This window comes from Carboxylicivirga longa, from assembly GCF_050589825.1.
GTDB lineage: Bacteria > Bacteroidota > Bacteroidia > Bacteroidales > Marinilabiliaceae > Carboxylicivirga > Carboxylicivirga longa.
This window is the reverse complement of sequence record NZ_JBNGOZ010000008.1, coordinates 1-57,671: the sequence shown is the minus strand read 5'-3', so window position 1 is coordinate 57,671 and position 57,671 is coordinate 1. Positions and strand designations below refer to the sequence as shown.

The following is a 57,671-nucleotide window of genomic DNA, read 5'->3' as shown; positions in this document are numbered from 1 at the left end:
TTCCCTACGATTTTGATCATGCCGGCTTGATCAATGCCGCCTATGCCAAGCCATCGGAATGGTCACGTGCCACGAAGGTGACGGAGCGTGATTATATCGGCCGCTGTAGAAGCTATAATGATAATTACCTGACTCTGATTGAAGAGTTTCTGGCGGCTGAGGAGCAGATATACGCTACTATCCTTGATTTTGAGTATCTTGATGAAGGAGATCGTAAAGATATATACCGGTATATCTCTTCGTTTTATAAAGAGCTGAAGCGTGGTAAGAGCTTTATTCGTATGCTGCATAATAACTGCATGAACCGTTACTGAAACATTTGAACACCGTAGCGGTTAGTAGTATATGAATGGTACAATTAGTATTTTGGGTTGTGGCTGGTTGGGATTTCCGCTTGCTACATCATTGCATAAAAAAGGCTGGCGTGTAAAGGGGTCCACTACCACACCTCAAAAGATGGAGGCCCTCAGTCGTGCAGGTATTGAGCCGTACTGTATCGATATTACTAAGCTGTCAGATGGGGATCGTGATTTTTTCAAGGCGGATACACTGCTGGTAAATATTCCGCCAACGCGCTTGCTCAGGCAACCCCGTGCTTATCTGCCATTACTGGAAGTCATCAAACAAGAGGGCCCGGCAAATCTTATTCTAATCAGTTCAACCTCGGTTTATCCCCTGCTTAATCGCGAGGTGGTTGAGGACGATACCAACCAGATGAGCGATGATGCCCATCCGCTTTTGGCCATCGAACGTATGTTTCAAAAGTTACCGTCACGTTGCACTGTTGTTCGTTTTGGCGGACTGGTGGGGGGTGCGCGTTACCCCGGGCGATTTTTTACGGCCGATCGTGCAGTGAGTGGAGCTCGGCAAGCGGTTAACCTCATTCATTTAGACGATTGTCTATTGATTATTGAATCCATTTTGCAGCAGGACTGCTACGGTGAGGTGTTTAATGGGGTGGCCGATACGCATCCTGCCAAAGCTGATTTTTATGCACGTGCCGCACAGCTCAAGGGGCGTGAAATACCACATTTTATCCATGATAGCGAGGGGTTTAAAATTATATCCAATGCAAAGGTTAAGCAACAACTGGGCATACAATTATATCATCCTGATTTAATGGCAATGCTGGAAAATGAGGCGCTTTGGTAATTCTTCCAGTGAGTTGAGTATTTGTGTATCTAACATCATTCGTATAAGTTTGTACTTGGTCTGATGCGCTGCAGCAGATGTTTGAGTTATACTAACGGCGGTATGCCATCCTATTTGTAGTAAATATAATGAAGAAAGTAGTTGCCAAGTTTGGAGGATCCAATCTAAAGAAAAAAGAAGACATTCAGAAACTCGTTAATGTGATAAGGGCTTATGATCGACCACTGGTAATTGTTGTGTCAGCCTTTTATGGGATTACCAATCATCTTATTCGTGCGATGGAGGATGTCAAACAGGATGAGTCCAATATTGAGAAGCTGGTTCGTTTTTTACGAGAGCTTAAGGAAGAGGCAATTATAGAGAATTTTGATGATAAAGAATGGCAGGACCGCACGCTTAATGCGGTACAGTCACGCATAAAGGAGCTGAGTCGTTACCTTACGGGTATTCACTATATCGGTGATGTGCCTGAGTTTGTTGAAGATGTGATATTAAGTTATGGCGAGCGCCTTAGCTCCTTGGTGCTCACTGCTATTTTGCAAAGCAAAGGGATTGATGCGGAAGAGGCTTTGCCCGAGCAGATGCCCTTAATTACTGATGGTGAATTTGGTAATGCAACTGTTGATTTTGATTTGTCGGCGGCCAATGTGCAGAAACGCCTGGCGGGCGACAAGGTATATGTAGTGCCCGGTTTCTATGGTGTGTCGCAACAGGGTAAGGTTACCCTGCTGGGACGGGGAGGCAGTGACTATTCGGCAGCAGCGCTGGCTCGTTGTCTCAATGCCGAATCATTGGATGTTTGGAAGGATGTGGATGGCTTTATGAGTGCTGATCCTAAGCTGGTACAGTCGCCAAAACGCATCACTCATTTATCATACGCCGAAGCTGCCGAGTTGTCTTATTTTGGGGCGAGTATACTGCATCCGCGAACAGTGGAGCCGCTAAAGGAAGTAGGAATACCCATTCATATTGGTAATATTGATGCCTTTATGGGTAGTGTGGCGCCGCGTACTGTTGTGCATGCTGCTGAAACAGTAAGTGACTGCATCGTGAAGAGTGTGACTTACAGTGATGATTTCTGTATTCTAAAGATGCGGGGTGCTGGCGTAGGCCTGAAAAAGGGTGTTTTGGCCAAGGTGACAGTAGCTTTGGATAGAGCAGGGATTAACATTAAATCGGTAATCACATCGCAAATTGTTATTAACCTATTGCTGTCTGCAAAAGATATCAAGCGGGCTTATAAGGTGGTGGAAGAACTTGAGCTTTCCGCTATTACGGAGCTTATAGCCAGTGAACAGATTTCCACAATTGCCATTGTGGGTGAGGGTATTTTGGATCGCCCCGGTGTGGCCGGTCGCTTATTTATGGCTTTGGCCAAAAAGGATATTAACATACAGATGATTGTCTCAGGAGCCTCCGCTGTAGCCAGTTACTTCATGGTGGCTCGCGATGATCGAGATATGGCTATTGATGCTATTCATAATGAGTTTTTTAGCTGATATTTTCTAGCCTTTACAGCATTCTTTAAATGCATTAGCGCCCCGTTTTGCCCTGCAGAACGGGGCTTATTGTTTGATAAGCAAACGAGTGGCTTTGTTCTTCATGTGATCAAAATTGACGTGCAAATTTTATGAGGTTAATGATTGATATTTAACTCGTTGTATTCTTCAAATACAGTAAGATGCTTGTTGTTAATGGGCAATAAACGAAGTGTCAGAAAAGTGTCAAAAGTCATGTTTTTTATCGCTGATATGCTCGCCTAGTTGGAGAATATAAATTTAATAGCTACTTTTGCTTTCACAACACAACAAAAACTAGCTAAAAACTTACTAAACGTAAGTAGGTGGTTTTATTTTTCAATCCAGTGGCGACAACATACTTCCTGTTGAGCAGGAAATATTGTTGATTTTTCTCTAAAAGCATATAACTGTATGACAAGACGATTTCCAAAAGCGCAGGGCTTGTACGACCCTGCAAACGAGCGTGATAACTGTGGGATTGGTTTTGTGGCTAATATTAAAGGCACAGCAACCAACGAAATCGTAAAGCGGGGCTTGGAGGTACTGTGTAACATGACGCACCGGGGTGCCGAGAGTGCCGATAACAAGTCCGGCGACGGCGCGGGTATTTTAATGCAGGTGCCACACGCCTATTTCTCCACCTTTGGCTTTGATTTGCCAGCTGCCGGTAAGTATGGCACTGGCCTTGTTTTTTTGCCGCAAAACGAGGATGAGGCTGACCATTGCAAGCAGATTCTCAATGATTATTTGAAAGTCGAGGGATTGACTTTAATAGCCTACCGTCAGGTGCCTGTAGATAGTGAGGTGATCGGTGAGATCGCCCAAAGCAGTGAGCCACGTATTGAGCAAGTTTTTGTGACTGGTGATTTTGAACAGGATGCATTGGAGCGCCGTTTGTACCTGGCGCGCAAACAGGCTGAGAATGCCATACGCGATACTACCCTCCTCGAAAAAGAGGCTTTCTATCTGCCGAGTTTGTCATCGAAAATATTTATCTATAAAGGAATGCTGACACCGGCTCAGCTGGGGCAGTATTTCCTCGATTTGCAGGATGCGCGAATCCAGAGTGCCATCTCTTTGGTGCATTCGCGCTTTAGTACCAACACCTTTCCTACCTGGGATTTGGCACAGCCCTTCCGCATCATGGCGCACAATGGTGAGATTAATACCATCAAAGGGAATAGGCTGTGGATGCAGGCACGCGAGAGTTTGCTGGCATCCGACTTGTTTGGTGATGATCTGAAAAAGCTCTTTCCGGTGGTTACCCCTAATATGAGTGATTCGGCATCGTTGGATAATGTGCTGGAGTTTTTATTTCTCACGGGTCGATCTCTGCCCCATGCCTTAAGTATGCTGGTGCCGGAATCATGGAACAGTAAGAACCCGATACCCGATAGCTTAAAGGCTTATTATGAGTATCACTCTACCATTATGGAGCCCTGGGATGGGCCGGCTTCCATAGTATTCTCTGATGGTCGTTATGTAGGAGGTACGCTTGATCGTAACGGACTGCGTCCCTCGCGTTATATCATCACGCACGATGATATGATTGTGATGGGGTCCGAAGTAGGAGTACAAACTTTCGAAGCCACACAAATTAAGGAGAAGGGACGATTAAAACCAGGTAAGCTTTTGTTAGTGGATACACAGCTTGGAGTGATCATACCCGACGAGGAGATTAAGTCGCAACTGGCACGTCGTCATCCCTATGCTAACTGGCTAAAGGAGAATCGTATTAATATGCATGATATTGATGTGCAGCAACGTGTGCCTTCCCAACTGGGCGATAAGTACGATACTTATCTGAAGGCCTTTGGCTATAACCGCGAAGATTTTGAACAAATTATTGCGCCCATGGCCAAAACTGGTGGTGAGCCCATTGCCTCCATGGGTAATGATACGCCCATTGCTGTGTTATCGGATAAGCCGCAGCGCTTTTTCTCTTATTTCAGGCAGTTGTTCGCTCAGGTAACCAATCCACCCATTGATCCCATTCGCGAAGGCTTGGTAATGGCACTGACCAGTTACATTGGTGCGGTACCCAAAAATCTGCTAAGCGAGGCTCCTGCTCAATGTCGATCCATTAAGTTTGAGAGTCCGCTGATGACCAATACCGACTTAGGGAAGATTAAGGATTTCAGGCGTGATGAGTTCACCCATGTTAATATCCCCATGACCTTTTCGGCCGATAAAGGGGGCAAGGGGCTGGAGGAAGCGCTTGACCGTATTTGCAGTGCTGCTGAAAAGGCCGTTGATGACGGTATGAATTACATTATTCTGAGTGACCGGGATATTGATAAAGACCAGGCGCCTGTACCTTCTTTGCTGGCGGTAGCGGCTACGCATCATCATCTTATTAAAGCCAAAAAGAGGATGCAGGTGGGGCTGGTGGTTGAAACCGGTGAGGCACGTGAAGTAATGCATTTTGCCCTTTTACTGGGCTTTGGAGCCAGTGTAATTAATCCTTATGTGTGCTTTGCCACCATTAATGAAATGGTGAAGGAGGGCAAGATTGATATGGACTATGCTACGGCACGTGAGAATTATATGAAAGCCGTTGATAAAGGCTTGCTGAAGGTATTGTCAAAGATGGGAATCAGCACCTTGCGTTCTTATCATGGAGCACAGATATTTGAAGCCATTGGCATCTCCGAAGCTCTCATTGAGAAGTATTTTACAGGTACCCCAAGTAAAATTGGTGGTGTAGGTCTCGAAGAGATTGCACAGGAAAGTGTGATGGATCTGCAAAAGGCTTTTCAACCATCTTTTCAGGGTAATCCTTTCGATACGAAAGGGAGTTACAGCTATCGTAAGTATGGCGAGAAGCATGGATGGAACCCTGAAACCATCGGTTTGCTTCAGTGGGCAACGTCAAGTGGTGATTATCAAATATACAAGGAGTATAGTCGACAGGTTGATAGTGATAATCAGGCACCTCTTTTTATCCGTGGGCTTATGAAGCTGAAGAAGAGGGAGCCTATCGATATAAGCGATGTGGAGCCTGCCTCCGAAATCATGAAACGCTTTGTAACGGGTGCCATGTCTTATGGTTCTATCTCCAAAGAAGCGCACGAAGCCATGGCACTTGCCATGAACGAAGTGGGTGGACGAAGTAATACGGGAGAAGGGGGTGAAGATGCTGCCCGCCTCAAGAGTCCGGCCCGCAGCGCCATTAAGCAAATTGCCAGTGGCCGCTTTGGGGTCACTAATAATTATCTGACCAATGCCGATGAGTTGCAGATAAAAATAGCACAGGGTGCTAAGCCTGGTGAGGGAGGACAGCTGCCCGGATTTAAGGTGGATAAGATTATTGCCCGCCTGCGTAACTCAACACCAGGTATTACACTGATATCACCGCCCCCTCATCATGACATCTATTCCATCGAGGATTTGGCGCAGCTGATCTATGACTTGAAGAGCACCAACCCCTCGGCACGTATCAGTGTGAAACTGGTTTCGGAAAATGGAGTAGGCACGGTTGCCGCCGGGGTGGCAAAGGCACATGCCGATTTAATCGTGATCAGTGGTGCCGAAGGTGGTACGGGAGCCAGCCCCAGCAGCTCTATTAAACACGCCGGGCTACCGGTAGAGATTGGCTTGTCGGAAGCACAACAGACATTGGTGATGAATAATCTGCGGGGACGTGTTAAGTTGCAGACCGATGGACAGCTTAAAACAGGCCTCGATGTTATAAAAATGGCACTCTTGGGTGCCGAGGAGTATGGTTTTGCCACTTCGGCATTGGTTACACTGGGTTGTGTCATGATGCGTAAGTGTCATCTTAATACCTGCCCGGCCGGTATTGCTACACAGGACGAGGCATTGCGTAAGCGCTTTATTGGTAAGTATAAGTACGTTGTTAATTTCTTTTATTTCATTGCCGAAGAGGTGCGTGAATACCTGGCGCAGCTGGGTTGCAAATCGCTTGATGAGGTCATTGGACGCAGCGATCTGCTGGAGCAGGATCAAGAAGTTAGTAACTGGAAGTCGCAGGGGGTAGACCTGAGTCGTCTATTATATTTTCCCGAAGAAGGAAAGAAATACCCCTTGCGTAACACGATGGAGCAGGATCATCAGCTGGATAAAGTGATGGATCGTCACCTGATAAAGCAGGCACAGGCCGCATTGATTAATCAGCAGAAAGTGTGGATGGCAGATAATATTATCAATACCGATCGTGCAGTGGGTGCCATGCTGTCGGGTGAGGTGTCCAAACGTTACGGCGAGAGCGGACTGCCCAAGAATACCATTAATTGTACCTTTCAGGGATCTGCCGGGCAAAGCTTCGGGGCATTTTTGGCCAAAGGGGTAAGCTTCCGGCTCGAGGGCGATGCCAATGATTACCTGGGCAAAGGACTCTCCGGTGGTAAAATTATCGTGGTGCCGCCTGTAGGCAGTACTTTCACCCCCGAAGAAAATATCATCATCGGTAATACGGTGCTATACGGAGCCACCCAAGGGCATCTATATGTGCGGGGTGTAGCCGGCGAGCGTTTTGCGGTGCGTAATTCCGGTGCCCATGCTGTGGTTGAAGGTGTGGGTGATCACTGCTGCGAATACATGACCGGTGGTCGTGTAGTAGTGCTGGGGTCTACCGGACGCAATTTTGCTGCGGGCATGAGCGGTGGTATTGCTTATGTGCTGGATGAAGCCGGTAAGCTGGATTATTACTGCAACAAAGGCCTGGTGGATTTAACGCCGGTGGAGGATGCCGCCGATGTGCAGGAGTTGCAGTTTATGCTCAATAAGCATTTGTTGCATACTAACAGTAGCAAGGCGCAAGAGGTGTTGGTTAACTGGACTACTTATCTGCCTAAATTCGTGAAGGTGATTCCTTTTGAGTACAAAAAGGTACTGCAGGAACAGAAGATTAAAGAGCTGGAGCAGAAGTTGCGTGAGACAGAAGATGCTCCCTATCTGCGCGAATAACGAGGTGATTTTGGGCACAAAAAAAACGATAAAGTAAAAAAAATCATAAGTGGAAAGTGTAGCGCTGGAAGCTTCAATAAAATGGATTGCCGGGGGATGGATAAGGATGAGCAACGCTTGCGAAGGCCGCCCCGGTGTTTTTAAAACAGTAGATTATGGCAGATCCGAAAGGTTTTATAAAATATGCGCGTAAAGAAGGTGGATACCGTCCTGTAGCCGAGCGTGTCGACGATTATGGCGAGGTGGAGCAAACGCTGAATGGAGCCGACCGTACCTTGCAGGCGGCGCGTTGTATGGACTGTGGTATCCCATTCTGTCATTGGGCCTGTCCGGTGGGCAGCAAAATACCCGAGTGGCAGGATGCCGTTTATAAAGGAGAGTGGCAGTTAGCCAGCGACATTCTTCATTCCACAAATAGTTTTCCTGAATTTACCGGGCGAATTTGTCCCAATCCCTGCGAGAAATCGTGTGTGCTGGCCATTCATGAGGAGGCAGTAACCATCCGCGAAAACGAATGTTCGGTGGTGGAGAAGGCCTTTAACGAAGGGTACATCGTACCACGTATTCCTGTTGTACGTAGTGGCAAGAAGGTGGCTGTAGTGGGTTCAGGACCCGCTGGCTTATCGGTGGCTGATCTTTTAAACCAAGCAGGTCACAGTGTTACGGTATTTGAAAAGGATGACGCAGTAGGTGGGCTTTTGCGCTATGGTATCCCCGACTTTAAACTTAATAAAAAGGTAATTGACCGGCGTATAGCCATTTTTAAAGAGGAGGGCATTGTCTTTCGCACAAATACGGCTGTGGGTGATACCCTCAAAGGGGATGAGTTATTGAGTAGCTTCGATGCAGTGGTGCTTAGTATTGGTGCTATGAAGCCCCGCGATCTGCCTGTGGAAGGACGCGATCTGGAGGGGGTGCATTTCGCCATGGATTATTTAACCCAGCAGAATAAAGTAAACCGCGGCCTTGTAATCGAGGGTGAGCGCCTGGAGGCCAAAGGTAAAAAGGTATTGGTAATTGGCGGTGGCGATACGGGTTCCGATTGTGTGGGAACGGCCATTCGCCAGAAGGCGAAAGTAGTGACTCAAATTGAGATAATGCCTCAGCCTCCAAAGAAGCGGAGTGCGGATAACCCCTGGCCATACTGGCCCAGTACCCTCAAGACTTCTACCTCGCATGAAGAGGGCTGTACCCGCCGATGGAGCCTTAATACAAAACGTTTCCTGGGAGAAACAGGTAAGCTCAAACAGGTAGAACTTGTTGAGGTGGAGTGGAGCAAGAATGATAAGGGGCAGTGGCAGATGCACGAAAAACCTGATACTACTCAATTAATGGAGGTGGATATGGTATTGCTGTCCATGGGTTTTGTAAGTCCTGTGCATGAGGGCTTAGTGAAAGAGTTGGGTCTAAAACTCGATGATCGTGGAAATATTCAGGTGGATGATAAGTTTCACACCAGTATGGCCGGTGTATTTGCAGCCGGCGATGCGGCAAGTGGTGCCAGTTTGGTAGTAACTGCCATCGCCCGCGGACGCGAAGCTGCAAAAAATGTGCATGACTTTTTACAAAAAAATTAAGGGTAACAAACTTATTATCAGATCAAACAAAAGAGCTGTTTCAGAAATGAGGCAGCTTTTTTTTTAATACGTGTAACCTTTTGTTGCTTTGTCACATAAACCGGAAACAGGAAAGTACTTTAAAAGGAAAGAAAATTACGATGAGGTTTTTAGTGAAGGGCGCCGTGCTGTTGATAATAGTGTTAATGACGGCTTGTGACAAAGGGTATGAACACGATAGGTATAGTAGTTATGGTGTTGACCACGATAAAAGCGTATTATATGACAATGTGGATGCCTTACAAAGTCAGTTGGAGGCGCTGGGAAAAACTCCTTTTGCCACGTTGTGTCACTCCATGAGTCAACGACTCGACGGTAAAGATGTTGAAGGAAATGCACGTTTTGTGCAAGCCATGATGGGTTTGGGCAATTTGATGTACAATACAGCTGGCGAGGACTGTTACTTTGCCGCTCTGATGGATCTGGTATTTGATCGTGGCTATTACTGCACGCAACTGCTGGCCGATGGATATGGCCAATGGCAGTGGAATGAAGAGTTGGGGCAGTTTGAAAAAGTAAAAGATTGTGATGATAAAATTGTCTTTATCTTTCCTTCCGCTGATGATGCGACAGCCGCTGACGCTGTGCTTACCGTGTCAGACCTTGCCTTCTACGGTGGCGTTTTCCCGGGTAAAGGCGAGGAGCAGGACAGTGGGCAGATAGTTGATCAGGTACTTGAACGACTTTATTGTAACATCAAGGTAGGTAGCGATTTGTTGCTGACCAGTAATTTGCTTAGCACTTTTGCTGAAGATGGCCATTTTAAGGATGTGGCACTCACCTTCAACGCCGGTTCATTTAACCTTAATGGGGAGCTTGAAAAAGAGGATCGTGAGGGTTTTTGGCGCTGGACCTTTAGTAATAACTCGGCTCGTATTCTGGAACATGAGTTATGCCTTCGTTTTAATGAGCATAACACCTTTATGCCGGTGGACGATATCGAAAATAAGCTGGTGTTAAAGAATATTATGGCTAAAACAAGAGCCCGAAGTGGTGCTGTGTATAACGAGCTGGAGAAAGTGATGCAGCTGCAAGAGGGAAGCGAGGAATATGCTACTGCCCTGGCTGGCACACTTAATACTCATGCCATCATGGATATTCGTTACCTTAATTATACTATCCTGGCCAGGGTGAAACCCATTGCTAGGCAGCAAGATGATGGATCCGGAACATGGTATATCGACCTTGAGTTTGAATTTAGTGATGGTTCGCGCGAGAGTGGCGATATTTATTTCAATAATTACCTGAATTATTTCAAGATTGAATTGGAAAAACTGGTAGCCGAATTTGAAAATAAATTCGGCGTGCGCAGTGCTTAAAAATTATAATCCACACATGATCGTGCCTCAAGTACCTCTCGAACAATCTTGCCAATAGCCAGATGATCGGGGTGCTGGGCATAGCTTGCCAATCCTTCCATATCATCAAAAGTGGTACTTAATGAAATGTCGAAGTCTTCGTCAGGATTACAGTTGAGACCGACTTCGATGGATTTAAGTGCCTCAATTTTATCTTCCAGTGCCAGTAATCCCGTTTTTATTTCATTCAGCTTAGCAGTCTTGGATGCTGCGTCATCGAACTTTTTTAGCTTGAATAGGACAATGTGTTTAATCATAATGAAATAATTTACTTATTATTGTTGTGATAATTGACTGCAAAATTAGTAAAATGCTGATAATAGGAATTGCCGGTGGCACCGGTTCGGGTAAAACCACCGTAGTGCGAAAAATTATGGAGCAGCTGCCCTGTGGCGAGGTGGCGGTATTACCTCAGGACTCGTATTACAAGGACAGTCAGCATCTGCCCCTGGAAGAACGTCAGAAGATAAATTTTGACCACCCCAATTCCATTGAGTGGGATTTATTGATTAAACATCTTGGGGAATTGAAGGCCGGGCGCAGTGTTGAGATGCCTCAGTATTCATATCTTACTTGCACTCGTGCGCAGGAAACCATCACGGTGGCACCACGTGATGTAGTGATTGTGGAGGGCATTCTTATTCTTGGTAACTGTGAATTGCGGCGGCTGATGGATCTCAAGGTGTTTGTGCATGCCGATGCTGACGATCGTCTCTCGCGCGTTATTAAGCGCGACATCGAGGAGCGGGGGCGAACGGTCAATATGGTGTTAGAACGCTACGATGATACAGTGAAACCTAGTCATTTGCAGTTTATTGAACCTACTAAGCGATATGCCGATCTGATTGTGCCACAGGGAGGGAATAATAAAATTGCCATTAACATATTGCGCCATTTCATTGAACGTAACTTAAGCAGTCTAAATTAATTGCTATGCTCAACCATGTAAAAGCCGAAGACGTACTATTCCTCGATATAGAAACGGTTCCGCAGTTGCCGGCCTTTGATCAGGTAAGTCCTGAGTTGCAGTTGCTGTGGGAGAAAAAATCAGCCTACTTCAGGCAGGACGATCAAACAGCCGCTGATGTGTATGGAAGGGCCGGTATTTATGCCGAGTTTGGTAAAATTGTTTGTATCTCGGTGGGCTTAATCACAACAACAGGGGGGAGGCGACTTTTCCGTGTGAAGTCATTTGCAGGGGATAATGAAACAGTGCTGCTGAGCGATTTTGCTGATATGCTCAAAAAGTTTGCGCGAGATGTAAATAAGAATATCTGCGGGCACAACGCCAAGGAATTTGATATCCCCTACATTGCACGCCGCATGCTGATCAACGGTCTTAAGCTGCCGCCCATATTAGATGTGGCGGGTAAGAAGCCCTGGGAAGTGAAGTTTATCGACACACTGGAGCTGTGGAAGTTTGGTGATTATAAGCACTATACATCTCTGAATTTGCTCACCACAATTTTTAATATTCCATCGCCTAAGGATGATATTGATGGCAGTCAGGTGGCCGCCGTGTATTATGAGGAGCATGATGTGGAACGCATTGCACGTTATTGCGAAAAAGACGTGTTGGCCACGGCGCAGCTGTTTCTGCGTTTTAAGGGCGAGGATTTAATCGATGAAGAGGCTGTTGAGCATGCATAATATGCTGCATTGATAAATCGTAAATACATAAATCGTTCATAAGTAGATCAATTTCTAAACTCTTAGCTGATCAGTGAGTTGTTGAAAAAATCAGTCTAGTAGAAAGTAAGCCAGAGTTTTAATCAACAGTGCCGGCTGTTGGGCATGCAGCCAGTGGCCCGCATTGGGGATGCTTACTACCTCAGCATCTTTAAACAACTTACGAATAATCAAACTATCCTCATCCATTACATAGTCTGATTTCTCTCCGCGTATAAAAATAGCAGGGATGTTTGTTTTGTGCTCGTCCGGGTTCAGGTGCGAGAAGCCATCCATGATGATGGGTAGCGTCTTTTTTATCACCGGTAGATTCAGGCGCCAGCGATAGTGTCCGTCTTTGGTGCGCTCGATGTTTTTCAGCAAGAAGTGGCGCAGTTCGTCATTGGGTAGTTTCAGTGCCAGCGCCTGGTCAATGGCCTGCCTCGTCTCTGCATTTTCCGGTTGCAATTCAAGGAGGCTGTTGATAATATGCTCGTGGTTATTGGTGATTTGGGCATAGTTGCTAAAAGTGGCGTAGGACTTGGGTGCAATATCGAGCACCACCAGTTTATGGATACGTTCGGGATGTTCAAGGGCAAAGCGCATGGCGGTTTTGCCACCCATGGAATGTCCCACCAGATGCGCTTTGTCAATTTTTTGATTGTCGAGAAATTCCAACAGGTCTTGCGTCATGCATTCGTAATCGTGAGTATCATGGTGGGGCGACTGCCCGTGGTTACGCTGATCTACCAAAAAGATGCGATAATCCGATGACAGCTGGCGGGCAATTGACACCCAGTTGTCGGATGCACCATACAGTCCGTGTAAAATCACCAGCGTGGGCCCCTGCTCACCATATTCACGATAAAACAATTGCATACTAGTAATAAGTTTTGAAAGTTTCCTATTAATCAAGTATTTGTTGAACGGTTCTTTAGCAGTGTTTTATCACAAAGAACCGTTCCTTAAAGCTTATTGGGCGCTCTACTAGGCTACTTTAGTAGTTGCTGGTGGTACAGCTGAATGGTTTTTTCCAATCCAATGTACAAGGCATCGCTGATGAGTGCGTGTCCTATGGATACCTCCTTCAAAAAAGGAATACACTCATTGAAATATTTCAGGTTATCCAGGTTTAAATCATGCCCGGCATTGATCTTCAAGCCAATTTTATTGGCCAGGTTAGCCGCCTCAACAAAGGGTGCAATGGCAGCCTCCCGGTCTTTGGCATACTGGGCCGCATATGGCTCGGTATAAAGTTCAATGCGATCGGTATTTGTTTTCACAGCGCCCTCAATGTTTTTCAGCTCAGTATCCACAAATATGGAAGTGCGGATGCCTGCCTCACTGAACTGGCCAATCACATCCTGCAGAAATGACTGATTCTTAACGGTGTCCCAGCCTGCGTTGGAAGTCAGTGCTTCCGGCGGATCGGGTACCAGGGTTACCTGATGGGGCTTAACAGCCAGCACAAGATCCATAAACTCCTTTGACGGATAACCCTCAATGTTAAATTCCGTTTTAATGGCCGGGCGAATGTCATAAACATCCTGGTAGCGTATATGGCGCTCGTCGGGTCGTGGATGTACCGTAACACCATCGGCACCAAAAAGCTGAACATCAATGGCAGCCTTTAATACATTAGGCGTATCGCCACCCCGTGAGTTGCGCAGTGTGGCCACTTTATTTATGTTAACACTAAGTTTCGTCATTGCTGTTTTATTGATGAATACCCTCTTGAGAGTGATTAACTACTAAATAAACTATCCCCTATTTTTGTTTGTTATACAGTTTGACCGTATTTTTAGTTTTCAAACAATTACGTCAATAAAGGGTTCTGTATTGTCGCGCAAAATTAGTAAGTATTTCCAAAAGTAATCTATGTTGGCAAAAGAATTAATATCGGAAGTGGTACCTTCTCTGAAAACCTCAGACACGGGGCTTGACGCCCTCAACTGGATGGAGGTGTTCAGAGTATCGCATCTTCCCATTGTCAATAACCTGGCTTTTTTAGGACTCATAAGCGATGTGGATATTTATGACTTAAACCGTGCCGAAGAGCCCCTGGGTAATCACCCACTTTCCTTTGCGCGGCCTTATGTGTTCGAGCATCAGCATATCTACGATGTAATTGAGGTGGCATCGCGCCTGAAACTTACCGTTGTGCCCGTGTTGGATAAAAATGAGGAGTATTTGGGCTTAATCACCCAGAGCGATTTATTGCACAAATTTGCTGACCTGATAGCGGCTCATACCTCGGGTGGTATCATTGAGCTGGAATTGTTACCACAGGATTATGCCCTGTCCGAAATAGCCCGCATTGTTGAAGATGCCGATGCCAAGATACTGAGCCTTTATGTGTCGCAACCCCCGGGGCAGGAAAAGTTGTGCATTGCTATTAAGTTGAACCGAAAAGATGTGCAGCCGGTGCTCAATGCCTTCGACCGCTATAACTACCCGGTAAAAACTACTTATGTGGGCGACCATGCCTATGACGATACGGTGAAAAAGAACTACGAAGCACTAATGCGCTATCTGAATATGTAGTTGTAAACACGTTTATATGGTAACGGCTTGCTGGTACGCCCTAAAAATAGTTTGTCTGTGGTTAGTACTGCAGGGCATTGGCGGTTTTATGTGCATAAGGGCGCAGGAGGAAGCTGCAGATGTCGGAATCGTAGATGAGTACGTGCGAGTGCAGCAGGTAGTTATTGCCGGTAATAAAGTAACCCGTTCGCGGGTCATTCTTAATGAATTGGTTTTTAACAAGGGTGATGTGTTAATGGTGAATCGCCTGGGACAGGTCACCACGCGGTGTCGGCATAATCTACTGAATACGGGTCTGTTTAATTTTGTTTCCGTGCGTTACACACTGCAGGCCGATAATACTGTTATTTTTTATGTACGTGTTGATGAACGCTGGTATTGGTGGGTGTTTCCCATCTTTGAGGTGGCCGATCGTAATCTGAGTTCCTTTTTTAATGGTGGTGACTGGTCGCGCGTTAACTACGGGGTATACCTCAAGCGCGATAATTTTAGAGGGCGTAATGAAAAAATCATGGCTCGTATCCGACTAGGATTTACCAAGCAGGTATTGCTGGGATATTTCTCACCCGAATATAAGCGGCGGGGAGGTTGGGGTGTTTTCTTTGATTTTCGCATGCACGATCAGCTGCCTTATACTACCAAAAACAACCAACAGGTTTATAAAGCATTGGAGACTGAGATGGCACAGGTGACCTATTTTGGTTCCGTGTATTACTCCATCCGTTCCGGTCTGTATCATCGGCATAAGTTGGAGCTGGGCTATCATAATTACAGCGTTAGCGATTCGATCATCGACCTGAACCCAAACTACCTGACACCGGATGCCACTCGTTTGCAGTTTATGGAGCTTAGCTACGAGTATGATTATGACACACGCGATGCCAAGGTATATCCATTAAAGGGTACCCGCATGCAGGGCACTGCGGTGCAGAGTGGCTTGGGCATCTGGCAGGAGGGGTTGAATAACTTTAAGCTATCCGCTCGTATAGATAAACACTGGCAGCTGGAGAATCGCTGGCACTGGGCCAGTCTGCTCTATGGCGAATATAATAGTAGTCGTTCGTTGCCCTATGTGCTGAATGCAGGAAGTGGCTATGACTCATTCCTTAATGGTTATGAGCTGTATGTGATGGATGGAACGCGGCAGGCAAGTATGAAAAATTACCTCCTGTTCACCCTTTTGCAACCCCGTGTTAAAAACCTGGGTTTTATGCCACTTACTCAATTTGCCAAGGTTAACTACGCTTTCTATATAAAAGCCTTTGGCGATTTCGGTTATGTGTGGCACGATAATCCATCAATAAGCAATACCTTTGTTAATAATTGGCAGTATGGCTATGGTGTTGGGCTCGATTTTGTTACGTTTTATGATATGGTGTGGAGCTTTAATTATTCGATGAATAAACATCGTCAGCATGGATTCTTTGTGCATCTGAATATTGCCATTTAATAACTTTAACGTCTACTAATATGCGAATAGCCATTTTTGGGAAACAGTTTGGAGAGGTCTTTTACAGCGCTTGCAAAAGCTTATTCCAGATATTGAAAGAGGATGAAGTAGAACTTGTTATTCACAAGCCTTTTTACGATTTTTTGCTTTCGGATGTAAAGATGAAACCCGATGTGGATGGTTTCTTTACCGGGCATTCCGATTTTGATGGTGTCGATCTGGTTTTTAGCATCGGGGGCGATGGTACCTTTTTGGAGGCGGTTACCTATGTGCGCGATAAGGGTATTCCCATCGTAGGTATTAACAGTGGACGCCTGGGCTTTTTGGCCGATATATCCAAAGGAGAGATGAAGGCAGCTCTGCACGATGTGCTCAATGGACGTTACCGTGTTAGGCAGCTTGATTTATTGAGTTTGGAAACTGAGGGGCGTCATTTCGGAGATTGTAATTTTGCCCTTAATGAGCTGGCAGTTAGTAAGCGCGATAGTTCGGCCATGATTATTGTACATACCTATGTCAATGATGAATTCCTCAACTCTTTTTGGGCCGATGGTTTGATAATTGCTACCTCAACGGGATCTACTGCCTACTCGCTAAGTGTAGGAGGGCCTATTCTGCACCCCGACAGTAAGAGTTTTGTCATCACACCCATTGCGCCGCATAATTTGAATGTACGCCCCATTGTGATACCCAACGATGTGGAGGTGACCCTGAAAGTAGAGGGGCGCGATGCCAAATTTCTGGCTTCGCTGGATTCGCGCAGTGAGGTGTTTGAGAATAGTGTTCACCTAAAGGTTAAAAAGGCCGCGTTTAGCGTGAAGGTCATTGAGCTGGCAGAGCATTCTTTCTTTACCACCTTGCGTAATAAATTAATGTGGGGTGTTGATAAGCGCAATTAATGTGTGTTTTCAGAACAATATTTTTGAGAATATTGTGTTTGGAAAGATGCTGAGATGTGTAAATATCATATCATAATTTTATATGCAAAAGACTACAATCGCTGACAATAAAAGCTTACGGTTATTGAAGAAATCATGCCGTTGGTTGATTTTCGCTTTTCTGCTTTGTATCACGCAGACCGGACAGGCGCAGGATCGGCTTGAGTTGGGTGCTTTTGCCGGCACCTCCTATTACTTCGGCGATTTAAGCAAAGGAGTGCCATTTGCCAATTCGCACCTGGCCTTTGGGGGTATTGGCCGCTATGTTTTTACCGACCGAATAGCGCTAAAGGGCATGGCTTTGTTTGGTAAGATAAGTGGTGATTATCAGGGACAAGACCTTGTGTATCCAACAAGCAGTGATGAGAATTATGCTTTTAGTCGAAGCATTGGCGATGTGTCTGCACAGGTGGAGTTTAACTTCATGTCCTACGATCATAAGTTTATTTCAACAACCACCTTTACGCCATACGTTTCAGTGGGGCTCGCAACAACTATTTATAACCGAATTGATACAGAAGTTGAAAATTCTGCGGGCAATACAAGTTTTATATTATCTTTGCCGTTCGGTATTGGTGCAAAGTATAAGATTAACAAATATATTCGGATCGGAGCCGAGTGGACCTTTCGAAAAACATTTGTTGACGATCTGGATTATATAGGTCCTGGGAGTATCGATCCTTCTGACCCTTATGGATTTGGAGAAAGCACCCTTGCCCACAATAACGATTGGATATCGTTTGCCGGTGTTTACGTGACAATAAGTATGTTGAAACGGAAGACCAAATGTAATGATGGTATAAAATAATAGACTCGTTGAAAGCATGTCGTTAAAAGACGAACTAAGACAAGATCGACTACCCAATCATGTGGCCATTATAATGGATGGCAATGGACGTTGGGCAAAGAAAAGAGGGAATTCACGTGTTTTTGGTCATAAGCATGGGGTAACGGCGGTTCGGGAAGTCACTGAATCGGCAGCCGAGTTGGGTGTAGGATTCTTAACCCTTTATGCGTTTAGTACCGAAAACTGGGGACGCCCCAAGTCTGAAGTGGATGCTTTGATGAGCCTTTTAGTAAGCACCATTAGTGCCGAAACGGCCACCCTGATGAAAAATAACGTGAAGCTCAATGCGATTGGTTGCAAACAAGCCTTGCCCAAAGGGGTGCAGGCTAAACTAGCCGATTGTATTGAAAAAACAGCTTCCAACACTGGATTGACGCTGACCCTGGCGCTGAGCTATAGCTCGCGATGGGAAATCATAGAGGCCTTTAAAAAGGTGGCGGCTGATGTGCGTGATAATCAGCTGGCCGTAGACGATATCAATGCCGAATTAATATCGGGTTACATGGCAACAGCTGGCATACCCGATCCTGAGCTCATGATAAGAACAAGCGGTGAGCATCGAATAAGTAATTTTTTGCTTTGGCAGTTAGCATATTCTGAGCTATATTTCTGCGACGTTTTATGGCCCGATTTCAGGCGTGACGATTTTTATCGGGCTTTGCTTGATTTTCAGGGACGTGAGAGACGATTTGGAAAAACTGGCGAACAAATCAAAAAGTAATGGTGATAGTGCGGGATGGGGATATGAAGGGTAAGCAAGCCAAAAATGAACAAACTATTTAATTGCATGGAAGCTAATATGCGGAATAAAGTATTAATTGTTTTTCTATTTATATGTTCTGTTTTAAATATAAAAGGGCAAACAAGCGAAGTACCTAATATATCATATTCAGGAACCCCACGTAAATATATCATTGCGGATATAGAGGTGACGGGTGTGCAAAACCTGGATCCCAAAATATTAGTCAATATCAGTGGTTTAAAAGTGGGACAGCAGATTACGGTTCCCGGTGATGAGGTGTCGGAGGCCATCCGTCGGTACTGGCAGCACGGGCTCTTCTCCGATGCCAAAATCAAAGCCACCAAAATAGAAGGTCGCGAAATTTATCTGGAAATATACCTCAAAGAGCGTCCCCGCCTGTCGGAGATGTTCTTTACTGGCTTAAAGAAAAATGAGATTGAGACCGTAGAAGAGAAGGTGGCTATGATGCGGGGTTCACAGGTTACACCATTTATGGTGGACCGTGCCGAAAAGTATATTAAACGTCACTTTGTTGACAAGGGTTTTTATAATACCGAGGTTAGCATTGTGCAAAAAGACGATCCCTCGAAAGCCAATCACGTGATTCTGGAAATTAACGTGGATAAGAAGGACAAGGTGAAAGTCAGATCCTTAACCTTTGAAGGTAACACGGTGTTAAGCGATGCCAAGCTTAACCGAACCATGAAGAAAACGAACCAAAAAGGCAAGCTCCTTAATTTTTTCCGTACCAAGAAGTTTGTAGTGGAGAAATATGAGGAGGATTTGGCCGCAATTATTGCTAAATACAACGAGCTGGGTTATCGCGATGCACGCATTGTTTCTGAAGAGGTAAGCAAAAACCTTGATGATAACACAGTGGATGTGAAGCTGGTAATTGAAGAAGGTGATAAATATTATTTCGGTGATATCAGCTGGGTGGGTAACACTATCTATCCTTCTGAGTTTCTTGATTATAACTTACGCATTAAAAAAGGTGATATATTCAACCAGACCTACCTGGATGATCGCTTGATTAATGATGAGGATGCAGTACACAGCCATTACATGGACAATGGTTACCTATTCTCAAATATCACCCCTGTAGAAACAGGAGTACGTGGGGATACCATTGATATAGAGATGCGTATCTACGAAGGTCAGCAGGCTACCATTAATAATGTAATCATCCGTGGTAACACCAAAACGCACGAGCATGTTGTTCGTCGTGAGGTACGTACCAAGCCCGGACAGCTTTTTAGTAAGTCAGAATTGATTCGTACTGTGCGTGAACTAGCACAGCTAGGGCATTTCGATCCTGAAAATATCGTGCCTGATGTACAGCCTAATCCAGATAACGGTACCGTTGATCTTGTGTATCAGTTAGAAGAGAAGGCCAACGACCAGATTGAATTATCCGGCGGATGGGGTGCTGGTATGTTTGTAGGTTCATTGGGACTTAAGTTTACCAACTTTTCAATGCGTAACTTCTTCAACAAAGAAGCCTGGCGCCCACTTCCATCAGGTGACGGTCAGACTCTGGCGCTCCGTGCACAAACCAATGGTAAGTTCTATCAGTCTTACAGTCTGTCGTTTACAGAACCCTGGTTGGGAGGTAAAAAACCTAATTCGCTGAGTTTCTCCATTTATCACTCAATACAAACCGGAGTAAGTTCTCAATACTACGATCCGCGTTTCGGTTACGGTGGTGGTTATGGTGGCTACGGAGGTTACGGTGGCTACGGTGGTTATGGCGGATACGGAGGTTATGGTGGTTACGGTGGAGGATATGGTTATCAGGATCCGGACGACATTGACCAACATATGAAGATCACCGGAATCTCAGTGGGTTTTGGAAAACGACTTCGCTGGCCGGACGATTTCTTTTCGCTGTACACCGAGGTGAGTTACCAACGTTACGATATGCTCGACTGGAACTACTTCATTATGCAAAATGGAATTTCCAATAACCTTAACTTTAAAGTAATGTTAAGTAGGCGATCCATTGATAACCCGATATACACGCGTCAGGGAAGTGACTTTTCGGTCGGCCTCGAATTTACGCCACCCTGGTCGAGGTTCCAGGATGACAAAGATTGGGCGAGTGCCACTGAGGAAGAAAAATATCAACGCATCGAATATCACAAGTGGACTTTCAAAGGTGCCGTTTACAAACCTGTCGACCTGGCCAATAAGTTAGTAGTGATGGGAAAAATGGAAATGGGTTTCCTTGGTTACTATAATAAAGACCTGCAGTCTCCGTTTGAGAAGTTCGTCCTTGGGGGCGATGGCATGTCCGGCTTTAGTATGGCCGGTAGTGAGACTATAGGGTTGCGGGGGTATGAGAATTCATCACTCACCCCGATCACCAATGGATCGTATGATGGTAACATTTATAATAAGTTAACCATGGAAGTGCGGTACCCCTTGGCCTTGCAGCCTTCGGCCACCGTGTTTGCCCTTGCCTTCCTGGAGGCGGGTAATGCCTGGAGTCAACACGAAGATTATAACCCCTTCGAACTCAAGCGATCTGCCGGTGTGGGTCTGCGAATATTCCTGCCCATTTTTGGCTTGATGGGAATCGATTGGGGGTATGGTTTTGACGACAGTTTCTACCGGGATAATGCCGGGGGAAGTCAGTTCCATTTTGTTATCGGTCAAAGCTTTTAATAATCAGGCCTATGTGAGTTTGGTTTAGTTATTGTAGGTATTGGCATACTAAAAAGTGAGCTATGAGAAATATTGTATTATTATCATTATTGTTTATTGGGCAAATTAGCTTTGCCCAGAAGTATGCATTTGTCGACTCGGAATATATCCTGCGTAACGTGCCGGCTTATGAGGCTGCCAATGAGCAGCTTTCCCAACTCTCATCCAAGTGGCAGGGTGAAGTAGAGCAACGTTTCGAAGAAATTGCTCAGCTCTATAAGAATTATCAGGCCGAAAATGTGTTTTTATCCAATGAGATGAAAACTAAGCGTGAGAATGAGATTGTGGCTAAAGAGAAAGAAGCCAAGCAATTACAACAAAACTACTTTGGGCAAAATGGCGAGCTCTTCAAGCGGCGCGAAGCCCTTATTAAGCCTATTCAGGACGAGATATTTAACGCTATTTCCGATATTGCATCCGAAAATAATATTGCCGCCGTGTTCGATAAGGCATCAGGCATGGGTATTATGTTTGTCGATAGCAAGTATGATATCAGCGATGATGTATTGATTGAATTAGGATACAAAAGCGAATAACTAAACACAGAAATATGAAGATTTATTATCCACTGGTTGTGTTCCTCTTGGTAACAGTAGGTGCCCTGCAGGCACAGCAACCAATGAAATTTGGCCATATAAATACTGCTGAGATTCTCCAGGCAATGCCTGAGCTTAAGGCTGTTGAGACACAGATGGAGGCCGAATTTGAAGCGAAAGAAGGTCAGCTCATGAGTATGCAGGAAGAGCTGAAGAACAGGCAAACAGCCTATCAGCAAACTGCTGAGGGTTTGTCAGCTGCCGAGCGTAGTACTAAGGAGCAGGAACTGATGGAGTTAAATCAGAAAGTGCAAAACTTCTACATGCTCTCACAACAGCAAATTCAAGCCAAGCAGAATGAGCTGCAGGCGCCTATCATACAAAAGTTAAAAGCCGCTATTCAGGAAGTGGGTGACGAACAAGGATTTTTGTATATATTTGAAACCACAAGTCGTTTACCTGTGTACATGTCGGAGAAGAGCATTGATGTGGCACCATTGGTAAAGGCCAAATTAGGAATTCAATAATAACGATTAAAAAGCATTACAGATATGAAACTGATTAAACTAATAGTGATTGTGGTTGCCGTAGCTTTCGCAGGGAAAGTTGAGGCGCAGGAATTGAAATTCGGACATGTTAATATTCAGGAGCTAGTGCAGCAGTTGCCCGATAAGGTAGCGGCCGATAAGCAGTTACAGGCTGAAGCCACTAAGTTGCAAGAGCAATTGCAGGTGATGCAGAAGGATTTACAGGCTAAATACAGCGACTACATGACTTCGCGTGATACTTTACCTGATTTGATCCGTGCCACCAAAGAAAAGGAAATTCAGGACTATGAGCAGCGCATGCAGCAATACAGCCAAATGGCGCAGCAGACATTGGGTCAGAAAGAAGGTCAGCTCTTGCAACCCATCATCACCAAGGTGCAAAAGGCCATTGATGAAGTGGGACAGGAGAACGGTCTGATTTACATTTTTGATATTAGCACTCAGGTAGTGGTTTACCACTCCAATAAGAGCATTGATTGTGCTCCTTTAGTTAAAGCTAAGTTGGGCGTTCAGTAAGTCCATCTAACAATATCTTTTCAGCGGGTGACTATTTTAAGTCACCCGTTTTTGTATCTTTAATCCTCATTTAATAGCCTTATGAATAAGCCCGGACCCATAGCTATCTTCGATTCTGGTTACGGCGGTTTAACCGTCTTAAATAAGGTCAGGCAGCACCTGCCCCAATATGATTATCTGTACTTGGGAGATAATGCACGTACACCTTATGGTACCCGTTCCTTCGAGGTGGTGTATGAATATACGCTTCAAGCTGTTCAAAAGCTCTTTAGTATGGGTGCCCACCTGGTTATTCTGGCTTGCAATACGGCATCGGCCAAGGCATTGCGCAATATTCAGCAAAAGGATCTTCCCGGGATGGATCCGCAGCGGCGTGTATTGGGTGTGATACGCCCCAGTGTAGAGGCCATTGCCGGCTACAGCCGAAGTAAGCATGTGGGGGTGTTGGGTACTGTGGGGACTGTACAAAGCGAGAGTTACCCCATTGAAATTAAAAAGATATTTCCTGAAGTGCAGGTCACCCAGGAGGCCTGTCCTATGTGGGTGCCGTTGGTGGAGAACAATGAGTTTGATAAGGCAGGTGCTGATTATTTTGTGGAGCAGCATGTGCGGCAGTTGATGGCTCATGATCCGCAAATAGATGCCATTATTTTGGGGTGTACCCATTATCCCCTACTTAGCCGTAAGATTAAGGGATTTCTTCCCGAAAATGTGCGTTTAATTGAGCAGGGCGATATTGTAGGGCACAGTCTGAAGGACTATCTGAAACGACACCCCGAAATGGAAAGTAAATGCTCAAAGGGAGGGCGGGTTCAGTTTTATACCACTGAGCAGGTGGCTAAATTCAAGCAAACGGCCGGCCTCTTTTTTGATGGCATGCTCAATGTTGAGCATCTGGCTTTGTAATAATGAGCTATCAGCCATTGTTTAACAGCTGATAGCTTTGGGGTTTATTTGTTTTCTTCATTTTCTTCCTTAAACCACCCGGCATACATCAGGTAGTTATTGGCAATCTTTTGAACCATCTCGCGCGATTGCTCGGGTTCAATATCTTTCACCTTCTTAGCGGGTACTCCCGCATAAATGCTGTTGGGTTCAACAATGGTGCCGGTTAGTACCAGGGAGTTGGCGGCAATTATGGAGTTGCTGCCAATAACCGCATGGTCGAGTACTGTAGCACCGATGCCAATCAGTACGTTGTCCTCGATTTTGGCGCCGTGGATCGTTACATTATGACCGATGGACACATTATCGCCAATCTCCACCACCGACTTCTGATAGAGCGTGTGCAATACGGAACCGTCCTGTATATTCACCTTGTTGCCAATACGGATGGAGTTAACATCGCCGCGCAGCACGGCATTAAACCAAATACTGCAATCGTTACCGATCTCTACATCGCCTATAATGGTGGCATTCTCTGCCAGGTAGGCATTCTCTCCTATTTTGGGCGTAAAGCCTCTTACTGTTTTTATTAGTGCCATAACTTATAAGTCTTTTATCTTCTGCCAACAAAAATAGCATCAACTTTTCAAATTATGACTTTTGCCGGCGGATAATGTAAGGCTTAATTCGATGATTTAAAATTTTGTAAATATGTTTAAGAAATGTGTTGTATAACACACCCTGTAAAAGGCTTAAACATGATAAATATCAACTATAAGGCATGCCCATATCTCTACCTTTACCTTCACAATGACGAGGAAATTAATGTGAATCGATAGCGTATTTTACATTGATTTCCTTTTTATTGATGTGCAAACTGTTTTTTATTATATGATTATAAATCAGAACCTTATCAATTATGGGTAAAAGGTCAAAAGTTATTGAAAGAGATGAAGTTGTTGTCAGGTTTTCAGGTGACTCTGGTGACGGGATGCAGTTAACCGGGACTTTATTTTCTTACACTTCAGCAATCTTCGGAAACGACATCTCTACGTTTCCGGATTATCCCTCTGAAATACGTGCACCGCAGGGTACCATCAGTGGTGTGTCGGGTTTTCAGGTTCACTTTGGACATACTGAAGTGTTTACGCCGGGCGACTACTGCGATGTGCTGGTGGCGATGAATCCGGCCGCATTAAAAGCCAATGCCAAATGGATGAAGCCCGGGGGTACCGTGGTGTTGGATGTGGATAGTTGTGATGATAAAAACCTGCGCAAGGCGGGTTATGAAACCGATGATCCGATTGTTGAAAGCAAACTTAGTAGCTATAATATTGTAAAGGCACCCATAACCACGCTTACCAAGGAGAGCTTGAAAGATATGGGACTGGATAATAAGAGTATTCTTCGTAGCAAGAATATGTACGCTTTGGGGCTTGTGTATTGGTTATTTGATCGTCCCCTGGATCACACCAAAGAATATATAAAGAAGAAATTTGCCAAGAAACAGCTGGTGGTAGATGCCAACATAAAAGTGCTTGAGGATGGTTATAATTATGGCAATATTATACAAGCCATGACTCCCTCGTACCATATTAGTCCTGCTGAAATTAAAAAGGGGCGCTACCGTAATTTAAGTGGTAACGTGGCCACTGCATGGGGACTTTTGGCTGCTGCTGAAAAGAGTGGCCTGGAGTTATTCCTGGGTTCTTATCCCATTACCCCGGCTACCGAAATATTGCAGGAGCTGAGTGCCCGCAAAGATCTTGGTGTTAAGGTTTTTCAGGCAGAGGATGAGATTGCCGGTATTTGTACTTCAATAGGAGCCAGCTTTGCCGGTAACCTGGCCGTTACCACCACTTCAGGTCCGGGTTTGGCCTTGAAGGGTGAGGCCATCGGTCTGGCTGTGATTGCAGAGTTGCCGCTCGTGATTGTGAATGTGCAACGGGGGGGGCCGTCAACAGGGCTGCCTACTAAAACCGAACAGTCGGATTTGATGCAGGCGCTGTATGGCCGCAATGGCGAGAGTCCTGCTATTGTGGTGGCTGCCAGTTCGCCCATCAACTGTTTTGATTATGCTTTTTATGCTGCTAAGCTGGCGGTGGAGCATATGACTCCGGTGATTCTGCTTACCGACGGTTTCCTTGCCAATGGTACGCAACCCTGGCGACTACCCGATATGGACGAATGGCCTGTCATTAACGTGCCTAAAGCCGATGTGAATGATAAAGACTGGCACCCTTATAAGCGCGATATAGAGAAGTTATCGCGTTACTGGGCAACACCGGGTACTCCCGGACTGGAGCACCGTATTGGAGGCCTGGAGAAGAATGAACACTCAGGCGCTGTATCGCACGATGCTATGAACCACCAGCGCATGGTGGAGATACGTGAGGATAAAGTACAGCGGGTAGCGAATGTGATACCCGAACTGGAGTTGCTTGGCGATGAAGCAGCCGATACCCTGGTGGTAGGTTGGGGCGGAACCTTTGGTCATTTATTTACAGCTGTGGATGAGATGATTACCGAAGGACATAAGATAGCCCTGGCACACTTCAACTACATTAAACCCTTGCCACGTAACACCCACGAGCTATTGAAGCGTTACAAAAAGATTGTAGTGTGTGAGCTGAATATGGGACAGTTTGCTGATTACCTGACTATGAATTTCCCGGATATTCAAACACAGCGCTTTAACAAAGTACAGGGACAACCCTTTACGGTTGTAGAATTGAAAGAACACTTTAAAACATTGCTGGAGGAATAAATGATGGCTGAAAATTGTCAAATGAAATTTACAGATTTTAAAAGTGACCAAAGTGTAAAATGGTGCCCCGGATGTGGCGACCATGCCATTCTTAACTCCGTGCAGAAAGCCATGGCTTCTTTGGGCTATAAAAAGGAAGAAGTAGCTGTTATATCCGGTATCGGCTGTTCGTCACGTTTTCCTTACTACATGGAGACCTACGGTTTTCATACCATCCACGGACGGGGCCTTGCTGTGGCATCGGGCGTTAAGGTGGCAAACCCCAGGTTACAAGTGTGGCAGATAACGGGTGATGGTGATGCCCTGGCCATTGGAGGTAACCACTTCATACATGGTATACGCCGCAATATCGACCTGAATGTAATATTGTTTAACAATCAGATTTATGGTTTAACTAAAGGACAGTATTCACCTACCTCGAAGCGTGGTTTTATTTCTAAAACATCACCTTTCGGAACGGTTGAATCACCATTCCGACCAGCTGAATTGTGTATCGGTGCCCGTGGACATTTCTTTGCCCGCTGTATTGATACTGACATTAAACATTCGGTTGGCGTATTGGAAGAGGCCGCTCTGCACAAAGGAACATCCATTGTTGAGATGTTGCAAAACTGTGTGATATACAACGATAAAACACATAATGCAATTACCGATAAAGCACACTCGCAGGATCGTACCATCAAGCTGGAGCATGGCAAGCCCATGTTGTTTGGTAAAGAACGCAACAAAGGCCTGGTGTTGGATGGCTTACAACTTAAGGTAGTGACGCTGGGTGAAAATGGTGTTACAGAGAGCGATATATTAGTGCACGATGCGCATTGCGAGGATATTTCCATGCATTTGAAGCTGGCCGATATGGAGTATCCTGATTATCCTGTAGCACTAGGTGTTATTCGCTCTGTGAAGGCTCCGGTATATGATCAGTGTGTAGAAGAGCAGCTGGCTGCCGTGCAGGAGAAAGCAAATATTAAGTCCTTCAATGACCTGATTAATGCAGGTGATGTGTGGGATGTAAAATAATTATTTATTGAGTAAGCACAAGAAAAGGCCGTTTCCCGAGTGATTGGGAAGCGGCCTTTTAAGTGCAATAAACGCGCCGAAATACATACAATTCCTTATTTGAAATTCATCAATTTCTCAGTTTCCTGATTTATGCTTAGACCTAACTTTTGTGTATGGTTCGTCTTGCCAGATTAGGGTTTGCTCAGCAAGGTATCGGTGAAATGTTCCAGCATATCTTTCACCTCGTGGTAATTATTATTTGTTATGCTTACATCGGTTAAGCGGGGTAGGTGAATGGCAAAGTAACTGTGACTATTGGCCATTTCAAACAGGTTGCTTGCCAGTGCCCGCGGATAGGGGAACCCGGGATTAATCTCGGTAATTACACCGGCTACCTTTTCACACAGCTTTTTGTAGTTGGAGAAAAAGCCTTCTGTATTTTCCTTATCCACCAGTTTAGTGTAATATGCCTTGGTGCCTTCAGCAATGATTACACGGTGTAATACGCTTTCATTCACATAGTCAATGGCCGGATTTTCTTTGTGGGCAAATACCAGGGTGCTGATGATAATATTTAATCGCTCTTTGGCTGATTCGATGTTTTTCGTATTGATATCGATTAAATAGCTAACCCACTCCCAATACCACGATACTAAGTAGAGCAGCAGCAGATGTTTATTCTCAAAATAACGGTACACCGAAGCTTCGGTGGAGCCCATCTCACTCGCCAGCTTTTTAAAGTTAAAAGCTTCAAAACCAATTTTATCAATCAGTAAAATGCTATGCTTAATAATTTTCTGACCAAGGGCAGTCTCCTGAGGATCACGCAGGTATAGCTTGGGGTTCAAGCTAATTTTAATTCCTATCGGCATAATGGTAAAACTTTATAGCAACAAAATTACAACTTTTCATTAACCCGACTTTGTCTTTAGCATCAAAGTATAACTTTTATTTCTGATAGCATAATCTGGTGTTATTTTGCTACTTCCTTTGTGCAGTATATAGCAAATAAGTACAGTGAGCATATTTGGCCATTGATTATCTCTTAATCTATGCCATGTTTCTTTTTGCTTATAGCTTGCTTGTGTTTGTTGTAAAATGAAAGTACAATCAGGTAATCGGCATTAAATTATCACCAGGCACAAGAAAAATGTAAATTCATGTTTGGAATTTTAAAATTTTATTTCAAATATTTGTGTCACACAATTGCAGAATATGAATTTGACTTTAGTACATAAAGGCTGGTGGCATCATACTTATCTTTCCTATGAGAGTTAAGGGCAACCGTCGTATATGTAAATGATATTTACAAAAGGCTTACCGAAACTCTCGGTAAGCCTTTTTTTATTTCGTAAATTAAGCGTAGCATGGATACAATAAGGATTAATAGCATTGCAACTCCCATACCGGCAAAGGTAGCGGATGTCACTACACCCGTGAGTCTGTACCTAAAGCTAAGAGATACCTATCCGAATACTATTTTGTTGGAGAGTAGTGATTATCATGGAAATAGTAATTCCTTGTCGTTTATCTGCTTTAAGCCCCTTTACGAATTTATTGCCGATGGGGGGCAGGTACTACAGGGGGAAGCTCATAAAGAGTTGCAGCCCGTAGCAATTTGTGATAAGAACAATGTTCCGGCACTTTTGGATGCTTTCATCAAGCGCTTTGAAGTGGTGCACAGTGACTGTCCCATCAAGGTCAATGGTTTATTTGGTTATTCTACCTTCGATGCGGTTCAGTACTTCGATACGCTTACCTTCGATGCCCGTAAGAAAGGGAAGCATTCCATTCCGGAATTGCGCTATACCTTCTACAAATACATTGTTGCCTTTAATCATTTTACCAATCAAATGTTTCTGATTGAGAACTTGCATGAAGGAGAGGAGGCCGGCAGTAAGGCTTTTATTCAGAAGCTGTACAAGCGCAGTATTCCTGATTTCCGCTTTAAGGCATCGGGTGCCGAGCTGTCAAACCTTACGGATGAGCAGTATAAGGCCATGGTGAGCAAGGGTAAGGAGCATTGCTTTCGGGGCGATGTTTTTCAGGTGGTGCTGTCGCGTCAGTATCGCCAACAATTTGAGGGCGATGAGTTTAATGTGTATCGTGCTTTGCGTAATATCAACCCATCACCTTACCTCTTTTACTTCGATTACGGCAGTTATAAAATATTTGGTTCATCACCCGAAGCGCAGCTGGTTATTGACAGACAGACCGCCACCATTAATCCCATTGCGGGTACTTTTAAACGCACGGGCGATGATGCTAAAGACCAGGCGCTTGCTCTTCAGTTGAGTAAAGATGAAAAGGAGAATGCCGAACATGTAATGCTAGTTGATCTGGCACGTAACGATCTCAGTCGCAATTGCGATAGGGTGGAGGTAAATACCTATAAAGAGGTGCAGTTCTACTCCCATGTGATTCATCTGGTATCGAAAGTAAGTGGGCGATTAAAGGAAGGAGCCACCGCAGCCCGCGTGATGGCCGATACTTTTCCCGCCGGTACCCTCTCCGGGGCTCCAAAATACAAAGCGATGCAGTTGATCGATAGTATAGAGAACCAGAATCGCGGTTACTATGGCGGATGTATCGGTAATATTGGCTTCGATGGCTCTTTCAACCAAGCCATTATGATACGATCTTTTTTGAGTAAGCACAATACACTTTTTTATCAGGCAGGTGCAGGTGTGGTAAGTGAGTCAAAAGAAGAAAATGAATTGCAGGAGGTCAATAATAAGCTGGGTGCCCTGAAGAAGGCTATTCAGCTAGCCGAAGAGTTTTAAAGCTAGTCAGTAGTGATTCGTCAGTTGATGAAGAGTGAAAAAAAGGTGCCCTTTATACAAGTAAATAACCAAGCTGAAAATAGCCATTAGCTATTAGTCAGCAGCTAGAAGCAAAAGAAAATGAAAATTCTTGTTTTAGATAATTACGATTCATTTACCTATAACCTTGTGCATTATGTCGAGGAGATAATGGATGAGAAGGTAGATGTATATCGCAACGATGCCATCAGCCTTGCTGAGGTGGCTCAATACGATAAGATATTGTTGTCGCCCGGCCCGGGCGTACCTGACGAGGCCGGTGTGCTAAAAGACTTGATAGCTACCTATGCTGACAGCAAAAGTATCCTGGGAGTCTGTTTGGGCTGTCAGGCCATTGCAGAGGTGTTTGGCGGCAGTATTCGCAACCTCAATAAGGTGTATCACGGGGTGGCCACTCCGGTGAGTATCATCAGATCAGATGATTATATTTTTCAGGGACTACCGAAGTCCTTTCAGGCGGGTCGTTACCACAGCTGGGTGGTTAATGAAGATGATTTGCCCGATTCGCTGTTGGTTACCGCCAAAGAAGAAGAGGGGCAGGTGATGGCATTGATGCACAAAACATACGATGTACATGGGGTGCAGTTTCATCCCGAGTCGGTTTTGACAGCGCATGGTAAGCAGATGATTCGTAACTGGTTGAAGCATGATGCCAAAGCTGTTAAGTAAGAATAATCATCGGTTGTAGGCATGCGACCTTAAGAAATTAGTGTTACATCTGACCAAGGAAAAATAAATTAGAACAGATGGAACGAGCCATGATTTAATGTTTCTCACACAGGAGGATGATTATTCCCTGGCGAGTTCCCCATGGCAAGTGAAATAAAATATAATCATATGAATATTACCTCCATACTCCAACAACTGGTCAACCACAAAACACTCTCGCGTCAGCAGGCTCGTGAGGCCTTAATTAATATAGCACGCGAACGCTATAACAACGCTGAGGTAGTGGCCTTTTTAACCGTTTTTATGATGCGCCCTGTCACGGTTGATGAGCTGTCGGGCTTTCGCGATGCCCTGCTGGATCTTTGCTTGTGTATTAGTTTGGACGCTGATAAGACCATTGACATGTGTGGTACGGGAGGCGATGGGAAAAACACTTTTAACATTTCCACCCTTTCGTCGCTAGTGGTAGCCGGCGCAGGAGCCAAGGTAGCCAAGCATGGTAATTACAGTGTATCATCCTCGTGTGGCTCATCCAATGTAATGGAATATTTGGGCTATCGCTTTACCAACGATGAGGATGTCCTGAGAGAACAGCTAAGGGAAAGCAACATCTGTTTTTTGCACGCTCCTTTGTTTCATCCGGCCATGAAAACAGTGGCGCCCATCCGCAAGTCGCTGGGCTTAAAAACTTTTTTTAATATGCTGGGCCCCTTGGTTAACCCTGCTTTTCCAACGCATCAGTTGGTGGGTGTTTTTAGCCTGGAGTTGTCAAGGGTGTATCAGTATATTTATCAGCAAACCAGCACGCAGTTTAGTATTGTGCATGCTCTGGACGGCTATGATGAAGTGTCGCTTACAGGTGATTTTAAGGTGACAGGCAATGGAGGAGAGCAGGTGTTCACCCCGGCCGATTTTGGTATGAAGCAGATTCAGCCCAATGATATATTTGGTGGTGATACGGTGGCTCAGGCAGCTGAAATTTTCATCAAGGTATTGGAAGGAGAAGGAAGCGAGGCACAGAATAATGTGGTGATTGCCAATGCAGGACTGGCATTGAATTGTTATTATCCCGAGCGGGAACTAAATGAAAATATTGACGCAGCGCGACAATCCTTGCTGGGTGGCAAGGCCGCAGAGGTGATGAGCCGGCTTTTAAGTATTCAGTAAGCGTGCGCATAAGACACAAACACATTCTATGAATATTCTGGATAATATAGTAGCGTATAAAAAGGCAATGCTCGAAAAGGCCTGCGCTGAAACACCGATTGAGCAGCTGATGGATGAACCGTTCTATAACTCAACGGGACCCTCTCTGCGAAAAGCCCTCCTTGACCCCCAAAAATCGGGCATCATAACAGAGTTTAAGCGCCAATCGCCATCCAAAGGTATCATTAACGCTACGGCTCAGGTCGAGAAGGTGGCAAAGGGCTATGAGCAGGCCGGCGCGTCGGCTCTTAGTGTTCTTACGGATGATAAGTTTTTTGGTGGCTGTAACAAGGATTTGGTGCAGGCCAGGCACGTGACCACCCTGCCCATTTTACGTAAAGATTTTATAATTGATACCTATCAGGTGTATGAGGCCAAAGCCATTGGCGCCAGCGCTATTCTGCTGATTGCTGCCATACTCGATATTAACCAGGCCAAAGAGCTGGGTGCACTGGCCAATTACCTGGGAATGGAAGTGCTGATGGAATTACATGCTCCCGATGAGATAGATCGATTAAATCCTTACGTAGATGTGGTGGGCATTAATAATCGTAATCTAAAAACTTTTGAAGTAAACCTGGAGCAGAGTATTACGCTGGCTGCTGCCCTGCCGCCCGGGATGCTTAAGATATCGGAGAGTGGTATTCATGATCCACAGGATGCACTGATGTTGCGGAAAAGTGGTTTCGATGGCTTCTTGATAGGGGAAAATTTTATGAAAACAGCCGACCCGGCACAGGCCTTTGCTCGCTTTGCAAAAGCCTTGAAGGCCGGGGCTCATGTGTAAATTTAATAGATCAGTTACGATGAATGGTGTACCCGAGATAAAAGTATGTGGCTTGCGTCAAGGTGCTAATATTGAACAGGTGATGGCCTTGCAGCCCGATTATCTGGGCTTTATCTTCTATCGGCATTCACCTCGTTTTGTGACAGAGGTCCCTGTGCTGCCGCAGGATGTTTCGATTCGCAGAGTGGGGGTATTCGTCAATGCCGGCGAGCAGGAAATTGATCGGCAGAGGGTGCGCTTTGGCCTCGATCTGCTGCAGCTGCACGGCTCAGAATCGCCTGAACTATGCCACTTGCTAAGGCAGTCGGGAGCACAGGTGATGAAGGCCTTTCAGGTGGATGAGTGCTTTGATTTTCATCAGACCTTGCCTTATCAGGACTGTTGTGATTTTTTTCTGTTCGACACGGCTACAAGAGGCTATGGAGGTAGCGGCAGGAAATTTAGCTGGCAATTGCTGGAAAAGTATAATAATGACCGGCCGGTGTTTTTAAGTGGAGGCATAGGTCCCAACGATGTGCAGGCCATAAGACAAATACAGGGGCTTAATTTAAAAGCCATTGATGTGAATAGTCAGTTTGAGATAAAACCCGGCTTGAAAGATATTGATAAGCTTGCAAAATTTATTGCGGCGCTGCGAGGGGAAAAGTAATTTAAGAAATTGAGTAATGAGTGGTAAAAGAAATTATCAGGTAGATGATAAGGGGATGTACGGGCGTTTTGGCGGTGCTTTTATACCCGAGATGCTACATCCTAATATAGAGCGTTTAGCCGCTGTGTATAAAGATATTATTGATTCTCCGGCTTTCCGTCAGGAATATAAGATGCTGTTGCAGGACTATGTGGGTCGGCCTTCGCCACTCTATTTCGCCGGACGCTTATCGGCCAAATATAAGACCAATGTGTATCTCAAACGGGAGGATTTGAACCATACGGGTGCCCATAAAATCAATAACACGGTGGGGCAGATACTCATTGCCCGCCAAATGGGTAAGACACGTATCATTGCCGAGACGGGAGCCGGTCAGCATGGCGTGGCAACTGCTACCGCCTGCGCGCTTATGGGGCTTCAGTGCGTTGTGTACATGGGTGAAGTGGACATCAAACGGCAGGCACCCAATGTAGCCCGCATGAAGATGCTGGGGGCGGAAGTGAAAGCTGCCACATCGGGTAGTCGTACCCTAAAGGATGCCACCAATGAGGCCTTGCGCGACTGGATATGCAACCCCGACGACACTTTTTACCTCATTGGTTCCGTGGTGGGGCCACATCCATACCCTGATATGGTGGCACGTCTTCAGGCCATTATCAGTGAGGAGATAAAGCAGCAAATCAAGCAAAAGACCGATAGGGAGCACCCCGACTATGTCATTGCCTGTGTGGGGGGCGGAAGCAACGCCGCGGGTTCCTTCTATCACTTTTTAGATGACGAAAGAGTAAAACTGATTGCCGTGGAGGCTGCCGGGCAGGGTGTTAAAACCGACCATACAGCGGCTTCAATAGCGCTGGGTGATAAAGGCATTATCCATGGTAGCATGACCTACTTGATGCAGAGCGATGACGGGCAGATTACCGAGCCCTACTCCATCTCGGCGGGTCTTGACTATCCGGGTATCGGGCCGCAGCATGCGCATCTGTTCGATACCGGAAGAGCGAGTTTTATGGCAGCTACCGATCAGGAGGCGCTGACAGCCGCATTGCAGTGTACCCGTTTGGAAGGTATCATACCCGCACTGGAGTCGGCTCATGCATTGGCCGCCCTGGAGAAGATGACATTTGCTCCTGACGATGCTGTGGTCATCACCCTTTCAGGGAGGGGCGATAAAGACATGGATACCTATATGAAGCAATTTGAATTATAAACGAAATCGTGCTCCTGGAGCCGCTTACGATATGAATAGATTACAAGCACTTTTTAGCAGCAAGAAAGACATCTGCTCGGTTTACTTTACTGCGGGCTATCCGCAGCTTAATGACACGCTGCCGGTGTTGCGGGCGCTGGAGAATGCCGGTGTGGATTTGGTGGAGCTGGGTATGCCTTTTTCCGACCCTCTGGCCGATGGACCAACCATACAGGCAAGCAGCGAGCAGGCACTGGATAACGGGATGAGCCTGAAGGTGTTATTCGGGCAAATTAAGGATCTCCGGCCAAGCATCAGTATGCCTGTTGTATTAATGGGTTACTTTAATCCGGTTTATAAATACGGGGTGGAGGCATTCATTAATAGCTGCAAAGAAGTGGGTGTGGACGGGCTGATTATTCCAGATCTTCCCTTCGATGAGTACCGCAGTAAGTATCAGGCTATGTTTGAAGCCGCCGGCATTGTCAATATCTTTTTAATAACGCCTCAAACATCCGACGAGCGCATTGCACAGATAGATACTCATAGCAAAGGCTTTATCTATCAGGTATCATCGTCGTCAGTTACGGGTGCCAAAGCAGACGTGGAACAAACACAGCTCGATTATTTCCAACGAGTGGATGGTCTTCAGCTGAGCACACCCCGTCTCATTGGTTTTGGCATTAGTAATTCGGCCACTTTTGAAACGGCCTGTCGCTTTTCCTCAGGAGCCATCATCGGAAGTGCCTTTGTTAAGTTACTTACAGATTTCGGTGTTGACCCCGAGCGCATTAAAAAATTTATTGAAGATATTAGGGGAGGCGCAGCAAAGAATGTTTAAGATGCCTTGATGTTTTTTTCGATGATATCATCGCTGGCAAGCAGAAATGAATATATTTAAAACATGCGTCAGACACTTGTAGAGCGTTTAATTGGTTTTAAGGAAGGGTTCTCAGGGAAGATATTAACAAACAATCTTTTCGCAAGTGGCCTATTAACACGGAACTATCAAAGCTTACTACGAGTGGATGCAGTTGGCACCAAAGAAAATTATTTAGTAATTAAATACAGTACTTACATGAAAAGTGTATTAACAACATTAATGATTAGTATCATAAGCCTAACGGCATTTTCGCAGACACCCGATGATCGTGGATACATTGTGAAAGTTGGGCAGGAAGCACCTGATTTTGAGATGACCCTGACCGATGGCTCAACACTCCGCCTGTCGGATCTGCGGGGACATGTGGTGATGCTGCAATTCACCGCCAGTTGGTGCGGCGTGTGCCGTAAGGAGATGCCACATATCGAGAAAGAGATATGGCAGGCTTATAAAGGTAAGGGGCTTAAGGTGTTTGGTGTAGATCGTGACGAGCCCAGGGAGAAGGCACTGCAGATGATCGAAGCAACCGGTATTACCTATCCCATGGCCTTGGATGATAATGCCGATATTTTTGGATTATTTGCCGATAAGAAGTCCGGTGTCACCCGCAATGTGCTCATTGACAAAGCCGGCAAGATCATCTTTTTAACACGCCTGTTCAACGAGGATGAGTTTAAAGCGCTGGTGAAAAGGATTGGGGAGGAGGTGAACTAAGGTTTTCGACTATCGTCGAAGTCCGAAGTTCATGGTCCGAAGCCCGGAGTCCATATTTCATGTTTTAACATGGTAAATTATGGTGGTATGCATTTGAAACTAAACTGATATGAAAACATTTAGAGATTTACTAGTTTGGCAAAAGGCAATGGGCATTGTTACTGAGATTTATAATGAAACAAAGTCCTTTCCCGACGACGAAAAGTTCGGCCTGACAAATCAGTTGCGGAGAGCTTCAGTATCTATTCCCTCCAATATTGCGGAGGGGTATGGTAGAAATTCAGATGGTGATTTTTCAAGGTTTATCTCTATTGCGATAGGTTCAATTATGAAGTTCAAACGCAGCTGGAAATAGCTTTCAATATAGGTTATTTGGATGGGGACATTCTTGAGGGGCTAACTCTTAAACTAGAAGAGGTTGACAAAATGCTTAAAGGTTTAAAGTCAAAATTGAGATAATTATGCTTCAAAATATTAACGATTCTTCGGACTCCGGACTGCAGACTTCGGACGCGCAAAAAATCGTCATCATAAAATATAATGCCGGCAATATACGCTCGGTTGCCAACGCCTTGGCACGCCTGGGGTGTGAGGCTGAAATTACAGCAGACCCGATAAAGATCAGGGCAGCTGATAAGGTGATTTTTCCCGGTGTGGGTGAAGCCAGTAATACCATGGCTTACCTGCGCAGTACGGGGCTCGATGAGCTCATTGTCAGCCTGCGTCAGCCCGTATTGGGAATATGTTTGGGTATGCAGTTGATGTGCAGTCATTCGGAGGAAGGAGATGTGGCGTGTTTGAATATTTTTAATGAACGCGTGCGTAAGTTTCAGCTGCCTGAACCCAACCCGGATAATATAAAAATACCGAAGATGGGTTGGAACACCCTTACCAATGTGCAGAAACCACTGTTTGATTCCTCATTGGAAGGTGGTTATGTGTATTTTGTGCATAGCTACTATGTGGCTTTGGGCGAGCACACGGCGGCTACCAGTAATTATATTTTGCCCTATAGTGCGGCATTGCAGAAAGATAATTTTTTCGCCACACAGTTTCACCCCGAAAAGAGTGGTTCGGTGGGAGATCGTATACTCGCTAATTTTTTATCATTATAAATCACAAGCAAGCGTCCTGGCACAGTTGACAGGATAGCTGGATATAGTTTTTGTATGGGAAAGATTGATATTATACCAGCCATCGACATTATCGATGGTAAATGTGTGCGTTTGAGTCAGGGAGACTATGACAGGAAGAAAGTTTACAATGAGGATCCGCTGGAGGTAGCGCGTCAATTTGAGGATAGCGGTATCTCACGGCTTCACCTGGTGGATTTGGATGGTGCCCGTGCCGGACGCATCATCAACTATAAAGTACTGGAAAAGGTGGCCGGAAAGACCAATCTGGTCATAGATTTTGGGGGCGGCCTTAAAACATCCGACGATCTGCGTATTGCCTTTGAGTCGGGTGCACAAATGGTCACCGGAGGATCCATAGCGGTTAAAAATCCCGATGAATTTGAGAGCTGGCTTACGCAATATGGTCCCGATAAGATTATACTGGGTGCCGATGCCAAAGACAATAAGATTGCTGTTGGGGGATGGCTCGAGGAGACTGATCAGGAATTGATTCCTTTTATTGAGGCTTACCGTCAGAAGGGCGTTACGAAAGTAATTTGTACCGACATCAGTAAGGATGGGATGCTGCAGGGGCCTGCCATCGATTTGTATAAGACCTTGCTTACGGAAATGCCCAACTTGTACCTGGTAGCAAGTGGCGGTGTTAGCAGTATTGGCGATATTGAGGCACTGGCAGCGGCGGAAATACCGGCCGTTATTTTCGGAAAAGCTATTTACGAAGGAAAGATCAGCCTTAAGGATTTAGAGAAGTTTGTATTGTAGTTAGTAGAAACAAAAATGCTTTCTTCATTCTTTTGTAAAATATGGAGTTTGATAAACGCTAATACCAACTGACCACTATCTACTGCCTAACACCTAATGGCTAATAACTAACAATTAATTATGCTAGCAAAACGAATAATACCATGCCTTGATATTAAAAACGGTCAGACCGTTAAGGGCGTTAAATTTGTTGAGATTAAGGAGGTGGGCGACCCCGTGGAGTTGGCTGCCCACTATGCTGAGCAGGGTGCCGACGAACTGGTATTTCTGGATATTACCGCCAGTCACGAAGGGCGCAAAACCTTTGTCGATCTTGTGCAACGCATTGCCCGTAACATCAATATACCCTTTACTGTGGGGGGAGGTATCAGTGCCGTAAGCGATGCAGATGCCTTGCTAAATGCCGGTGCCGATAAAGTGTCGGTGAATTCCTCTGCTGTCCGTAATCCGAAGCTGATAAGTGATTTGGCCAATAGCTTTGGCAGTCAGTTTGTGGTGGTGGCCATCGATGCTCAGCATCAGCAGGATGAGGGTTGGGTTGTAACCGTTAATGGAGGGCGCATTGCCACCGATAAAAGACTCTTCTCATGGGCTGACGAGTGCGAAAAGCGGGGTGCCGGTGAGATTCTCTTCACCAGCATGGATCATGACGGCGTGAAGCAGGGTTTTGCCAATGCCGCCCTAGCAAAATTGAGCGATCAGCTCACCATTCCCCTGATTGCCTCGGGAGGAGCCGGTGCCATGGAGCATTTTAAGGATGTATTTACCTTGGGAAAGGCCGACGCCGGCCTGGCTGCCAGTATCTTTCATTTTAACGAAATCTCTATACCCGAGCTGAAAAGGTATTTGGATAGGGAAGGGGTTGGGATAAGGTTATAAGATTTTAGAGGTTAGGAGCTAGAGGCTAGAAACTAGAGGATAGCTTGAATATAACTACATCTATGAAGAACTATAAAAAACTTAAGATTTGGCAACAAGGAATAACAATCGTTAAAAAGACCTATTGGTTGACAAATAAGTTACCCGAAAGGGAGAAGTACAATTTGGTTGCACAGATGAATAGAGCTTCGGTTTCTATTCCATCTAATATCGCAGAAGGGAGCAGCCGGAAAAGTGAGAAGGATTTTAATCGCTTTCTGCAAATTGCCTTAGGAAGTAGCTTCGAATTGGATACCCAATGTGAGGTAATAAAGGAACTTTATGAAGGTTTTGATGATGAGCTTGATGATCTACAAAATATAATTGATGAAGAATGTCGAATGATTCAAGGCTTAATTAATAGAGTATCAGAAAAATAATTCAAATATAAATTAATTGCTGGGAGCTAGTTTCTAGCCTCTAGCTTCTAATAGCTGAAGCATGAATTTTCAAAAACTAAACAACGGCCTTGTGCCGGCAATTATTCAGGATAACCTTACGAACAAAGTCCTGATGTTGGGCTTTATGAATGAGGAAGCTTATGAAAAGACGAAGGCGGAGCGAAGAGTGACTTTTTATTCGCGCACCAAACAAAGGCTATGGACCAAAGGTGAGTCGTCGGGACATTACCTTAATGTGGTATCCATGATGGTGGATTGCGATGAGGATACCTTGTTGATAAAGGTTAATCCGCAGGGGCCAACTTGTCACAAAGGTACAGATACCTGCTGGGGTGAGGATAATACAGCCGATGAACTGATGTTTTTAAAGACCTTACAGGATTTTATCGATAAGCGCAAGGAAGAGATGCCGGAAGGTTCTTACACTACCAAGTTGTTTACCAAAGGGGTAAGAACTATTACGCAGAAGGTGGGTGAAGAGGCCATTGAAACAGTGATTGGAGCCATGGCCAACGATGATGAGAATTTTCTGTATGAAGGAGCCGATTTGCTCTATCACCTCATTGTGCTTTTGACTCATAAAGGATATCGTATCGAAGACCTTGTACATGAACTGAAAAGCCGACACAAAGCTTAAAAAAATGTTTTGTGGGTCTCAAGGAAGGATTCTTTATAAAGTACCGTTCCTTGAGACCGACATCTAAAATTACTAACAGTCATAGTTTCTATGAATCCGCTGGATATCATCAATAAATATTATTGTGAGGGAAGTCCGCTTTGGCTTACTTTAACAGAGCATAGTAAGGCAGTTCGCGACAAGGCACTCGATATTGTAGCCAGGCACCCTGAGCTCAATGCCGATGCTTACTTTGTATCGGAGGCCGCCATGCTACATGATATTGGCATTTTTATGACACATGCTCCTGATTTGCACTGCACAGGCACGTATCCCTATATCTGCCATGGCTATCTGGGTCGTCAGTTGTTGGAGAAAGAGGGTTATCCCCTTCATGCGCTTGTATGTGAGCGTCATACCGGCACAGGGCTGTCTCTTAGTGACATACAAAGTCAGGGTTTGCCCATCCCGCAGCGCAATATGATACCTCTGACCATTGAAGAGCAAATCATCTGTTTTGCCGATAAATTTTACAGTAAGAGCAGATCATTAAGGCAGGCCAAGAGCATTGATAAGATCATAAAAGCCATGCGTAAGCACGGCAATCATCAGGTGGCGCAGTTCGAAAGCTGGTGTCAGCAGTTCTTGTAGTGCTTTAGCAAATCCTTGGATATGGTGAGGGTATGCGCTTGAAACGCTGCCAAAAGTCCTGTTATTATCCATCTGATTTTTATAGTTTTGAGCGAAAATAATCCGTATCATATAAAATACAGACTGATGAAGAAATATCTTATTATGATGGTGATGGCCGGTCTTTTTATGGCCTGTCAGGCACCGTGTAACAATAGTAACGGGCAGGATGAGGTGGCCAATATCAGCTCGGCCTGTGTGGCAGCAACCGTTGCCGGACTGCGTCAAAAGCATGCCCATGCCAATGGCGAAATGATTGAGCGGGGTGTGCGTCATGCTGCCTCTTTATGGCGTAATGTGGATGGCAGCGAAGATGATTTTCAGCGTTTCTGCGAGGATAATTTCATTGCCGACAGCCAGCAAAAAGCCCTTGTTTTTGAAAAGGTAAGTCGTAACCTGGAGATTCTTTATGGCCACTTCAATAAAATTGCCCTTGATCTTCAGCGGCCTTTGCACGAACCCATGGGCGACATAATCGAAATTGATAAGGCTTTTGGGGGGTACAGCGCCGGTGCGCACCTCATCGAGGATATGTATCGCAATAAAATGGCCTTTACCATTGCCTTAAACTTTCCGTTTTACACCTTGGTGGAGAAGGAGCACAACGCCGATAAATGGACACGTCAGGAGTGGGCGTATGCCCGCATGGGTGATGTGTTCACCGCTCGTGTGCCTGCCGAGATATTGCAGGAAGTTTCTGAGGTGGGATCGGCTTCTGAGATGTACATTGCCAATTACAATATCTTTATGGGGCATCTGGTAGATGAGGAGATGAATACTCATTTTCCCAAAGACATGGTGCTGCTATCTCACTGGAATCTGCGAGATGAAATCAAATCGCATTACAGCCGTGGCGATGAGGGCGAGCAGCTGCAAGGCATGGTGTATGCCGTTATGAAGCGCATCATCGACCAAAGCATACCCAAAGATGTTATTAACAGCGGAGCTTATCAGTGGAATCCGGTGACCAATGATGTGTTCAGTGAAGGACAGAAAGTAAGTCTGGAGGCTGAAGGAAACGATCGTTATCAACGGATACTAAATAATTTTCATGCCATGCGCCGAATGGATGCTTATTCGCCCTTAAATACGGCTGTTAAGCGCGCTTTCGAGGGGGGTATGGAAATTACACAGGCTGATGCCGAAGCCCTATTTATTAAGTTCCTGTCATCAGATGCAGCCAAAGAAGTGGGGCAACTGATTGCGCAGCGATTGGGGCGTGACCTTAAGCCCTGGGATATCTGGTACGATGGATTTAAGGCACGCAGCAGTATTAACGAGGCGGCCTTGAATAAGATCACACGTGCCCGTTACCCCAATGCACAGGCGCTGGATAATGATTTGCCCCGCATGTTACAAAAGTTGGGTTTTACAAAGGAGAAAGCTGCCATTTTGGCTGAGCGCATCGATGTGGATGCGGCGCGCGGATCGGGTCATGCCTGGGGTGCTGCTATGAAAGGAGAAACTGCCCACCTGCGTACGCGCATTCCGAAAAACGGCATGGATTACAAAGGCTATAATATTGCTATTCACGAGTTTGGCCATAATGTGGAGCAGACCATTTCCTTGTATGATGTAGATTACTATCTGTTGAATGGTGTACCTAACACCGCCTTTACCGAGGCCTTGGCTTTTATCTTTCAAAAGCGCGACCTGGAGCTGTTGGGTATGAAGGATGATAACCCGCAAAAAGAAGCGCTTCAGGTGCTGGATAATTTCTGGTCAACCTACGAGATCATGGGCGTATCATTGCTCGATCAGCGCACCTGGTTGTGGCTCTACGATCATCCTCAGGCGACAGCCGATGAGTTAAAAGAGGCTGTTCAGACCCTGGCAGTGGATATTTGGAATAGTTATTACGCACCTGTTTTTGGTGTGAAGGATCAACCTATACTCGCCATCTATTCACACATGGTGAATAGCCCCATTTACCTATCCAATTATGCCTTTGGTCATCTCATACAGTTCCAGGTGGAGCAATATCTTAAAACGGCTGATTTTGCGCCTGAGGTAGAGCGTTTGTTCCAGATTGGCTCGGTAACGCCTAATGCATGGATGCAGGCAGGATTGGGTGAGGACATCTCCATCGATGCCATGATAGAGCAGGCCCATGAGGCTGCACAGAAACTAGGGGAATCCTGAATAGAATTTTAAAAGCGATAACACAAAGAGCGCAAGTCACTGAATTGATTTTCACGACTGCGCTCTTTGCATTTTTCTTATTGGATGCAGGCTGTATATTCTTCTACATCCTTCCATAACTTATGCTGCTTTTCTATTGTCTCTCCCTCCTTCGTTTTCTTTTTGCCTTGTTAATCAATCGCCAACTCAATCATCTTTTGGAGTTTCTTACGGCCAAAGAAGATTCGACTTTTCACGGTGCCAATTGGCATTTCCAGTCTTTCGGCAATTTCTTTGTACTTGTAGCCTTCCATGTGCATCGTTAGCGGCTGTTTAAACTCACACTCCAGACGATTCATTTGATTGTGTATTTCGCCGGTATAGTGGATCACGTCCGGCGTGTCGTGAGTGTAGTACTTGTTCGATAGGTAGTTTACTTCATCAACCAACATGGGGGCCTGACGCATTTTATATTTACGCCGGTAGTTGTTGATAAATGAATTGCGCATGATGGTGTGCATCCATGCCGAAAAATTCGTGTTCATCACAAATTTTTCGCGTGACGAAAGGGCTCTAAAATTAGTTTCCTGCACAAGGTCGTGGGCATCTTCCTCGTTGGCAGTTAACGACAGGGCATAACTAAACATTTTGTGTTGAAGCCCCAATAAACGATGGTTAAACTGTTCTGCGGTCATCTTATAGGGTTTTTGTTTAACAATTCGTAGTTTGATCAATACGGCTGCATGGGTGTATTACAGCTTATGTATTTTTAAAAAATTATAATTTACTAAATGATAATCACTAATGCAACTGAATATCAGCATTACATAACAAATAGGAAATAAAGTAATGAAATACTCAAATACAAAAGTAAAGATGGATAAAATAGATTTAACTACCAAATGTGTTTAATATTTTGCGCCATGCCTTAATCAATTTTAGTCGACACAATGTAAGTTACTAGGCCTGTAAAGAGCTGTTAATGAGGGGGTCTAAAATATTATTTAAGTGTTTAAGAAATATCCATAAAACTTTAAAAGAATTATTATTGTTGAAGGTTCATGCATAGAGTTTGAAAAGACGACTTTTATCCTGTTTCTTTTCAAACAAAGTGATTAATTTGCTGTTTAAACACAGCGGTACAAAGGAGATTCATACGATGATAAAAAAGATATATCAATTTTACCTGGATGGTTTCAAAAACCTGTCGCCCTATGCACGCACGCTTTGGGTCATTATTTTGGTTAAACTGTTTATCATGTTTGCGGTTTTTCGCTTGTTCTTTTTTCGCGATACCTTAAAAAACAGGTATTCTACTGATGAAGAGCGGGCTAATCATGTAATAGAAGAATTAATCAGTCAATAACACATAAAATTCAAAAATGCTAGAGAACATTGATTTGTCACTCGTTAATTGGTCGAGGGCACAATTTGCACTTACGGCTATGTTTCACTGGTTGTTTGTCCCCTTAACCTTGGGGCTCAGTTTTATCATAGCTTTTATGGAAACCATCTATGTAAAAACCGGTGATCCGGAATGGAAACGTATCACCAAGTTCTGGATGAAGCTGTTTGGCATAAACTTCGCCATCGGGGTAGCCACTGGCATTATTCTTGAATTTGAGTTTGGTACCAACTGGTCTAATTATTCCTGGTTTGTGGGTGATATTTTTGGCGCGCCGCTGGCCATTGAAGGCATTATGGCCTTCTTTATGGAGAGTACCTTTATAGCCGTTATGTTTTTCGGTTGGAACAAGGTGAGCAAGCGTTTTCACCTGACGGCTACCTGGCTGACTGCCGTAGGCGCCAATTTATCGGCCCTGTGGATTTTGGTGGCTAATGCCTGGATGCAGCGCCCGGTGGGCATGAAGTTCAACCCTGAAACAGCCCGTAATGAGATGGATAATTTTTGGGATGTTTTTCTTTCGCCGACCGCCGTCACTAAATTTTTGCATACGACCACTTCGGGGTATGTGCTGGCGGCCATTTTTGTGGTGGGTATCAGCAGCTGGTTTTTACTCAAAAAGCGTCACGTATTGTTTGCTAAGCGCAGTATTGTTATTGCGGCTATATTTGGATTGGTAGCTTCGGTTATGTTGGTGGCTACGGGCGATGGTTCAGCGCGTGATGTGGCCAAGACACAGCCCATGAAATTTGCCGCCATGGAATCGTTGTACGAAGGGCAGCGACAGGCGCCACTGATTGCCATCGGCATGTTTGGCAAAGAGCATGATGACCCCATGAACAGAGATTCGGATCAGGAGTTTCTGATGAAGATTGAGATACCCAATATGCTTTCTTACCTCGCCTTTCTTGAGGTCGATGCCTTTGTACCCGGTATAAAGGATTTGGTGTTGGGTAATGAGGAGCACAATATCATGTCGTACAAAGAAAAGATACGCCGGGGCTACGAGGCCCAGCAAACCCTCAGAGCTTTTAAGGATGCCAAAGGGGTTGATGATGTTGAGTACGAGCGGCTCAGGGCCAAGTTTGATGATAAAGAATGGGTGGATAATTACTTCCGTTACTTTGGTTACGGTAATTATTACGATCCGGATCCCGAGCAGTTGGAGTTGAACGCCTTTAAAATAGTTCCGCCCATATCTTTGTCGTTCTATGCCTTCCATATTATGGTAATTCTTGGCGGACACTTTATGCTATTGTTTATGGTGTTGTTGTGGCTCATTTACCGTCGCAAGTTACAGTCTAACAAAGTGGTACTTTACACGGCATTGTGGACAATCCCACTGGCCTATATTGCCAGTCAGGCCGGTTGGATTGTAGCAGAGGTAGGTCGCCAGCCCTGGGTGATTCAGGATTTGATGCCGACTATGACAGCCGTGTCGAAAATAGACACCAGCTCGGTGATGATCACCTTCTGGCTCTTCGCCATAACCTTCGTGGGGCTGGCCATTGCCGAAGTAAAAATCATGGTGAAACAAATTAAAAACGGACCAAAAGAAGGAGGGCATAAGTAATGTTTGGAGAATTATCACATTTAGCTTTACAACAATACTGGTGGATCATCGTATCCTTACTAGGCGCTTTACTGGTGTTTCTGATGTTTGTGCAAGGCGGACAAACGCTGATTTACACCATCGGAAAAACCAATGTGGAACGTACCATGATTGTGAATACCCTGGGACGTAAATGGGAGTTTACCTTTACTACCCTTGTGACCTTTGGAGGTGCTTTTTTCGCATCCTTCCCTTTGTTTTACAGCACCAGCTTTGGAGGTGCCTATTGGGTATGGATGATTATTTTGTTTGCCTTTGTTATTCAGGCCATTGCCTATGAGTTTCGTACACGCCCCAATAATGTGTTTGGAGCCCGCACCTACGAAACCTTTCTGCTGATCAACGGTCTGTTGGGTACGGTGTTAATCGGTACTGCCGTGGCTACCTTTTTCACGGGTTCGGCCTTCTCGGTAAATGATATGAATCAGTCGCAGTGGGCGCTTAAGTCGCATGGACTGGAGGCCGCGCTTAATTTCCATAACCTGTCACTGGGACTGGCTGTATTTTTTCTGGCACGCGTGCTGGGAGCCCTTTATTTTATGAATAGTATTAAGCATGAAGGCATTTTTCAACGTGCTAAAAAGCAGCTGGTGATTAATGGAGTGCCCTTTCTGGTGTTCTTTCTTACCTTTGTTATTTGGTTGTTTGTGCGCGATGGATTTGCCGTTAACCCCGATACGCAAGCAGTGTATATGGAACCTTTTAAGTACTTCAATAACTTGATGGCCATGCCGGTGGTGCTGGTTATGTTTTTGTTGGGTGTACTTGGCGTCTTGCTGGGGCTTGGGGCAAGCATCTTGCGCGAAGAATGTACCAAAGGAATATGGGCAGCTGGCGCCGGTACGGTGCTTACGGTGCTTAGCCTATTACTGGTGGCCGGTTTCAATAATACCTCATTTTATCCTTCCACCCACGACTTGCAGAGCTCATTAACCATTCAGAATGCGTCATCCAGTCATTTTACCCTGACAGCCATGAGTTATGCATCCTTAATGGTACCCTTTGTATTCGCCTATATCTGGTACGTGTGGAAGGCCATGAACAATAAGCCGATCGATGAGGATGAGATGAATTCGGAGGATATTCACGTTTATTAATTTTAATCATCAAGGGAAGAGAGGTGATCTTAACTCTTTTGCCTTGATACTAGATACTTTAAAAGATGAGTTATTTACACGAAATACTATGGTATCTGTCGCTGCCCTTAACCATTGTGATTAGTTATTATGCAGTGATGTTTGGGCTTAAAAAATTTGAGAAGCTCAAGGACGAAGAAGCAAAGATATCCGAGGAAGGATAGGAGTCTTTAAGTAAAAATCCCGGTGCCTGCTCAGGTGCCGGGATTTTTCATATTTATTCATGTTTGGATCAGGACTTAATGCCCAGCAGCCATTTGGCCGTTGATATCACAATATAGTATAAGATGACGGCGGCTATTCCTCCCACGCCCAGCAGCGCTATCAACACAATGGCCAGAAGCAACAGAATAAACCGTTCCTTATTTTCGCCCCACTTCAGGCTTTTGAACTTAAGTGAAAACATGGGTATTTCACTGATTAGCAAGATACTGAAAAAGGCAATAAGTATAATGATGGGTGCTGGTGTTAGCCATTTGAATGCATCGGGATTGCTAAGAAAGGAGTAGGCGAGTGCTGCGGTAAAAATGCCCGTAGCAGTAGTGGTTAAGCCTAGGAAGTTCTCGGTTTGACGCGTGTCGATATTAAATTTGGCCAGGCGCAGGGCGGCAAAGGCAACCATCACAAAAGGGATAAGCACCATGACCTGCTCGGCCCCCTTCAGGGCAAAGAAGTTGGTGGCGTAGCTTCCGCTCAGCTGATATTTGATTAGGGTGGACCATATGGCTGCCGGTGCGGCACCAAAACTAATCAGGTCGGCCAGCGAATCTAACTCCTTACCCATGGCACTGTAGGCTTTCAGCGCACGTGCCGCAAAACCATCACTAAAGTCAAAGAGCGCCCCGCCAAAAATCAGCCATATCGACAGATCGATGCGCGCGTTAAGGGCAAAGAATACGGCCAATATACCGCATAGTACATTCAGGCTGGTTAAAAAGTTTGGGATGTGCTGTTTGACGTTCATACCTATCAGTTTTTAAAAATATTCGTCGAAAGTAAAGCAAAGGGGAAGAGTTTCAAAATTTGATACCCTTTATTTGGGAAGGATAAGCTTGAATAAGTTTATGTTTTTGGCAAAAGGCTGTTGTTTGTCAGTAGCTTCGTGCAAAGTGTCTTACCTTGTAGGGTAATATTATCAAAAGCTTATCGGATAATCGTTGTTTTTCGCATCTTTGTACGCTAAATTTTGGTATTACGATTACAATGAAAACGATTATGTGGACAAATGATTTATCGGTGGGTAGTCAGGTTATTGATAGCGAACACAAGCAACTGTTCGACCTTATTCAGAAGTTTTATGAGGGTATTAAGGATAACTCACCTAAAGAACGCTTGGAAGAGTTGATTCTGGGACTTGTTAATTACACGAAAACGCACTTCGCCAATGAGGAAAAATACATGCGTAGCTTGAATTATCCAGGTATTGATGCACACATTAAGTTGCATGAAAATTTTGTGGAGCAGGTTAATGGCTATTATGACCGTCTTAAAAGTGGTAAGCTAATTTTATCTCTTGAGGTAACCAATTTTCTGAAGGATTGGCTTATTAAGCATATAAAGGGAGCCGACCAGCAATATGCTGCCTTTAGTAGCCAGCAATAAATTTAAAAGTGCTATAGAAGCTTATTGATTAAGGAATAAGAAATTGTGTAGAGCGAGTTTATGCAGCTTTAGCATAAACTCGCTCTACACAATTCATATAACCAACTATGAATCAGCAACTGATTGTGACATTTTATTCACGATATGTCCAATAACATGCGAGTGCTCATCCTGTGGACTAAATAAAATCATATTTGACGATTCCAGTGCAATAACCGTATGACCTGGTGGCCAGTAAAATAGATCGCCGCCTACTACGGTTTCTTCCGTTCCATTGGCATACACTACTTTAATCTTCCCATCCAGCACATATCCCCAATGCGGACACTGACACTTATCCTCATGCAATCCCTCGAGCAATGGCGAAATATCAGTGCCCTTGCTTAGGGTAAAAAACTCGCCACTAATTTTACCATATCCCGTTGCATCGCCAAATCCTGTTTTCTGTCGGGCAATTGCTGCCGCTGAATTAATTTTTACCGGTACATCTTCTTTTGCAATTTTCATAATACTCACTTTTTATTAAACAAATTACCACCAAGTATCAGGGTTAGTAAATGTTATCTGTTTGCCTAACTGGCTCTTATATTTTGATTCACCCTGAAGAGATTATCCGGGTCGTACTTCTTTTTAACTTGTAGTAAACGTGCATAATTATGCTGGTAACAAGCCCGAACGCGCTCCTGACCTTCTTCCATCATAAAATTAGAATAAGAACCCCCAGCCGAATAAGGATGTAGGGCTTCCCAATACGATTTACACCATTGGGTTATCTTGGTCGCATTTGCCGGATCAGGATCAATACCAACGATTACGCCAGCGTATTTTGCATCGCGATAGGCCCAGGGGGTATCCGAATTTCCAACTCTAGCAGCTGCCCCACTGATGGGATATAAGTGCATTTGAGATAAGGGGGTAGGTATTATAGAGCCAAATTTGCAGTGAGTCGCCCGTATCTCCGGCCCCAAGTCTTTAAAGTAATCACCTCGCCAGTAAAACTGTAGTCCGGGTGGCAGTAATCCGTCAAAAAGAGTTTGAATAGCCGGATACGGCATTTCACCTACCATTTCAAACACCGGGTGCTTTGAACGGACTTCTTTAAACACATCCTCAAACCTATCTTTATCACCCGTATAACACCATACTATGCCACAAAATTGTTTGTTATGCAATTCCGGTGGAAATGGATCGCCCGGAATAACCATGGTAGCTATAAAGCCATTTAAATCTTCAGGTGCCTCGTGAATAAACTGATCGTACCACGCCATTATCTTTTCGGTTTGCTCAATGGGCCATAATGTTGGACCACCTATGACAGTTGCCAAGGGATGGGCCTGAAACTTGAATGAGGTAACCACCCCAAAATTGCCACCGCCACCCCGAATCGCCCAAAAAAGATCGGGATGATGGTCTTTATCAGTCGTAACCAAGGATCCATCGGCTAAAACCATATCCGCTTCCAGCAAATTGTCGATTGTTAAACCAAATTTTCGACTCAAATAACCAACCCCACCGCCAAGGGTTAAACCACCAACACCCGTTGTTGAGATAATGCCTGCCGGAACTGCCAAACCGTAAGAATGGGTCACATGATCGACTTCTCCCCAAACATTACCACCGGCAACTCGCACCGTTTGATCTCTTGTATCTACCCTTACATTTTTAAGCCTTGATAAATCAATCACTATGCCGTCATTGCATATACCTAACCCGCCGCCATTGTGTCCGCCACCCCTAATGGCTAACAGCAGCTTGTTTTCTCTGGCAAAATTTACTGTGGCGCTTACATCCGTTACATCGTGGCAGTATACAAGCATACCCGGGTGTTTATCAATCATCGCGTTGTATACCCGCCGGGCCTCATCATACCTTTCATCGGTCTGTAGTACTGTTTCTCCTCTTAATTGATTAGCAAATTCTTCTACTATAGAGGGATTTAAACTTTTTAATGAATTGTGCATGTTTATATCTTTTTATCCAATATAACCTCAATAAGGCATCAGTACCTAATAATTTTTATTCAAAAACTGGTAAATTTAATGCAGCGATGACTCGAGATAGGATGAAGGCGAAATATTAAAACGCTTCTTGAAACATTTGGTAAAATAAGACGGACTGCCAAATCCACTTTCAAAAGCAATCTCAGCAAGGGTTCGATCCTGCCGCTTCATAAGCGAAAGAGCATGGTCTAATTTAAGTGCCTTAAAAAGTGCACCAGGTGATTTATGACTCAGTGCAACCACATTTCTATATAACTGAGATTGACTCAATCCGAGCACCTGGGCTAAATTGCCCATCGAAAATTCTGTAGAACTAATTTTCTGTTTCATATTGATGATCAGTTGAGCCAGAAAATGCTCTTCGGTCTGTGTCAAAAATTTAATATCCGTAACATCTTTCCAGCATTCAATACCTTTATGATCACAATATTCCTTTACAGAGGGCGATACGACGATGGTATTACTAGAGGAGATAAAACATAAGTAGCCGGATATATTGACAGCCTGGCCAAACAACTCATTATTCTCATCCACCGGGGTGCCGGCATAAAGACCCAATTTTACTTCTTTATCGCTTATATCGGAACTTACTTTCGTAAGCAACATTTGACGCATTTCTGATGCACATTGAATAGCGGCCGTAGCATTGGTGAATGAACAAATCAAAACCTGCCCAATGCTTTCTGCCATTCGTCCATTGTAATTCTTTAGGATTTTATTGATGCGCGCTAATTCTTCTTGATTGTGTCTGATGGGTTGCTGTTCAATAAAATTAAGGCGAAAAGTTAATAAAAAGCGTAATGCCGACTCCCTTAGATACCCTGACGAATCCGGCTTGCTGCCCTCAGGGTCTTTGATGCGCCCCAAAAAGGATTCGACAATCTGCTTATTAACTTCTATGATTTGATGCGGAACAAGGCCATGGGCATTTTTGTGCAACATCGTCACTGCTTCTTTGTTGGGAGCTTCAATTAAACAAAAGGCTGTTTGTCTCTCTTCATCAAACCAATAGGTTAAGGCTCTGCAATCATACAGATGCTGAACTTTAAGATCCTGCCCATGTGCTTCTGCAACATCCTGAGCTGTTACTCCAGGCAAGTCGTGACGATCCATGTATATGGGCATAATCCTTTTTTTTAAATACCTTACGTTTTGATTGAGGAATATTAAAACAAACTAATTCCTTATTGACTAAGCAATATAGGGAATTTTATACCTCAGGTAAAGTCAGTTAATACGCATTTTTAATCCATTATAATTAAAAAATGGCTTCTATTATTTGTATTTGAAAATATTGCCCTTACATTTGTAACGAATTAACAATTACGACATGCAAAATTTTATTCATCATCGTCATCATGATATCCTGCAAAACTGGTAGGCGGCAATTGGTGTATAAAAATTTACAATATCAACAGAGGCTTATCAGAAATGGTAAGCCTTTTTTATTTTTATTACAATGATAACAACTCACTTTCATATTCATCATCATTACTTATCCGGCGGATGAGCTGATTGTGTATATCTGTTATTGATAAAATACAAGGCTTATCCGATATTGGGTAAGCCTTTTTTGATTCTTAAAACATAGCTTAGCATGAAAACGAAATTACGCATTGCATTACAGAAGAAAGGTCGCCTTAACGACGACTCTATGAATTTACTGAAAGAAGCAGGGATTAAGTTCAACTCCGGCAGCGGCAAGTTAGTGGCGGCATCGCCCAACTTTCCCATCGAAGTATTGTACCTGCGCGATGATGATATTCCACAAACGGTGGCCGATTCTGTGGCCGACATTGGTATTGTTGGGGAGAACGAGATGGCTGAAAAGGGTTTTGATCTAAAGGTGGTGAAGCGTCTGGGTTTCAGCAAGTGTCGCCTGTCGTTGGCCATTCCCAAAGCCGAGGAATATACAGGACTGGATTATTTTGAAGGTAAGAAGATAGCGACTTCGTATCCTGTTATTCTTAAAAAATTCTTTAAGCAGCAAGGTATCAATGCTGAAATACATGAAATTGCGGGTTCTGTGGAGATAGCGCCGGGGATTGGTTTGGCTGACGCAATTTTTGACATTGTGAGTTCCGGTAGTACGTTGGTAGCTAATCGACTCAAAGAAGTGGAGGTGGTGATGCAGTCGGAGGCCTTATTGGTATCGGCACCGAATCTTAGTGATGAGAAACAGGTTTTGCTGGATGCCATGATCTTTCGTATTAATGCTGTGATGGCGGCAAACTCCAATAAGTACATACTGATGAATGTACCCAACGATAAGGTGGATGAGATTGTTCAAGTATTGCCCGGTATGAAAAGTCCAACAGTGTTGCCCCTGGCCGATAAGGGTTGGAGTTCGGTGCATTCGGTGATTCAGGAAAAGAAGTTTTGGGAGATTATTGATCAGCTGAAGAGTTTGGGTGCAGAAGGAATATTGGTGGTGCCTATTGAGAAAATGATCCTTTAATATCGGGTTTTAATTAGAAATAATCCCACAGGGAGTAGCTATTGGTTAAAAACCGATAGCTATAAGCAGAGTGAAGTTATGCAAAAAATTTTATATCCTTCCAAAGCAGAATGGGGTGCCTTGCTGGCACGTCCCGATAATGGGCTTGATGATGTATATGATACGGCGCGTGGTATACTGGGTGATGTGAAGCGCAACGGCGATGAGGCACTTCTTAAATATACCCGAATGTTTGATGGCGCGGCACCTGAAGGTCTGCAAGTAAGGCCTGATGAAATTGAGGTAGCCGTCCGGCAGGTAAGCGACGAATTGAAAGAAGCACTCTCGATGGCATTTAAGAATATTGAAGCTTTCCACCGTTCGCAACAGCGTCAAAATACTGTGGTGGAGACCATGCCGGGTGTTAGCTGCTGGCAGAAGAGCGTGCCCATTGATCGGGTGGGTCTCTATATACCCGGAGGCACGGCTCCTCTCTTTTCTACTGTACTGATGTTAGGTATTCCTGCAACTATTGCAGGATGCAGCGAGATTGTGCTGTGTACGCCGGCCAATGCAAAGGGAGAAGTGCATCCGGCTATCTTATATGCCGCTTCATTGGTTGGGGTCACGCGCATCTTTAAGCTGGGTGGTATTCAGGCCATTGGTGCCATGGCCTATGGAAGCGATAGTGTGCCAAAGGTGGACAAGATATTTGGTCCTGGCAATCGCTTTGTTACGGCCGCTAAGCAGCTGGTGAGCCTCAAAGACGTAGCCATCGATATGCCGGCCGGTCCCTCTGAGGTAATGATTATGGCAGATGATAGTGCTGTGCCCGAGTTTATTGCTGCCGACCTTTTATCGCAGGCAGAGCATGGTGCTGATAGTCAGGTAGTGCTATTGGCTACAAGTGAAGAATTACTGCAACAGGTGAAAGTGGCTTTGACGGCTCAGTTGGAGAGCTTGCCCCGGAAGGAAGTGGCAAGCAAAGCCCTTCAAAACAGTCGTATGATAGTGTTGGAAAGTGAGGATGAAATGGTGGCAATGTGTAATGAATACGCACCGGAACACCTGATCATTGCCATGAACGATGAAGAAGGAGTGGCACAAAAGGTGAGGAATGCCGGTTCGGTGTTTTTGGGTAATTACTCGCCCGAAAGTGCCGGCGATTATGCTTCGGGCACCAATCACACCCTGCCTACTCATGGCTATGCTACCGCTTTTAGTGGCGTTAACCTGGATAGTTATATGAAGCAAATTACGTTTCAGAAAATTACACAGTCCGGACTGAAGCGAATCGGTCCTTCCATTGAAGTGATGGCTGCCGCTGAGCAACTGGATGCCCATAAAAATGCGGTTAGTGTTCGGTTAAAGAAAATGGATTTATAAATCAACGGTACTGATTAGTAAGTATTGTGTGCATTGTCACTCACTGCTTACTACTCACTACTCACTACTGACTATCTTATATGAAATCAATAAAGCAGTTATTACGACCCAATATCCTTAACTTACAACCTTATTCATCGGCTCGGGACGAGTTTACGGGTGCAGCATCTGTATTCCTCGATGCCAATGAAAACCCGTTCAATGAACCCTATAACCGTTATCCCGATCCCAATCAGCGTGTGTTAAAAGATAAGATTGCCTGCCTGAAAGGGGTTGATGCCGCTCAGATTTTTCTGGGTAATGGGAGCGATGAACCCATTGACCTACTGTTTCGTGCCTTTTGTGAACCGGGAAAAGATAACGTGGTGAGCATTGATCCTACTTATGGTATGTATCAGGTGGCGGCCAATATCAATAACATTGAGGTGCGAAGGGTTTTGCTGACCGATGATTTTGAACTGGATGTGCCGGCGCTTCTCAAATGCTGCGATGATAAAACCAAAATGCTGTTTATATGTTCGCCCAATAACCCTACGGGTAATTGCTTTGCTAAGGAAGATATTCTGACCCTTATCCGCGGGTTTGAAGGTCTTGTGGTGTTGGATGAAGCTTATATTGATTTTTGTCCACAGAAGAGCCTGCTTCAGGAACTTCAGGAATTCCCGAATCTGGTTATTCTGCAAACCTTTTCCAAGGCATGGGGAATGGCTGGCATCCGTTTGGGTATGGCCTTTGCTTCGTCCGAAATAGTGAAGGTGCTTAGTAAAATAAAATATCCTTATAATATTAATGTGCTGACACAGGAAAAAGCTATGGAGCTGCTGGAGCGTGAGTCGGATAAGGAGGACTGGGTGCAGGTATTGTTGGCTCAGCGGTCCTGGTTGGCTCAGCAGTTGGAGCAATTTCAGTTTGTTAGCAAGGTGTATCCGTCCGATGCTAACTATTTATTGGTACAAGTGGATGATGCCAATGCTATTTATAGTTTTTTGGTGGGCAAGCAAATTATCATTCGCAACCGTTCTACGGTATCGCTTTGTGCCGGATGTCTGCGCATCACCATTGGTCAGCCCGGGGAAAACAGATTATTGCTTGATGCGCTTGCTTCGTATGGTCAGCAGAAATAAAAACAGCGATGTAAAGGAATAGCGTTTCTGCGTTATAATGATTAAGCCGCAGTAAATTACCTTTGTTCTTGATACTTTATAAATTATGAAAAAAATACTCTTTATAGATCGCGATGGCACTTTAATTCTTGAACCGCCCGTTGATTTTCAGGTGGATAGCCTGGAAAAACTGGAGTTTTATCCCGGTGTGTTTCAGAACCTGTCAAAGGTGACGGCTTTGCTAGACTATAAATTCGTTATGGTTACGAACCAGGATGGCCTGGGTACGGCATCCTTCCCGGAAGAAACCTTCTGGCCGGCGCAGGATAAGATGATGAGGACGTTGGAAAATGAAGGCATTCGTTTTGATAAGGTGCATATCGATCCTACCCTGCCCGAAGAGAATGCTCCCACACGAAAGCCGGGTACGGCTATGCTCACCGAATACATGCAGGGAGACTATGATTTGGAAGGCTCTTTTGTGATTGGTGACCGGATAACGGATGTGCAATTGGCTTATAACCTAGGCTGTAAAGCGATTTTGCTTCGAAATAAAGATGAAGGGGAGAAGATGCTTGCAGAGAAGGGCCTGGGTGAGGTATGTGCATTAATAACGGACGCTTGGCACGAGGTGGCCGCCTTTTTATTCAGAACGGAGCGCAGTGCTTCTATTGAGCGTTCAACTGCCGAAACAATTATCAGGGTAAGCCTGAATCTGGATGGTACGGGGCAGTGTAATATTTCTACGGGTCTGCATTTTTTCGATCACATGCTGGAGCAAATCGGGCGTCATTCGGGTTGCGATTTAACCATCGAGGTAAAAGGCGATTTGCATGTTGATGAGCATCATACTATGGAAGATACTGCCATTGTGTTGGGTGAAGCCTTTAAAAAGGCGTTGGGTGATAAGCGGGGTATCGAACGCTATGGCTTTTGTCTGCCCATGGATGACTGCCTGGCGCAGGTGGCTTTGGATTTTGGTGGCCGTCCCTGGCTGGTATGGGAGGCAGATTTTAAACGAGAAAAAATTGGTGACATGCCCACAGAAATGTTTATGCATTTCTTCAAGAGCTTTTCCGATGCTGCTGCTTGTAACCTGAATATTAAAGCCGAAGGTAACAATGAGCATCATAAGATTGAGGGTATATTTAAGGCTTTGGCGCGTGCCATCCGTGCTGCCATTCGAAAAGATCCGTATAGCGATCAGTTGCCCAGTACAAAAGGTGTGTTGTAGGTCTAGGTCTAGGTATTTGCATCTTACAGGTCTTCAAGACCTGTGAGGTGTAAAAGCGCGCCTGGCTAATGTATTTATCTTCTCTTGCGTGAATTTACTTGTACTTCCGCATATTAAATTCACGTATTGCTTCTGCTTTTCCCTTTCCTATGCCTTTCACCTGCTTCAGTACTTCAGTGGAGGTATTGATTAGCTGCTCAATTGTACTGAATTGCTTTAATAAGACCTTTGCAGTTTGGAAGCCAACCAAAGGCAAGCCTGAGAGGAAGTAAAGCTGCTGTTTTTGTAATGTTTTGGGTTTGTAGCCTTGGCGAATATAATGATTTGAGCTATTCAGCAATTGTTCGGCCAACGTGATGAAGATTCGTGCTGTATCGGCTTTGTCTTTGGTGTAAATAGGCACTTTCAGAAGTGATACTTATGAAGAACAATATATGAGGTTAATCTTTGTTGATTAGCCTTTTTGTTT

At 44.8% G+C, this 57,671-nt stretch carries 55 protein-coding genes and 1 pseudogene (1 of these 56 running past the window's edge); 45 read left to right on the top strand and 11 right to left on the bottom strand.

Annotation, left to right across the window (positions count from 1 at the left end):
* From ACRD7A_RS08735 to ACRD7A_RS08710, 6 genes are all read left to right on the top strand, one after another.
* Positions 1–314, top strand: partial view of a hypothetical protein gene (locus ACRD7A_RS08735; RefSeq protein ID WP_430810665.1) — the 3' end only. 727 nt of this gene lie to the left of the window's left edge; the window shows 314 of its 1,041 coding nt (coding positions 728–1,041); its start codon lies off the left edge, out of view; the stop codon is at positions 312–314.
* 31 nt (positions 315–345) lie between these two features.
* Entirely contained in the window at positions 346–1,152 is an 807-nt protein-coding gene (locus ACRD7A_RS08730) for a Rossmann-fold NAD(P)-binding domain-containing protein (protein WP_430810666.1), read from the top strand.
* Between the two features lie 128 nt (positions 1,153–1,280).
* Positions 1,281–2,651, top strand: coding sequence for an aspartate kinase (locus ACRD7A_RS08725; RefSeq protein ID WP_430810667.1), 1,371 nt, complete (start codon positions 1,281–1,283; stop codon positions 2,649–2,651).
* A 432-nt stretch (positions 2,652–3,083) separates the two neighbouring features.
* Positions 3,084–7,601: a glutamate synthase large subunit gene (gene gltB / locus ACRD7A_RS08720; RefSeq protein WP_430810668.1), complete on the top strand. Its 4,518-nt coding sequence runs from the start codon at positions 3,084–3,086 to the stop codon at positions 7,599–7,601.
* Between the two features lie 155 nt (positions 7,602–7,756).
* On the top strand, positions 7,757–9,178 hold the full coding sequence (locus ACRD7A_RS08715) for a glutamate synthase subunit beta (protein ID WP_430810669.1): 1,422 nt from the start codon (positions 7,757–7,759) through the stop codon (positions 9,176–9,178).
* Positions 9,179–9,318: 140 nt separating this feature from the next.
* Entirely contained in the window at positions 9,319–10,536 is a 1,218-nt protein-coding gene (locus ACRD7A_RS08710) for a hypothetical protein (protein WP_430810670.1), read from the top strand.
* Here the strand turns inward: ACRD7A_RS08710 and ACRD7A_RS08705 are convergent.
* The gene (locus tag ACRD7A_RS08705) at positions 10,533–10,832 is read right to left on the bottom strand and encodes a Dabb family protein (protein ID WP_430810671.1); all 300 of its coding nucleotides are present in this window, start codon (positions 10,830–10,832) and stop codon (positions 10,533–10,535) included. The two genes, ACRD7A_RS08710 and ACRD7A_RS08705, sit on opposite strands and share 4 nt — an antisense overlap.
* Before the next feature lie 53 nt (positions 10,833–10,885).
* Between ACRD7A_RS08705 and udk the strand changes: the two genes are divergently transcribed.
* Positions 10,886–11,503, top strand: a complete 618-nt coding sequence (udk, locus tag ACRD7A_RS08700; RefSeq protein WP_430810672.1) for a uridine kinase — start codon at positions 10,886–10,888, stop codon at positions 11,501–11,503.
* 5 nt (positions 11,504–11,508) lie between these two features.
* A complete protein-coding gene (locus tag ACRD7A_RS08695; RefSeq protein WP_430810673.1) occupies positions 11,509–12,225 on the top strand; it encodes a 3'-5' exonuclease in 717 nt (238 codons plus the stop codon).
* A gap of 90 nt (positions 12,226–12,315) precedes the next feature.
* On the opposite strand, the gene ACRD7A_RS08690 is transcribed toward ACRD7A_RS08695, so the two are convergent.
* Positions 12,316–13,122 carry an alpha/beta fold hydrolase gene (locus ACRD7A_RS08690; RefSeq protein WP_430810674.1) on the bottom strand — a complete coding sequence of 269 codons (807 nt, stop codon included), beginning with the start codon at positions 13,120–13,122 and terminating at the stop codon, positions 12,316–12,318.
* A 113-nt stretch (positions 13,123–13,235) separates the two neighbouring features.
* The gene (locus ACRD7A_RS08685; protein WP_430810675.1) at positions 13,236–13,952 is read right to left on the bottom strand and encodes a pyridoxine 5'-phosphate synthase; all 717 of its coding nucleotides are present in this window, start codon (positions 13,950–13,952) and stop codon (positions 13,236–13,238) included.
* Positions 13,953–14,121: 169 nt separating this feature from the next.
* Between ACRD7A_RS08685 and ACRD7A_RS08680 the strand changes: the two genes are divergently transcribed.
* The 10 genes from ACRD7A_RS08680 to murI all read left to right on the top strand — a co-directional run bounded on the left by ACRD7A_RS08680 (position 14,122) and on the right by murI (position 23,976).
* Positions 14,122–14,787 (top strand): CBS domain-containing protein, encoded by a 666-nt coding sequence (locus ACRD7A_RS08680; RefSeq protein ID WP_430810676.1) that lies wholly within the window; start codon positions 14,122–14,124, stop codon positions 14,785–14,787.
* A gap of 16 nt (positions 14,788–14,803) precedes the next feature.
* On the top strand, positions 14,804–16,237 hold the full coding sequence (locus ACRD7A_RS08675) for a POTRA domain-containing protein (RefSeq protein ID WP_430810677.1): 1,434 nt from the start codon (positions 14,804–14,806) through the stop codon (positions 16,235–16,237).
* A gap of 20 nt (positions 16,238–16,257) precedes the next feature.
* Positions 16,258–17,136, top strand: coding sequence for an NAD kinase (locus ACRD7A_RS08670; RefSeq protein WP_430810678.1), 879 nt, complete (start codon positions 16,258–16,260; stop codon positions 17,134–17,136).
* A 124-nt stretch (positions 17,137–17,260) separates the two neighbouring features.
* Positions 17,261–17,983, top strand: a complete 723-nt coding sequence (porG, locus tag ACRD7A_RS08665) for a type IX secretion system protein PorG (RefSeq protein ID WP_430810679.1) — start codon at positions 17,261–17,263, stop codon at positions 17,981–17,983.
* 16 nt (positions 17,984–17,999) lie between these two features.
* The gene (uppS, locus tag ACRD7A_RS08660; protein ID WP_430810680.1) at positions 18,000–18,743 is read left to right on the top strand and encodes an undecaprenyl pyrophosphate synthase; all 744 of its coding nucleotides are present in this window, start codon (positions 18,000–18,002) and stop codon (positions 18,741–18,743) included.
* 45 nt (positions 18,744–18,788) lie between these two features.
* Entirely contained in the window at positions 18,789–21,431 is a 2,643-nt protein-coding gene (bamA, locus tag ACRD7A_RS08655; protein ID WP_430810681.1) for an outer membrane protein assembly factor BamA, read from the top strand.
* 62 nt (positions 21,432–21,493) lie between these two features.
* On the top strand, positions 21,494–22,006 hold the full coding sequence (locus ACRD7A_RS08650) for an OmpH/Skp family outer membrane protein (RefSeq protein WP_430810682.1): 513 nt from the start codon (positions 21,494–21,496) through the stop codon (positions 22,004–22,006).
* A gap of 14 nt (positions 22,007–22,020) precedes the next feature.
* Positions 22,021–22,533, top strand: a complete 513-nt coding sequence (locus ACRD7A_RS08645; protein WP_430810683.1) for an OmpH/Skp family outer membrane protein — start codon at positions 22,021–22,023, stop codon at positions 22,531–22,533.
* A gap of 24 nt (positions 22,534–22,557) precedes the next feature.
* Positions 22,558–23,070, top strand: a complete 513-nt coding sequence (locus ACRD7A_RS08640) for an OmpH/Skp family outer membrane protein (protein ID WP_430810684.1) — start codon at positions 22,558–22,560, stop codon at positions 23,068–23,070.
* 81 nt (positions 23,071–23,151) lie between these two features.
* Positions 23,152–23,976: a glutamate racemase gene (murI, locus tag ACRD7A_RS08635; RefSeq protein WP_430810685.1), complete on the top strand. Its 825-nt coding sequence runs from the start codon at positions 23,152–23,154 to the stop codon at positions 23,974–23,976.
* 44 nt (positions 23,977–24,020) lie between these two features.
* On the opposite strand, the gene ACRD7A_RS08630 is transcribed toward murI, so the two are convergent.
* Entirely contained in the window at positions 24,021–24,554 is a 534-nt protein-coding gene (locus ACRD7A_RS08630; protein WP_430810686.1) for a gamma carbonic anhydrase family protein, read from the bottom strand.
* A gap of 320 nt (positions 24,555–24,874) precedes the next feature.
* On the opposite strand from ACRD7A_RS08630, the gene ACRD7A_RS08625 reads away from it, so the two are divergent.
* Positions 24,875–26,722, top strand: a complete 1,848-nt coding sequence (locus ACRD7A_RS08625; protein ID WP_430810687.1) for a 2-oxoacid:acceptor oxidoreductase subunit alpha — start codon at positions 24,875–24,877, stop codon at positions 26,720–26,722.
* 21 nt (positions 26,723–26,743) lie between these two features.
* Positions 26,744–27,742: a 2-oxoacid:ferredoxin oxidoreductase subunit beta gene (locus ACRD7A_RS08620; RefSeq protein WP_430810688.1), complete on the top strand. Its 999-nt coding sequence runs from the start codon at positions 26,744–26,746 to the stop codon at positions 27,740–27,742.
* 173 nt (positions 27,743–27,915) lie between these two features.
* On the opposite strand, the gene ACRD7A_RS08615 is transcribed toward ACRD7A_RS08620, so the two are convergent.
* On the bottom strand, positions 27,916–28,596 hold the full coding sequence (locus tag ACRD7A_RS08615; RefSeq protein WP_430810689.1) for a TetR/AcrR family transcriptional regulator: 681 nt from the start codon (positions 28,594–28,596) through the stop codon (positions 27,916–27,918).
* Between the two features lie 495 nt (positions 28,597–29,091).
* Between ACRD7A_RS08615 and ACRD7A_RS08610 the strand changes: the two genes are divergently transcribed.
* From ACRD7A_RS08610 to ACRD7A_RS08535, 16 genes and pseudogenes are all read left to right on the top strand, one after another.
* Positions 29,092–30,507 carry an anthranilate synthase component I family protein gene (locus ACRD7A_RS08610; protein ID WP_430810690.1) on the top strand — a complete coding sequence of 472 codons (1,416 nt, stop codon included), beginning with the start codon at positions 29,092–29,094 and terminating at the stop codon, positions 30,505–30,507.
* Between the two features lie 120 nt (positions 30,508–30,627).
* Positions 30,628–31,215 (top strand): anthranilate synthase component II, encoded by a 588-nt coding sequence (locus ACRD7A_RS08605; RefSeq protein ID WP_430810691.1) that lies wholly within the window; start codon positions 30,628–30,630, stop codon positions 31,213–31,215.
* A gap of 168 nt (positions 31,216–31,383) precedes the next feature.
* Positions 31,384–32,382 carry an anthranilate phosphoribosyltransferase gene (gene trpD, locus ACRD7A_RS08600; protein WP_430810692.1) on the top strand — a complete coding sequence of 333 codons (999 nt, stop codon included), beginning with the start codon at positions 31,384–31,386 and terminating at the stop codon, positions 32,380–32,382.
* A gap of 28 nt (positions 32,383–32,410) precedes the next feature.
* Positions 32,411–33,208, top strand: coding sequence for an indole-3-glycerol phosphate synthase TrpC (gene trpC / locus ACRD7A_RS08595; protein WP_430810693.1), 798 nt, complete (start codon positions 32,411–32,413; stop codon positions 33,206–33,208).
* Between the two features lie 19 nt (positions 33,209–33,227).
* The gene (locus tag ACRD7A_RS08590) at positions 33,228–33,857 is read left to right on the top strand and encodes a phosphoribosylanthranilate isomerase (protein ID WP_430810694.1); all 630 of its coding nucleotides are present in this window, start codon (positions 33,228–33,230) and stop codon (positions 33,855–33,857) included.
* Between the two features lie 16 nt (positions 33,858–33,873).
* Positions 33,874–35,067 carry a tryptophan synthase subunit beta gene (gene trpB / locus ACRD7A_RS08585; protein ID WP_430810695.1) on the top strand — a complete coding sequence of 398 codons (1,194 nt, stop codon included), beginning with the start codon at positions 33,874–33,876 and terminating at the stop codon, positions 35,065–35,067.
* A gap of 31 nt (positions 35,068–35,098) precedes the next feature.
* Positions 35,099–35,887, top strand: coding sequence for a tryptophan synthase subunit alpha (gene trpA / locus ACRD7A_RS08580; RefSeq protein WP_430810696.1), 789 nt, complete (start codon positions 35,099–35,101; stop codon positions 35,885–35,887).
* A 63-nt stretch (positions 35,888–35,950) separates the two neighbouring features.
* A complete protein-coding gene (locus ACRD7A_RS08575) occupies positions 35,951–36,643 on the top strand; it encodes a TlpA family protein disulfide reductase (RefSeq protein ID WP_430810697.1) in 693 nt (230 codons plus the stop codon).
* 109 nt (positions 36,644–36,752) lie between these two features.
* Positions 36,753–37,102: pseudogene (locus ACRD7A_RS08570) on the top strand (four helix bundle protein).
* 2 nt (positions 37,103–37,104) lie between these two features.
* Positions 37,105–37,758, top strand: coding sequence for an imidazole glycerol phosphate synthase subunit HisH (gene hisH / locus ACRD7A_RS08565; protein ID WP_430810698.1), 654 nt, complete (start codon positions 37,105–37,107; stop codon positions 37,756–37,758).
* A 54-nt stretch (positions 37,759–37,812) separates the two neighbouring features.
* Positions 37,813–38,541, top strand: coding sequence for a 1-(5-phosphoribosyl)-5-[(5-phosphoribosylamino)methylideneamino]imidazole-4-carboxamide isomerase (gene hisA, locus ACRD7A_RS08560; protein WP_430810699.1), 729 nt, complete (start codon positions 37,813–37,815; stop codon positions 38,539–38,541).
* Between the two features lie 120 nt (positions 38,542–38,661).
* Positions 38,662–39,420 carry an imidazole glycerol phosphate synthase subunit HisF gene (gene hisF / locus ACRD7A_RS08555; RefSeq protein ID WP_430810700.1) on the top strand — a complete coding sequence of 253 codons (759 nt, stop codon included), beginning with the start codon at positions 38,662–38,664 and terminating at the stop codon, positions 39,418–39,420.
* A gap of 62 nt (positions 39,421–39,482) precedes the next feature.
* On the top strand, positions 39,483–39,839 hold the full coding sequence (locus ACRD7A_RS08550; RefSeq protein ID WP_430810701.1) for a four helix bundle protein: 357 nt from the start codon (positions 39,483–39,485) through the stop codon (positions 39,837–39,839).
* 61 nt (positions 39,840–39,900) lie between these two features.
* Positions 39,901–40,497, top strand: coding sequence for a bifunctional phosphoribosyl-AMP cyclohydrolase/phosphoribosyl-ATP diphosphatase HisIE (gene hisIE, locus ACRD7A_RS08545; RefSeq protein WP_430810702.1), 597 nt, complete (start codon positions 39,901–39,903; stop codon positions 40,495–40,497).
* 90 nt (positions 40,498–40,587) lie between these two features.
* A complete protein-coding gene (locus ACRD7A_RS08540) occupies positions 40,588–41,127 on the top strand; it encodes an HD domain-containing protein (RefSeq protein ID WP_430810704.1) in 540 nt (179 codons plus the stop codon).
* A 126-nt stretch (positions 41,128–41,253) separates the two neighbouring features.
* Positions 41,254–43,308 (top strand): hypothetical protein, encoded by a 2,055-nt coding sequence (locus ACRD7A_RS08535; protein WP_430810705.1) that lies wholly within the window; start codon positions 41,254–41,256, stop codon positions 43,306–43,308.
* Positions 43,309–43,478: 170 nt separating this feature from the next.
* Here ACRD7A_RS08535 and ACRD7A_RS08530 read toward each other — a convergent pair whose 3' ends face one another.
* Positions 43,479–43,982, bottom strand: a complete 504-nt coding sequence (locus ACRD7A_RS08530) for a sigma-70 family RNA polymerase sigma factor (protein WP_430810706.1) — start codon at positions 43,980–43,982, stop codon at positions 43,479–43,481.
* A gap of 464 nt (positions 43,983–44,446) precedes the next feature.
* Between ACRD7A_RS08530 and ACRD7A_RS08525 the strand changes: the two genes are divergently transcribed.
* The 4 genes from ACRD7A_RS08525 to ACRD7A_RS08510 all read left to right on the top strand — a co-directional run bounded on the left by ACRD7A_RS08525 (position 44,447) and on the right by ACRD7A_RS08510 (position 47,604).
* Positions 44,447–44,653 (top strand): DUF4492 domain-containing protein, encoded by a 207-nt coding sequence (locus tag ACRD7A_RS08525; RefSeq protein WP_430810707.1) that lies wholly within the window; start codon positions 44,447–44,449, stop codon positions 44,651–44,653.
* Positions 44,654–44,669: 16 nt separating this feature from the next.
* Positions 44,670–46,265 (top strand): cytochrome ubiquinol oxidase subunit I, encoded by a 1,596-nt coding sequence (locus ACRD7A_RS08520; protein WP_430810708.1) that lies wholly within the window; start codon positions 44,670–44,672, stop codon positions 46,263–46,265.
* Positions 46,265–47,401 carry a cytochrome d ubiquinol oxidase subunit II gene (gene cydB, locus ACRD7A_RS08515; protein ID WP_430810709.1) on the top strand — a complete coding sequence of 379 codons (1,137 nt, stop codon included), beginning with the start codon at positions 46,265–46,267 and terminating at the stop codon, positions 47,399–47,401. The genes ACRD7A_RS08520 and cydB overlap by 1 nt, the downstream gene beginning before the upstream one ends.
* 65 nt (positions 47,402–47,466) lie before the next feature.
* On the top strand, positions 47,467–47,604 hold the full coding sequence (locus ACRD7A_RS08510; protein ID WP_430810710.1) for a hypothetical protein: 138 nt from the start codon (positions 47,467–47,469) through the stop codon (positions 47,602–47,604).
* A 68-nt stretch (positions 47,605–47,672) separates the two neighbouring features.
* Here ACRD7A_RS08510 and ACRD7A_RS08505 read toward each other — a convergent pair whose 3' ends face one another.
* Positions 47,673–48,404: a CDP-alcohol phosphatidyltransferase family protein gene (locus ACRD7A_RS08505; protein ID WP_430810711.1), complete on the bottom strand. Its 732-nt coding sequence runs from the start codon at positions 48,402–48,404 to the stop codon at positions 47,673–47,675.
* Between the two features lie 239 nt (positions 48,405–48,643).
* On the opposite strand from ACRD7A_RS08505, the gene ACRD7A_RS08500 reads away from it, so the two are divergent.
* Positions 48,644–49,042, top strand: coding sequence for a bacteriohemerythrin (locus ACRD7A_RS08500; RefSeq protein ID WP_430810712.1), 399 nt, complete (start codon positions 48,644–48,646; stop codon positions 49,040–49,042).
* 105 nt (positions 49,043–49,147) lie between these two features.
* Here the strand turns inward: ACRD7A_RS08500 and ACRD7A_RS08495 are convergent, their stop codons facing one another.
* From ACRD7A_RS08495 to ACRD7A_RS08485, 3 genes are all read right to left on the bottom strand, one after another.
* Positions 49,148–49,549: a hypothetical protein gene (locus ACRD7A_RS08495; protein WP_430810713.1), complete on the bottom strand. Its 402-nt coding sequence runs from the start codon at positions 49,547–49,549 to the stop codon at positions 49,148–49,150.
* A gap of 65 nt (positions 49,550–49,614) precedes the next feature.
* Complete coding sequence (locus tag ACRD7A_RS08490; protein ID WP_430810714.1) at positions 49,615–51,003, bottom strand: FAD-binding oxidoreductase; 1,389 nt, start codon at positions 51,001–51,003, stop codon at positions 49,615–49,617.
* A gap of 75 nt (positions 51,004–51,078) precedes the next feature.
* Positions 51,079–52,167 carry a nickel-binding protein gene (locus ACRD7A_RS08485; protein WP_430810715.1) on the bottom strand — a complete coding sequence of 363 codons (1,089 nt, stop codon included), beginning with the start codon at positions 52,165–52,167 and terminating at the stop codon, positions 51,079–51,081.
* A gap of 472 nt (positions 52,168–52,639) precedes the next feature.
* Here ACRD7A_RS08485 and hisG point away from each other — a divergent pair, with 472 nt between their 5' ends.
* From hisG to hisB, 4 genes are all read left to right on the top strand, one after another.
* A complete protein-coding gene (gene hisG, locus ACRD7A_RS08480; protein WP_430810716.1) occupies positions 52,640–53,500 on the top strand; it encodes an ATP phosphoribosyltransferase in 861 nt (286 codons plus the stop codon).
* Between the two features lie 78 nt (positions 53,501–53,578).
* A complete protein-coding gene (gene hisD / locus ACRD7A_RS08475; RefSeq protein WP_430810717.1) occupies positions 53,579–54,865 on the top strand; it encodes a histidinol dehydrogenase in 1,287 nt (428 codons plus the stop codon).
* 80 nt (positions 54,866–54,945) lie between these two features.
* Positions 54,946–55,989, top strand: a complete 1,044-nt coding sequence (hisC, locus tag ACRD7A_RS08470) for a histidinol-phosphate transaminase (RefSeq protein WP_430810718.1) — start codon at positions 54,946–54,948, stop codon at positions 55,987–55,989.
* Positions 55,990–56,074: 85 nt separating this feature from the next.
* On the top strand, positions 56,075–57,202 hold the full coding sequence (gene hisB, locus ACRD7A_RS08465) for a bifunctional histidinol-phosphatase/imidazoleglycerol-phosphate dehydratase HisB (RefSeq protein WP_430810719.1): 1,128 nt from the start codon (positions 56,075–56,077) through the stop codon (positions 57,200–57,202).
* Between the two features lie 94 nt (positions 57,203–57,296).
* On the opposite strand, the gene ACRD7A_RS08460 is transcribed toward hisB, so the two are convergent.
* Positions 57,297–57,605 carry a helix-hairpin-helix domain-containing protein gene (locus ACRD7A_RS08460; protein ID WP_430810720.1) on the bottom strand — a complete coding sequence of 103 codons (309 nt, stop codon included), beginning with the start codon at positions 57,603–57,605 and terminating at the stop codon, positions 57,297–57,299.
* Positions 57,606–57,671: the final 66 nt, after the last annotated feature.

What these genes read in the sequence shown, in the direction of transcription:
- ACRD7A_RS08730 (WP_430810666.1), top strand. Translation starts at nt 346, where the DNA reads ATGAATGGTACAATTAGTATTTTGGGTTGTGGCTGGTTGGGATTTCCG.
- ACRD7A_RS08725 (WP_430810667.1), top strand. Translation starts at nt 1,281, where the DNA reads ATGAAGAAAGTAGTTGCCAAGTTTGGAGGATCCAATCTAAAGAAAAAA.
- gltB (WP_430810668.1), top strand. Translation starts at nt 3,084, where the DNA reads ATGACAAGACGATTTCCAAAAGCGCAGGGCTTGTACGACCCTGCAAAC.
- ACRD7A_RS08715 (WP_430810669.1), top strand. Translation starts at nt 7,757, where the DNA reads ATGGCAGATCCGAAAGGTTTTATAAAATATGCGCGTAAAGAAGGTGGA.
- ACRD7A_RS08710 (WP_430810670.1), top strand. Translation starts at nt 9,319, where the DNA reads ATGAGGTTTTTAGTGAAGGGCGCCGTGCTGTTGATAATAGTGTTAATG.
- ACRD7A_RS08705 (WP_430810671.1), bottom strand. Translation starts at nt 10,832, where the DNA reads ATGATTAAACACATTGTCCTATTCAAGCTAAAAAAGTTCGATGACGCA.
- udk (WP_430810672.1), top strand. Translation starts at nt 10,886, where the DNA reads ATGCTGATAATAGGAATTGCCGGTGGCACCGGTTCGGGTAAAACCACC.
- ACRD7A_RS08695 (WP_430810673.1), top strand. Translation starts at nt 11,509, where the DNA reads ATGCTCAACCATGTAAAAGCCGAAGACGTACTATTCCTCGATATAGAA.
- ACRD7A_RS08690 (WP_430810674.1), bottom strand. Translation starts at nt 13,122, where the DNA reads ATGCAATTGTTTTATCGTGAATATGGTGAGCAGGGGCCCACGCTGGTG.
- ACRD7A_RS08685 (WP_430810675.1), bottom strand. Translation starts at nt 13,952, where the DNA reads ATGACGAAACTTAGTGTTAACATAAATAAAGTGGCCACACTGCGCAAC.
- ACRD7A_RS08680 (WP_430810676.1), top strand. Translation starts at nt 14,122, where the DNA reads ATGTTGGCAAAAGAATTAATATCGGAAGTGGTACCTTCTCTGAAAACC.
- ACRD7A_RS08675 (WP_430810677.1), top strand. Translation starts at nt 14,804, where the DNA reads ATGGTAACGGCTTGCTGGTACGCCCTAAAAATAGTTTGTCTGTGGTTA.
- ACRD7A_RS08670 (WP_430810678.1), top strand. Translation starts at nt 16,258, where the DNA reads ATGCGAATAGCCATTTTTGGGAAACAGTTTGGAGAGGTCTTTTACAGC.
- uppS (WP_430810680.1), top strand. Translation starts at nt 18,000, where the DNA reads ATGTCGTTAAAAGACGAACTAAGACAAGATCGACTACCCAATCATGTG.
- bamA (WP_430810681.1), top strand. Translation starts at nt 18,789, where the DNA reads ATGAACAAACTATTTAATTGCATGGAAGCTAATATGCGGAATAAAGTA.
- ACRD7A_RS08650 (WP_430810682.1), top strand. Translation starts at nt 21,494, where the DNA reads ATGAGAAATATTGTATTATTATCATTATTGTTTATTGGGCAAATTAGC.
- ACRD7A_RS08645 (WP_430810683.1), top strand. Translation starts at nt 22,021, where the DNA reads ATGAAGATTTATTATCCACTGGTTGTGTTCCTCTTGGTAACAGTAGGT.
- ACRD7A_RS08640 (WP_430810684.1), top strand. Translation starts at nt 22,558, where the DNA reads ATGAAACTGATTAAACTAATAGTGATTGTGGTTGCCGTAGCTTTCGCA.
- murI (WP_430810685.1), top strand. Translation starts at nt 23,152, where the DNA reads ATGAATAAGCCCGGACCCATAGCTATCTTCGATTCTGGTTACGGCGGT.
- ACRD7A_RS08630 (WP_430810686.1), bottom strand. Translation starts at nt 24,554, where the DNA reads ATGGCACTAATAAAAACAGTAAGAGGCTTTACGCCCAAAATAGGAGAG.
- ACRD7A_RS08625 (WP_430810687.1), top strand. Translation starts at nt 24,875, where the DNA reads ATGGGTAAAAGGTCAAAAGTTATTGAAAGAGATGAAGTTGTTGTCAGG.
- ACRD7A_RS08620 (WP_430810688.1), top strand. Translation starts at nt 26,744, where the DNA reads ATGAAATTTACAGATTTTAAAAGTGACCAAAGTGTAAAATGGTGCCCC.
- ACRD7A_RS08615 (WP_430810689.1), bottom strand. Translation starts at nt 28,596, where the DNA reads ATGCCGATAGGAATTAAAATTAGCTTGAACCCCAAGCTATACCTGCGT.
- ACRD7A_RS08610 (WP_430810690.1), top strand. Translation starts at nt 29,092, where the DNA reads ATGGATACAATAAGGATTAATAGCATTGCAACTCCCATACCGGCAAAG.
- ACRD7A_RS08605 (WP_430810691.1), top strand. Translation starts at nt 30,628, where the DNA reads ATGAAAATTCTTGTTTTAGATAATTACGATTCATTTACCTATAACCTT.
- trpD (WP_430810692.1), top strand. Translation starts at nt 31,384, where the DNA reads ATGAATATTACCTCCATACTCCAACAACTGGTCAACCACAAAACACTC.
- trpC (WP_430810693.1), top strand. Translation starts at nt 32,411, where the DNA reads ATGAATATTCTGGATAATATAGTAGCGTATAAAAAGGCAATGCTCGAA.
- ACRD7A_RS08590 (WP_430810694.1), top strand. Translation starts at nt 33,228, where the DNA reads ATGAATGGTGTACCCGAGATAAAAGTATGTGGCTTGCGTCAAGGTGCT.
- trpB (WP_430810695.1), top strand. Translation starts at nt 33,874, where the DNA reads ATGAGTGGTAAAAGAAATTATCAGGTAGATGATAAGGGGATGTACGGG.
- trpA (WP_430810696.1), top strand. Translation starts at nt 35,099, where the DNA reads ATGAATAGATTACAAGCACTTTTTAGCAGCAAGAAAGACATCTGCTCG.
- ACRD7A_RS08575 (WP_430810697.1), top strand. Translation starts at nt 35,951, where the DNA reads ATGCGTCAGACACTTGTAGAGCGTTTAATTGGTTTTAAGGAAGGGTTC.
- hisH (WP_430810698.1), top strand. Translation starts at nt 37,105, where the DNA reads ATGCTTCAAAATATTAACGATTCTTCGGACTCCGGACTGCAGACTTCG.
- hisA (WP_430810699.1), top strand. Translation starts at nt 37,813, where the DNA reads ATGGGAAAGATTGATATTATACCAGCCATCGACATTATCGATGGTAAA.
- hisF (WP_430810700.1), top strand. Translation starts at nt 38,662, where the DNA reads ATGCTAGCAAAACGAATAATACCATGCCTTGATATTAAAAACGGTCAG.
- ACRD7A_RS08550 (WP_430810701.1), top strand. Translation starts at nt 39,483, where the DNA reads ATGAAGAACTATAAAAAACTTAAGATTTGGCAACAAGGAATAACAATC.
- hisIE (WP_430810702.1), top strand. Translation starts at nt 39,901, where the DNA reads ATGAATTTTCAAAAACTAAACAACGGCCTTGTGCCGGCAATTATTCAG.
- ACRD7A_RS08540 (WP_430810704.1), top strand. Translation starts at nt 40,588, where the DNA reads ATGAATCCGCTGGATATCATCAATAAATATTATTGTGAGGGAAGTCCG.
- ACRD7A_RS08535 (WP_430810705.1), top strand. Translation starts at nt 41,254, where the DNA reads ATGAAGAAATATCTTATTATGATGGTGATGGCCGGTCTTTTTATGGCC.
- ACRD7A_RS08530 (WP_430810706.1), bottom strand. Translation starts at nt 43,982, where the DNA reads ATGACCGCAGAACAGTTTAACCATCGTTTATTGGGGCTTCAACACAAA.
- ACRD7A_RS08525 (WP_430810707.1), top strand. Translation starts at nt 44,447, where the DNA reads ATGATAAAAAAGATATATCAATTTTACCTGGATGGTTTCAAAAACCTG.
- ACRD7A_RS08520 (WP_430810708.1), top strand. Translation starts at nt 44,670, where the DNA reads ATGCTAGAGAACATTGATTTGTCACTCGTTAATTGGTCGAGGGCACAA.
- cydB (WP_430810709.1), top strand. Translation starts at nt 46,265, where the DNA reads ATGTTTGGAGAATTATCACATTTAGCTTTACAACAATACTGGTGGATC.
- ACRD7A_RS08510 (WP_430810710.1), top strand. Translation starts at nt 47,467, where the DNA reads ATGAGTTATTTACACGAAATACTATGGTATCTGTCGCTGCCCTTAACC.
- ACRD7A_RS08505 (WP_430810711.1), bottom strand. Translation starts at nt 48,404, where the DNA reads ATGAACGTCAAACAGCACATCCCAAACTTTTTAACCAGCCTGAATGTA.
- ACRD7A_RS08500 (WP_430810712.1), top strand. Translation starts at nt 48,644, where the DNA reads ATGAAAACGATTATGTGGACAAATGATTTATCGGTGGGTAGTCAGGTT.
- ACRD7A_RS08495 (WP_430810713.1), bottom strand. Translation starts at nt 49,549, where the DNA reads ATGAAAATTGCAAAAGAAGATGTACCGGTAAAAATTAATTCAGCGGCA.
- ACRD7A_RS08490 (WP_430810714.1), bottom strand. Translation starts at nt 51,003, where the DNA reads ATGCACAATTCATTAAAAAGTTTAAATCCCTCTATAGTAGAAGAATTT.
- ACRD7A_RS08485 (WP_430810715.1), bottom strand. Translation starts at nt 52,167, where the DNA reads ATGCCCATATACATGGATCGTCACGACTTGCCTGGAGTAACAGCTCAG.
- hisG (WP_430810716.1), top strand. Translation starts at nt 52,640, where the DNA reads ATGAAAACGAAATTACGCATTGCATTACAGAAGAAAGGTCGCCTTAAC.
- hisD (WP_430810717.1), top strand. Translation starts at nt 53,579, where the DNA reads ATGCAAAAAATTTTATATCCTTCCAAAGCAGAATGGGGTGCCTTGCTG.
- hisC (WP_430810718.1), top strand. Translation starts at nt 54,946, where the DNA reads ATGAAATCAATAAAGCAGTTATTACGACCCAATATCCTTAACTTACAA.
- hisB (WP_430810719.1), top strand. Translation starts at nt 56,075, where the DNA reads ATGAAAAAAATACTCTTTATAGATCGCGATGGCACTTTAATTCTTGAA.